Genomic DNA, 54136 nt, shown 5'->3' on the forward strand with positions numbered 1-54136 from the left:
CCATCATCGTCAACAAGCGCTCGATGGCCAGCGGCTATGCCGGTCTGGATAACGAACTGTTCTACCTGGACAAGACCATGATGGTGTTCGGCGACGCCAAGAAGGTCATCGAAGACATGGTCAAGGCTGTCGAGTAACCCTCTGCGGTACACAGAACGCCCCGACTCGTCGGGGCGTTTTTGTTTGCGCAAATCGTCGGACAAACCATTCTTTTGTTACCGATCCGGTAACGGTGTTTTGCTTGAAAGACCCGGAATAGACGCCTCGATTGCGACCTTGGTAGCGGGACAGAAGCCGGCGCAATTCACTAGACTGCACGTCCTGCTACCTGTTGCCCGAGATAACAATCCATGTACCGTGACCGTATTCGCCTGCCTTCGTTGTTGGACAAAGTGATGAGCGCTGCCGACGCTGCCGCTCTGATTGAGGACGGCATGACCGTCGGCATGAGTGGCTTTACTCGCGCTGGCGAAGCCAAGGCCGTCCCCCAGGCGCTGGCCGAGCGTGCCAAGGTCACGCCGCTGAAGATCAGCCTGATGACTGGCGCAAGCTTGGGCAACGACCTCGACAAGCAACTGACCGAAGCCGGCGTGCTGTCGCGACGCATGCCGTTTCAGGTCGACAGCACCCTGCGCAAGGCGATCAATGCCGGCGAGGTCATGTTCATCGACCAGCACTTGTCGGAAACTGTGGAGCAATTGCGCAACCAGCAATTGAAGCTGCCGGACATTGCCGTGATTGAAGCCGTAGCGATCACCGAGCAAGGGCATATCGTGCCAACCACCTCGGTCGGCAACTCGGCCAGCTTCGCGATTTTCGCCAAGCACGTGATCGTCGAGATCAACATGGCGCACAACCCGAACCTCGAAGGTCTGCACGACATCTATATCCCGACCTACCGTCCAACCCGCACGCCGATTCCACTGGTCAAGGTCGACGACCGCATTGGCAGCACCGCCATCCCGATTCCTGCGGAAAAGATCGTCGCCATCGTGGTCACCAACCAGGCTGACTCACCCTCCACTGTGCTGGCACCGGACGCCGAGACTCAGGCCATTGCCGACCACCTGATCGACTTCTTCAAACAGGAAGTGGCAGCCGGGCGCATGACCAACAAGCTCGGCCCGCTACAAGCCGGTATCGGCACCATCGCCAACTCGGTGATGTGTGGCCTGATCGACTCGCCGTTCGAAGACCTGACGATGTATTCCGAGGTGCTGCAGGACTCGACCTTCGACCTGATCGACGCTGGCAAGCTGAGTTTTGCCTCGGGCAGTTCGATCACCCTGTCGAGCCGGCGCAATGCCGACGTGTTCGGCAATCTGGAGCGCTACAAGGACAAACTGGTCCTGCGCCCGCAGGAGATCTCCAACCACCCTGAAGTCGTGCGCCGCCTCGGCATCATCGGCATCAACACCGCCCTGGAGTTCGACATCTATGGCAACGTCAACTCCACCCATGTCTGCGGTACACGGATGATGAACGGCATCGGTGGCTCGGGCGACTTCGCGCGCAACGCGCACCTGTCCGTGTTCGTGACCAAGTCGATCGCCAAGGGTGGTGCGATCTCCAGCGTGGTGCCGATGGTCAGCCACGTTGACCATACCGAACATGACGTCGACATCCTTGTGACCGAAGTCGGTCTGGCAGACCTGCGAGGCCTGGCACCGCGGGAGCGTGCCCGGATCATCATCGACAAGTGCGTGCACCCGGATTACCGCCAGGCGCTGAATGATTACTTCACCGCCGCGTGCGCCATCGGCGGGCACACCCCGCACATCCTGCGTGACGCCTTGAGCTGGCACATAAACCTGGAAGAAACCGGGCAAATGCTGAAGAAGTAATTGGTACAGATTGCAGCTGGCGCAAACACAGGTTCGTCAGCTTGCTCTCGCCTCTTCGTAATATTGAAAAAACTGTACTGCTGTACCGGTCATTTCCTAGGGAAAACTCCTACCCCATCGGGCAAAAACAGCAATTTCGCACCTTAATAGTGCGTACAGGTACAGTTGCCTCAATTTCGACCAGTACACCCCCTATAAACAGTTAACTGAGCCCTCACAATACAGATGAACTGTATCTACAGAGACTAGGCAAACGAGAGGATCATGGGCACCAGTTAAACCACTACCTAATCCCGCCATAAGCGGAAGGATGACCACCATGGAACGTACACTCAGTTCCGATCTGTTCTTTCAAGACACTGCTGCAAAAACCCAGGCCTCCCTGCCTCTGCGCGTTATCGCCAATCTGATGCTGTGGCAGCGCCGCATCACCAGCCGCCATCAACTGGCTCGCCTGGATTCGCGTCTGCTGGCTGACGCCGGGATTAGCGAAGCACAACGCTACGAAGAGCTGAGCAAGCCGTTCTGGCGCTAAGTTAGCGTCGCTGGCTCTGACCTGAAGGTCCACCGCCAGCAACCCGAATTGAAAAAACAAGACCCGTCGTGGGAAACCACGACGGGTTTTGTCGTTTTGGCCTGTCAAATCTGCTTTTACAGTAGGGAACCGTGAACACCAGTACAGTTTGAAAAAACAACTAACTGGATGAGTACAATATTGTCGCGGTGTGTCTGTAGCGGATATTCGGCCAGTGTCAGCATGGAGCTCTCCACTTATCAGGACAGGGACCTCACCATGAGTTCTTTACAGGATGTTTCCACCCCATCGGTTCAATCGAGACCTTGCTTGAGCTGGGCTAGACACCTGTTAACAGGTGTCTTCGCTAGTTTGGAAAGGGCGAGAACACGACGTTTACTGGCTCAACTCGATAATCGTCAGCTATCGGATCTCGGCATCAGCCACGCCGACCGCATCAATGAATTGGATAAACCGTTCTGGCGCTGACTTCCTGTTTGCATGACGGGCTGTTCGAACTGACACACTCAGGCCTAATATCAAACTAGAACGTGGCGAGCGCCAAGCGCCTGGCGTCTGACTTTGCAGACACTGCGCCATTTTTCAATTGGTTTACCCTAAGGAGTTACCCCATGTCCCGTCTTCGCCTGCTTAGCGCTGCGACCCTGTTTGCCGTGGCTGCCAGTGCCCAAGCCAGCAGCTTCATCGTGACCACTGACGCTGTCGTCAACGCGCTCAAAGCCACGTCCGATGCGACCTCCGACGTCATCTCGTCTTCGTTCAAGGATGACAAGATCGTCCTCGCGGCCCGTGACGACGCTGCCAGCTTCGTCGCCAGTGAAGGTTCCATCCGCGGCGTGAAACTGGAAAGCGCCATCGACCACATTCACCGCCAGGCGCCACAGCTGAACGCAACCGACGCCCAACTGGCGCAAGCGATCCTGACGATCTAAACGACTGCACAGACATGGGGCACGCCCGGCGCGCCCCAATGTTTCGGCGCTGGCTCTAGAACGGGCCTTGCGCTAGGCTTGAGACTCACATTCAACTGTCGAGCCTCATGCGTTTCCCTTCAGCTTTATTGATCGCTCCAGTCTTTCTTACCCTTGGCTGCTGCGGATCAGCCCACGCTTATGACGCCTTCAACCTGTCCACCCAAGGCATCGTCGCCAGCGGTTACGCCACAAGTTTGGTGACCAGCGCCCCCTTCGACCATAAACTGCTGCTCGCCGCCCAGGATGACGCTGCGGCATTCATTGCCAGTGACGGCCAACTGAGAGGCGCACGACTGGAGTCGGCCCTGCGGTATCTGCGCCGAACCCAGGCAAAACTTCATGCCAGCGACCTTGAACTGGCACAAGCAATTCTCGTCCAATAGTTATCCCTGTTTTTCTGGAGTCATTCCATGCGTAACCCGCTGATTGCTGCCACCTTAGGCCTGCTACTGTTGGCCGATGTGGCCCAGGCACATACTCTGGTTGCCACCAGTAATATTCTGATCCGTGCTACCCAGCGCACCCTCGATTTCACCTCTGACACCACAACGTCCATTCGCGATTCGAAAATCGTGCGCGAAGCCCAGGACGACGCCGCCAGTTTCGTTGCCAGCAATGGCGACATTCGTGGCGCTCACCTGGAATCCGCTTTCGACTTGCTGCGCACCCGCGTGCCGCAAGCGCGCGACGCCAGTGACCAGGACCTCGCCGAAGCCATCCTCGCACTGTGAAGCGTCCATGCGCCTGGCTGCTGGCTGGGGCCGTGTTGCTGCTCGGCAACACGGCCCACGCAGGCCTTCAGTTACAGCTCAAAACCGCAGGTTTGACACCCGCACAACAGCAAGCCAGCCAGGCGTTGCTCGATGAAGCCATGCAGGCGCTGCCGCCACGCTTTATCGAGCAACTCGATCGACGCATCGACGTTGGCTGGACCGATGACATGCCACGCAACGCCTACGGTCAGGCATCACTGGTGTCCGAGCTCGATCTGAACCGCAACCTGCTGGCCGGCCTCACCGATGGCAGTGCCGCGACCAGGAAAACCCATCGTCCCCATGGCACCGTGCGCCGGGAAATGCTGGCCACGGTTTTGCACGAGCTGACTCACATCTACGATCGCTCACGCCTGTGGCCGGATGCCGAACGCAAGCTGATTCAACGCTGCACCCAGCGCAACAACAGCTCAGGGCTGGTTGGCATTCCCGACCAATGCCGGGGCCAGTCGGATCGGCGTTTTACCCTCAGTGATGATCCACGCCTGCTCGACCTCGCCGGTTGGCAGCAATACGTAGGCCGTCGCGGTGAACGCGAACAGCACAACCGCCAGATTGCCCGCAGTCCGGATATCTACGAGACCAGCAGTCCAAAGGAATTCGTCGCGGTCAACATGGAGTATTTCCTCCTCGACCCGAGCTACGCCTGCCGCCGACCCGCACTGTACCGCTACTACAAGGAACATTTCGGTTGGGCGCCCGCCGCCAAAAACACCTGCAATAAAACCTTCGCGTTCCTCAATGCCGGCAACGACTTCGCCAAGACACCTTTGGGCCAGGTCGATCCGGAGCGGGTGTATGCCGTTGACTATCTGCTGGCCGAAGCTAACCAGAACCTGTTCAGCCGCTGGGGCCACAGCATGTTGCGCCTGGTGATCTGCGCCCCGGGCAGACCACGCGGACCGGATTGTCGACTGGACCTGGACCAGCATCTGGTGCTGTCGTACCGGGCCTTCGTCGGCGACGTACAGCTGTCGAGCTGGGATGGTCTGGTCGGTAAATACCCGTCGCGGCTGTTTATCCTGCCGCTGTCCCAGGTCATTGACGAATACACCAAGACCGAACTGCGCAGCCTGGCCTCCGTGCCCCTGAACCTGTCGCGCAGAGAGATTGAAGACGTGGTGGGACGTGCCGCCGAGATGCACTGGAGCTATGACGGCAACTACTTCTTCCTGTCGAACAACTGCGCAGTGGAAGAACTGAAATTGCTGCGCGGCGGAACCAACAACCCGCAGTTGGTTGGACTCGACAACATCATGCCCAACGGTTTGCTGGAAGTGCTCAAGGGCCGAGGACTGGCGGACACCAGTGTGCTGGACGACCCACGGGAAGCCCTGCGCCTGGGTTATCGTTTCGACTCCTTCCGCGATCGCTATCAAGCCATGTTCGAAGTCCTGAAAAAGCACTTGCCGATCAAACAGGAAACCGTCGAAGACTGGCTCGACTTGAAAGCCGCGCAGCGTCGGCAGTGGTTCGAGCAGGCTGATTTGCGCACCAGTGCGGCGTTGCTTCTACTGGAGCAAGCGAGTTTCCGTCGGCAGTTGCTGTTGGCCCAGGATGAAGTGAAACAGCGTTATCTGGGCGCCCGAGAACTGAAGAATGGCGGCATGGACAAGGCCAACGAGACGCTCAAGGACATTCTCGCCAACAGTGGCTTCCTCAGCCGACCGGCGGAGCTGCTGGGCACCAACGGTTATGGCTTGCCACAGTCGAGCGAGTGGGAGCACCTGGAATCGGAAAGCAGCCAGCGCCAGAAGCAGCTCCTGGCGCTGTCCGGGGACCTGGACAAGGAAGTGAGAGCGTTGCTTGAACCGGGCCGTGCCGCCGAAATGGCTGCCAATGAGGCCAACGTGAAACAGATTGGCGAGCACCTGCGCAAATTGCACAAGGCGTCAGGCGGGATAGAGTTGCCTTGATACCGCAACCTTATGGGAGCGAGCTTGCTCCCACAAGGTTTACAGCGTTTAGGAGCTTTACCTTCAGCTGACGCGGGCTTTACGCACGCCGTCCGCCAGTGCCGAGCACAGGCTCAGCACACCATCCACGGCTTGTTCCGGGGAGGTGGCATTGGCGATCTGGTCGATCAATGCCGAACCCACCACCACTCCATCAGCCAAGCGAGCGATGGACGCCGCCTGCTCTGGGGTACGGATACCGAAACCGATGCTGATCGGCAGGTCGGTATGGCGGCGCAGACGGGCGACCGCTTCCTCGACGTGTTCGAGCGTGGCGGCACCGGCACCCGTCACACCAGCCACAGAGACGTAGTAGACGAAGCCGGAGCTGCCGTTGAGAACGGTCGGCAGGCGCACATCGTCGGTGGTTGGCGTGGTCAGGCGGATAAAATCCAGGCCCGCGGCCTGCGCCGGGTCGCACAGCTCGCCGTTATGCTCCGGCGGCAGGTCGACCACGATCAGGCCGTCAACGCCGGCCTCTTTGGCTTCGGCGATGAAGCGCGGCACGCCGTACATGTGGATCGGGTTGAAGTACCCCATCAGCACCAGCGGCGTATCGTTGTTGTCCTGGCGGAACTCGCGAACCATTTGCAGGGTTTTCGCCAGATTCTGCTTGGCACCCAACGCACGGATGTTGGCGAGCTGGATGGCCGGGCCGTCAGCCATCGGGTCGGTGAAGGGCATGCCCAGTTCGATCACGTCGGCGCCAGCCGCCGGCAAGCCCTTGAGGATGGCCAAGGACGTGTCGTAACCCGGGTCGCCGGCGGTCACGAAGGTCACCAGGGCGGCGCGGTTCTGTTCCTTGAGTTCGGCAAAACGCGTTTGCAGGCGGCTCATCAGTGTTTCTCCTGCTTTGATTGTTCCATATGGTGCATCACGGTCTGCATGTCTTTGTCGCCACGGCCGGACAGGTTGACCACCATCAGGTGATCCTTTGGCAGGCTCGGTGCGCGCTTGAACACTTCAGCCAGGGCATGGGCGCTTTCCAGGGCAGGGATGATCCCTTCCAGACGGCAGCACTGGTGAAACGCGGCGAGGGCTTCGTCATCGGTCACCGAGGTGTACTGAACGCGCCCAATGTCGTGCAACCAGGCGTGTTCCGGGCCGATACCCGGGTAGTCCAGGCCAGCAGAGATCGAGTGGGCGTCGATGATCTGGCCATCGTCGTCCTGCAGCAGGAAGGTGCGGTTGCCGTGCAACACACCCGGTACGCCGCCGTTCAGGCTGGCCGCATGCTTGCCGGTCTCGATGCCGTAACCGGCAGCTTCAACGCCGATGATTTCCACGCTCTTGTCGTCGAGGAACGGGTGGAACAGGCCCATGGCGTTGGAACCACCGCCAATGCACGCCACCAGGCTATCTGGCAGACGGCCTTCCTGGGCTTGCAGTTGCTCACGGGTTTCCTTGCCGATCACGGCCTGGAAGTCGCGAACCATCGCCGGATAAGGGTGCGGACCGGCCACGGTGCCGATCAGGTAGAAGGTGCTGTCAACGTTGGTCACCCAGTCACGCAGGGCTTCGTTCATCGCATCCTTCAGCGTGCCGGTGCCGGCCACCACCGGGATCACCTCGGCACCCAGCAGCTTCATGCGAAACACGTTGGCCTGCTGACGTTCGATGTCAGTGGTGCCCATGTAGATCACGCAATCCAGACCGAAACGCGCGGCGACGGTGGCAGTGGCCACACCGTGCATGCCGGCGCCGGTCTCAGCGATGATGCGCTTCTTGCCCATGCGCCGCGCCAGCAGGATCTGGCCGATGCAGTTGTTGATCTTGTGCGCGCCGGTGTGGTTCAGCTCTTCGCGCTTGAGGTAGATCTTCGCGCCGCCACAGAACTCGGTCAGACGCTCGGCGAAGTACAGCGGGCTTGGACGTCCGACGTAGTCGCGCTGGAAGTAGGCCAGTTCCTCCTTGAATGCAGGATCTTCCTTGGCCAGCTCATATTCACGGGCCAGGTCGAGGATCAACGGCATCAGGGTTTCGGCAACGTAGCGACCGCCGAACGCGCCAAACAGGCCGTTGGCATCAGGGCCGTTGCGCAGATTAGTCTGGGTCATTTGGCGCTCCAGTTGAATGCGTGAAGTGATGCATAAAGAGATAGTGGGCTTCACTCTACCCCTGACGCCCCGGCCTGAAAACCGATAAGATCGCCACAACCTGTCAGGAAAACTCACAGATCCCATGAGCCATGACCTTCCTCCGCTGAACGCGCTTCGTGCCTTCGAAGCCACTGCCCGCTTGAACAGCGTCAGTCAGGCGGCCGAACAGTTGCACGTCACCCATGGGGCCGTCAGCCGGCAACTCAAGGTGCTTGAAGAACACCTCGGCGTAAGCCTGTTCATCAAGGACGGTCGCGGCCTGAAACTCACAGATGCCGGGTTACGCCTGCGCGACGCCAGCAGCGAAGCTTTCGAGCGCCTGCGCAGCGTTTGCGCCGAACTCACACAAAGCACAGCCGATGCGCCATTCGTGCTCGGTTGCTCGGGAAGCCTGCTGGCGCGCTGGTTTATCCCGCGACTGGGGAGACTCAATGCCGACCTGCCGGACTTGCGCCTGCACTTGTCGGCCGGAGAAGGCGATCTCGACCCGCGAAGGCCGGGGCTGGATGCCTTGCTGGTATTTGCCGAGCCCCCCTGGCCCGCGGACATGCAGGTTTTTGAGCTGGCCAGCGAACGCATCGGCCCGGTCATGAGCCCACGGTTCACCGGCTATGAACGGCTCAAGGACGCGCCGGACACTGTACTGCTGAGCGAGCCTTTGCTGCACACCACCTCACGCCCGCAAGCCTGGCCGAGCTGGGCGCAACCACGCGGACTCGACGCCAGGGCGCTGAAGTACAGTCAGGGATTTGAACATTTGTATTACTTGCTGGAAGCCGCCGTCGCGGGTCTGGGTGTGGCGATTGCCCCCGAACCCCTGGTGGCGGAGGACTTGAAGGCCGGTCGCCTGGTTGCACCATGGGGCTTCAGTGAAACCCCGGCACACCTGGCGTTGTGGCTCCCCAAGCGCGCCGCGGACGGGCGCGCCCGGCAACTGGCGCAGTGGCTCAAGAACGAACTGCGTCGAACGGATTAATCACGCTTGCACAACAGATAAGCGGCCAGCAGGCCTAATGCGCCCACGGCGACACCGGCTGTTGTCCAGGGGTGTTCCTGGGCGTAGTCCCGGGTGGCAATCCCGGTTTCGCGGGTTTTGACCTTGACCTCTTCATAGGCATCGGCCAGCAAATGGCGCGAGTGCTTCAAGGCATTCTCGGCGTTGCTTTTCAGGGTCTTGAGTGTTTTACGCGACTCGTCCGAGGCGTCGTCCTTCAAGCTTTCCAAAGACTTGAGCAGACTCTCGATCTCGGCTTCCATGCTTTGCAATGAGGCTTTGCGTAACGAGGTGTTGGCCATGGTGGCTCTCCTGCATTGGTGATGAGTGGCATGTGTTGATTGGGACTTCAGGGGTTCGAGAAAGTGCAGAAAACCTGAACTTCATCCACAGAGCGACCAACAGAAAAAATAGGAAAAATCACTGCTAGGCTGTAATTCACACGCCGAGGAGAACGCCATGTCTGACCATCACACCTACAAGAAAGTCGAGCTGGTTGGCTCGTCCACCAGCAGTATCGAAGATGCAATCAACAACGCTCTGACCGAAGCCAGCAAGAGCATCAAGTACATGGAATGGTTTGAAGTGACCGAGACCCGTGGGCACATCAGGGACGGTAAGGCTGCGCACTTTCAGGTGACCTTGAAAGTCGGGTTCCGGATTGCCAGCAGCTGACTTTGGGCTAGTCTTCTGAACTTGCACGCCAGCCGAATGCCATAGGGAATGGCAAAGCGCTCCATGAGCGCGTCCGGCTGACGGCTGGTTACCCCTATGATCCGACCAGGGAAAATGCAACCGATGAAGAAGTTTATGTTGGCAGTAGGTTTGTTGAGCCTTGCAGGGACCGCATTGGCGGTCGGCAAGCCATGCGACGAGCTGAAAGCCGAAATCGCAGCGAAACTTGATGCCAAGGGAGTTTCCGGATATTCGCTGGAGATTGTCGATAAAGGTGCCGCTGCCGGCGGGCAAGTAGTTGGCAAATGCGAAGCAGGCGCCAAAGTGATCGTCTATAAAAAATAGGCCGATTCCCGTCTCAATGAAAAAGCCGACGCCATGGCGCCGGCTTTTTTATGCCTGTCGTTTGAGTATCAGCCTCGCATGACCTGCGCCAGCAACTCGTAGGAATGCACGCGATCCGAATGTTCGTACAGGTCACTGGTGAAAATCAGCTCGTCAGCCTGGGTCTGTTCGATCAGGACCTCGAGTTTGGCGCGGATTTTCTGGGGGCTGCCGATCATGGCCAGGCCAAGGAAATCGTGCACGGCCTCTTTCTCATGGGGCAGCCACAGGCCGTCCATGGTCTTCACCGGTGGACGCTGTACCAGGCTTTGGCCACGCATCAGGGCGAGAATCCGCTGAAACACCGAAGTCGCCAGGTAATCGGCCTGCTCGTCGGTATCGGCTGCCACTAAAGGCACGCCGAGCATCACGTAGGGCTTGTCCAAAACGGCTGACGGCTTGAAGTGATTGCGGTAGACCCGAATCGCTTCATGCATGTAGCGCGGTGCGAAATGCGATGCGAAGGCGTAGGGCAAACCACGCTCACCGGCCAGTTGCGCACTGAACAGGCTCGAACCCAACAACCAGACTGGCACATTGGTCCCGGTGCCCGGCATGGCGATGATGCGCTGGTCCGGAGTACGCGGCCCGAGATAGCGCACCAGCTCCGCGACATCTTCCGGGAAATCGTCGGCACTGCCGGAGCGTTCACGACGCAGCGCACGTGCGGTCATCTGGTCGGAACCGGGCGCGCGCCCCAGGCCCAGGTCAATGCGGCCCGGATAAAGACTTTCCAGGGTGCCGAACTGCTCGGCAATCACCAACGGTGCGTGGTTGGGCAACATCACCCCACCCGAACCGACTCGAATGGTCGACGTGCCACCGGCCAGGTAACCGAGCAATACCGAAGTCGCGGAACTGGCGATGCCGTCCATATTGTGGTGCTCAGCCACCCAGAAACGGTTGTAACCGAATTTCTCGACGTGCTGCGCCAGATCCAGCGAATTGCGCAGCGACTGGGCCGCGCTGCCGTTCTCGCGCACCGGCACCAGATCGAGGGTCGAGAACTTGATATCGGACAGTCGTTTCATAAACCTGCTTCTCCAAATGAGGGTGCAGGTTTGTTCTTGCGAATGGAAACCTGCCGAATCCAAAAGCGTGTACATGCAATGTGGGCATATACCCGAGTTTCAATAGCCCGGTAAAAAATCCCGCGAAAAAAGCAGATTGATCGGACAGTTCTGCCCGGTGTCCAAGGTGCTGAATGCGAAGATCGGCCTGGAGGCAACATTGGTCGACCAGGTTTCTGTTGAGAACAAAAGATCGCTGCCTTGAGCAACATGCCGGGATCATTCGGCAAAAAGTGCTCAAGTCTGCGATCTTTTTTGCGTCGCGACAGATTTGCCCGCTAAAACTGTGGTCGAATAAACGACAGCAGCGAAAACCCACGACTGTGCGCGCTGCGTCAAAGGAGCTTCAACATGAAACGTTTTGCCCTGGCGGTTATCTGTTGCGCACTGACCACTTCGGCCCTCGCGGCACCTAAACCCTGCGAAGAACTCAAGGCCGAGATCGAAGCCAAGATCCAGGCCAGTGGCGTCACCGCCTACACGCTTGAAATCGTCACCAACGACGAGGTCCACGACCAGAACATGGTCGTTGGCTCGTGCGAAAACGGCACCAAGAAAATCATCTACCAGAAGAACGACCGCTGACACCTCACATCAAGCAGTAAGACTCCCGATCTTCTGCAACGATCTCCCGCTTGGCGTTGTATAGCCTGGCTTCAGGGGTGAAGGCAATCGAGCGGCCTTCAAGCACATAACGTTGGCCGGCTTCGAAATGATCGAAGTTGATGGTCAAGTAACATATACGTTCAGAAGGGCCGCCCATCATGTTCAAGCCCCCGCCGCCAGGTACTTCGAAGTCGAAGCGGACGATCAGTTCATGGCTGCCAGGCATAACCTCAAAAAAACGCCCGTCGGACAAGCGCTGTTTATCCAGACGCTCAGCCATCAGCAACTTATCGTTAGGGAAGGGCGTGGAAAATTCGACCCAGGCCATCTTTGGATTAGCCGTTGGCATCGGGCTCTGACAGCCAGCGACAATGCTGGCAGCCAGCAACAACATCAACCTGTACATGATGAATGTCCCAAGGGGTTATACATTCAGCATAACGCCGATCAGGTGTGTTGACAGCCCGCAGGCGTGCCTTGGCCAATCACTTTTCGCTGTTCATCGTAGAGTTTCGCCCAAGGCCGAAAACCGATGTTCCCCACCTTTAGCCGATAACGCTCGCCCGCGTTGAAGTCGTTGAATTTCACGTTCAACTGGCAATCGCGCCACAACGGTTCGGCATCAGGGCCGATGTTGGTGGGCTGGACCGAGAATTGGTAACGGACCGTCAGCTCATGGCTACCGGGCTGGACCTGGAAATAGCGTTTGTCGCCGGTGGCCTTGTCATCGACCTCCAGCGCCTGCAAAGTCGTATCTTCTTGCTTCGAGTCCAGGTCGATCCAGGCTTGCGCAGGATCAGGGCGGGGTAGTCCGAAAAAAGCACAGCCGGCCAGCATCAGCAGGCCTCCTGTCAGTATCAACATGCGCATAGCGGAACTCCAGTCAGGCGGGATAATCTTGCGCAAAGACTCTCCAAGGAAGAATTATTGTGTTCAGGCCGCTTCCTAGCCTTGGATTACTTGATCGCGTTTTTCGCGTTTTGTTTCCGGGTGTGATGTTTTTGTTGCTCAACGGTTGCGCCGGCGTCAGCTACTACAACCAACTGGCCAGCGGCCAACTGCAGTTGCTGCGGGCGAGGGAGCCTGTTTCCAGCGTGGTTGCCGACCCGGCGCGCGATCAAAAACTGCGTACCCACCTGGAGCAATCGCAAAAGGCCCGAACGTTCGCCAGCCAGCAATTGCACCTGCCGGATAACCAGAGCTACCGCTTGTACGCAGACATCGGGCGCCCCTTCGTCGTCTGGAATGTCTTCGCCACGCCGGAGTTTTCCCTCAAACCCGTAAACCACTGCTTCCCCATCGCCGGTTGCGTGGCTTATCGCGGTTACTACAGCCAGAGTGCAGCCCGCGGCGAAGCAGCTTTGCAACGCTTGCAGGGCATGGACGTGTCGATTGGCGGTGTCGAGGCCTATTCGACACTCGGCTGGTTCAACGATCCGATCATCAATTCGATGATGGGCTGGGGGGACGAGCGACTGGCCACGCTGATCTTTCACGAGCTGGCCCATCAACGCTTCTATGTGAAGGACGACACGGAGTTCAACGAATCCTTCGCCACCTTCGTCGAGCAGGAAGGTACTCGCCAATGGCGCGCCTACCGCCTCCTGCCACCGGATAACAATGCGCAGGCGCGTCAGCGCAACCAGTTCACTGCGTTGGTGCTCAGGACCCGCACCCGACTGGAAAAGCTCTACACCTTGCCGTTGCCAACCGGACAAATGCGCCAGCGCAAGGCTGCCGAGTTCGAGCGCTTGCGCAGCGAATACCGGCAGTTGCGTGACAGTCAGTGGGCCGCAGACAAACGCTACGACACCTGGATCTATGCCCCGATGAACAATGCCCGGCTATTGCCGTTTGGTTTATACGACCAATGGGTACCGGCATTTGCCGCGCTGTTCCATCAGGTGGATGACGATTGGCTCAGGTTTTATACCGCCGTGGAGAAGCTCGGCGCCTTGCCCGCGGGCGAACGCAAGGCGGCGCTGAAAGCATTGGCTGACAGGGCCGATCAACCAAAGAACCAATAGCAAACCCCGATTGCACCCAGCACCCCGGCCAGCTCCGCCAGCAACGCACAACCGACGGCATGGCGCGCGCGCTGGATGCCCACGGCGCCGAAGTACACCGCCAGGACATAGAACGTCGTCTCGGTACTGCCCTGGACCGTTGCCGCCACCAGCGCCGGAAAGCTGTCGACGCCCGAGGTCTTCATGGTTTCGATCAGCATCGCCCGGGCAGCACTACCGGAGAAGGGTTTGACCATCGCCGTCGGCAGCGCATCGACGAATCGCGTGTCCCAGCCAGCCCACGCGACCAGATGGCGAATCCCTTCCAGGCCGAAGTCCAGCGCACCGGAGGCTCGCAATACGCCCACCGCGCAGAGCATCGCCACCAGATAGGGCAGCAAGTTTTTGGCGACGTCGAACCCCTCTTTGGCACCCTCGATGAAGGCCTCGTAGACCTTCACCTTACGCAGCGCGCCGATCAGCAGAAACAGCATGATCAGGCCAAACAGCGTCAGGTTGCCGAGGATCGATGACAGACCGGCCAGCGCGGTCGCCGAAAGGGTCGCCAGTAACGCCATGAACCCACCAAGGGCGAGGGCACCGGGGATCATGTAAGCCAGCACCACGGGGTCCCAGATGCGCAGGCGCTGCATGAACGCCACCGACAGGAAGCCGACAATGGTCGAGCAACTGGTCGCCAACAGGATCGGCAGGAACACCAGCGTCGGGTCGGGCGCGCCTTGCTGGGCGCGATACATGAAGATGGTCACCGGCAGCAGGGTCAGCGAGGAGGCGTTGAGCACCAGGAACAGGATCTGTGCGTTGCTGGCGGCGGTAGCGCTGGGATTGAGTTCTTGCAGCGCTTTCATGGCCTTGAGACCGATCGGCGTGGCGGCGTTGTCCAGGCCCAGGCCGTTGGCAGCGAAGTTCAGGGTGATCAGGCCGATGGCCGGATGACCAGGCGGGACTTCCGGCATCAAGCGCAAAAACAGCGGACCCAGGGCCTTGGCCAACCATTCGACGATCCCGGCTTTCTCGGCAATGCGCAGAAAACCCAGCCAGAGGGTGAGGGTGCCAAACAGCAGCACCATGACTTCGACCGACAGCTTGGCCATGGAAAAAATGCTTTCCACCATTGCCGCGAAAATCCCGGCATTACCGCCGATCAGCCACTGCGCCAGCGCCGATACGGCTGCCACGATGAAGAAGCCAAGCCACAGGCCATTGAGCATCAGTCAAATCCCCCCAAAAGATCCGCGAATGATAGCGGGGTGGCCAGAAACGACAAACCCCGGATTTCTCCGGGGTTTGTTGGTACTGCTGGCACTGCTCACTGTAGGAGCGAGCCTGCTCGCGATGAGGGCGGTACATTCAACATCTCTGTTGTTTGATATTGCGCTACCGCGAGCAGGCTCACTCCTACAGGGGATTTGTATCAGTTGCGGGAAATTTCACCAGCCGGCAGTTTTTCCTTGCTGCGCCAGTGCGGCAGGGAGTTCCAGTAGCGCTGGCCCTTGGCGTCGTCGTACATCCCTTCCCAACGAGCGATAACCAGAACAGCCAGGGCGTTGCCGATCACGTTCAGTGCGGTACGGGCCATGTCCATGACGCGGTCGACACCGGCGATGAACGCCAGGCCTTCCAGAGGAATACCGACGCTGCCCAGGGTAGCCAGCAGTACCACGAAGGACACGCCCGGTACGCCGGCGATGCCTTTGGAGGTGACCATCAACGTCAGTACCAGCAACAGTTGCTGGCTGATCGACAGGTCGATGCCATACAGCTGGGCAATGAAGATCGCTGCAATGCTTTGGTACAGGGTCGAACCGTCAAGGTTGAACGAGTAACCGGTCGGCACCACGAAGCTGCAAATGGCTTTCGGCGCGCCGTAGGCTTCCATCTTCTCGATCACGCGCGGCAGCACGGTTTCGGAACTGGCGGTGGAGTAGGCCAGTACCAGCTCATCCTTGAAGATGCGCATCAGCTTGATCACCGAGAAGCCGAACAGGCGAGCGATCAGGCCCAGGACCACGAAAGCGAAGAAGGCGATGGCGACGTAAACCAGGATCACCAGTTTGGCCAGCGGTATCAGCGACGCGAAGCCGAAGTTGGCCACGGTTACCGCGATCAGTGCGAACACGCCGATCGGGGCGTAGTTCATGATCATGTGAGTGACCTTGAACATGCTTTCCGATACGCCCTGGAACATCTTCACCAGCGGCTCGCGCAGGTCCGCCTGCAGGCTCGACAAACCGAGACCGAACAATACAGAGAAGAAGATGATCGGCAGCATTTCGCCGCGAACCATGGCCGCGAAGATGTTCGACGGGATCAGGTTGAGGATGGTTTGGACGAACGCGTGTTCATGCTGAACCTCGGCCGCCGTGGCCTGGTACTTGGAAATGTCCACAGTACCCAGGGTGCTCATGTCGATGCCTGCACCCGGATGGAACAGGTTGGCCAGCAGCAGACCGACCACGATAGCGATGGTGGTGACGATCTCGAAGTAAATAATGGTCTTGAAGCCGATACGCCCCAGCTTCTTGGCATCACCGACGCCGGCAATGCCGACAATCAGGGAGGAGATGACGATCGGAATCACGATCATCTTGATCAGACGGATAAAGATATCGCCTGCCGGTTGCAGGACGTTGCTGATCCACCAGGCTTTTTCGGCACTGAAATGGTTGAGCAGCGCACCGATTGCAATCCCCAATACCAGACCGATGAGGATCTGCCAGGCGAGGCTAAGCTTTGCCTTCTTCATATCTTTACCCTTACTTTGTTGTTTGACTCAGGGAGATGCGCGAACTGGAACGCTTATGGCGAAAAAGTCTAGTGCATCTGCCCCCGTATAAGGTGCCCCGGAACGCGTGTTTACGGCTCTCTGGCAGGTGAAAAAAGGCGCAACTATTCCGATGCAAGGGAGCGCCGTCTAATGCTGTAAACGCCTACCCTATGCCGAATCGGCATGAGGTTTTTTAGGTGAAAGGTGCGTCCCAACCGGTTCGAATACGACATTTCGGCAGGCATAAGTGCCGTGAACCGGTCATTACAGGGCAGATCGAGTGTTTTTTGAGCAGTGGCCGTGGGTTGATTTTTCAGCAGAATCCCGCAGAACGAAGCGAAAAATCGCGGCCAAAAAAAGGTGATTTTTCTCGATATACGGTCGCCGGTGAAACACCGGGAAAAGTATTTTCCGACGTAACCAGGACAAGGACGCGATAACGGTGATGACACCGAGACGAACGCTCTATTTCAATGTGTTGCGTGATCAAGCCCTTCGCAAGCCCGTCGAGCCATGACGGGCCGGCGAACTTGCGCAGCAGCTTTTCCTGACCCGGCCCTTGCGCAGGCACTCCCTGTACCCGTAGGTCACTCCGCCCCTGAAACAGGCAGAACGTCCCGACCCCTTGGTCATGCGCCAGCCCTCATCAGGTGACGCAGGTGGAAAGAGGCGCTGTGGCCCCCCTCATGTGCGAACTCAGTACCCGTTCGGATCTTTCTTCAGTTGCTCCATCAACAGGGCGGCTGCCAGTTTCTTGAACAAACCGTTCATGTCAGCTTTGACCGCGACGGCCAAAGAAGAAGGAAACAACGAACATCACCAGGAACACGACAAACAGAATCTTGGCGATACCTGTGGCGGTGCCCGCGATACCGCCGAAACCCAGTACGGCAGCGACGATGGCGATAACCAGGAATGTGATTGCCCAACTCAACATGGTAATTCTCCTTACGTTTCTGTTTAGAGGTGCCGCGTTTCCCGGCGCATTGGGTGCGCGGAAGTTTTACCTAGAACACCCAATGCTCCTGATAACGTATCTCACCCACAGGCCCGACCTGGTCGACATCCATCATGCGCATCGGGGTGCTATCGGCCTGACCGCTGCTGACTGCGCTGAAATGGGTTTGGGTCGGGCGCTGAATCGACAGACGTGGCGCTTCAGGCTGCTGGCCCTGTTCCCAGCGTTGAAACTGCTGGCCGCCGATCAGGGTGATCAACAGCGCCAGTACAGCAAACAGTCCTTGCTGGATATGCACAGGCGAAAGGCGCCGGTGGGTGGCACGTTGAAGGTTCATCCTGGAGCTCCTGCCACTCGGGTCGGTATTCGATAGCGGGCGCTGGATTTTGAATGCCCTGGTCAACCAGACAATTGCAGCCCGCATGCCAGCTTTGACTCGATTTAATTTCCTTGAATTTCAATATCTTAAGACCATAAAAGAAATCACTTTGCACGCATCCTGCACGATGCCACTTGCGCGGTCGTGCGTATTGCACGATTCGTTTGAAGGAAGGCGTAAATTTTTTGAATTGAGAGGAGGGCGCGGATGTCAGAAATACACGCTGGTTTTTGTAGGAAACCGGGCATCCATTAAAGGACCGGCGAAATCAGGTGGCAAAGCGATACATGGGATGAAAGCTATCCTGCCATGACAGGAATGGCTCAGAATCAATCATGCAACTTGCCCGATTTCTCTGAGACTAAATAAAGATTATTCATTAAGGAGCGTAGGAAAATGGAATCAGCCACGGAGCATCAAGGCCGCATTCTGCTGGTGGATGATGAGTCCGCCATCCTGCGTACTTTCCGTTATTGCCTCGAAGACGAAGGCTACAGCGTGGCCACCGCTACCAGCGCCGCGCAGGCAGAAGCCCTGTTGCAGCGACAGGTCTTCGACCTGTGCTTCCTCGATTTGCGTCTGGGTGAAGACAACGGCCTCGATGTGCTGGCCCAGATGCGTATTCAGGCGCCCTGGATGCGGGTGGTGATCGTCACTGCGCACTCTGCCGTCGACACCGCAGTGGATGCGATTCAGGCCGGTGCCGCCGACTATCTGGTCAAACCGTGCAGCCCCGATCAATTGCGGCTGGCAACCGCCAAGCAACTGGAAGTGCGGCAACTGTCGGCGCGACTGGAAGCCCTGGAAGGTGAAGTACGCAAGCCCCAGGATGGTCTGGACTCCCACAGCCCGGCCATGAAAGTGGTACTCGAAACCGCCCGCCAGGTTGCCACGACCGATGCCAATATCCTGATTCTTGGTGAATCCGGTACCGGCAAGGGCGAACTGTCCCAAGCCATTCACGGCTGGAGCAAACGCGCGAAGAAATCCTGCGTCACGATCAACTGCCCGTCGCTGAACGCTGAACTCATGGAAAGCGAACTTTTCGGCCACAGCCGTGGCGCCTTCACCGGTGCCAGCGAAAGCACCTTGGGCCGAGTCAACCAGGCTGACGGCGGTACGCTGTTTCTCGACGAGATCGGCGACTTTCCCCTGACATTGCAGCCGAAGTTGCTGCGTTTCATTCAAGACAAGGAATATGAGCGCGTTGGTGATCCGGTGACCCGTCGCGCCGATGTGCGCATCCTTGCGGCCACCAACCTCAACCTTGAGGACATGGCCCGCGACGGTCGTTTCCGTGAAGACCTGCTCTACCGCCTGAATGTCATTACCTTGCACCTGCCACCGCTACGCGAACGCCGCGAAGATATTCTCAACCTCGCCGATCGCTTCCTCGCACGCTTCGTCAAGGAATACGCCCGTCCCGCGCGCGCCTTCAGCGACGAGGCCCGGGAAGCGCTGCTGGGCTATCGTTGGCCGGGCAACATCCGTGAGCTACGCAACGTGATCGAGCGGGCGAGCATCATCTGTCCGCAGGAGCGGGTCGAGATCAGTCATCTGGGCATGGCCGAAACCCCGGTCCACAACGCACCGCGTATCGGCGCGGCACTGAGCCTGGATGAGCTGGAGAAAGCTCACATCGGCGCGGTCCTCGCCACCGCCGACACCCTGGATCAAGCGGCGAAAACCCTGGGCATCGACGCCTCGACGCTGTACCGCAAACGCAAACAGTACAACTTGTGAGCAACAGCGGATGAAACTGGCGATGAAATTGCGGACCCGGCTATTCCTGAGCATCTCCGCACTGATGACCATCGCGTTGCTCGGGCTCTTGCTCGGGCTGGTCAGCGTGATGCAGATGGCCGGCAGCCAGGAAATGCCCACCCGCAACAACTTCGTCACTCTGGACCTGGGGCTCAAGCTGCGTCAGATCCTGGGTGATCAACTGATCATCATGCTCAGCGAAAAACCTGACTCCGCCGCTTTCGCCGCCTCGAAGCAGCATTACTTCGAACTGCTGGAGGAAGGCATCGCCCAGGAGCCAGAACAGTCCGCAGGCGAGTACGGCTTCAGAAAAGCCAAGGCCGACTACGAGCGCTTTATACAGGCTTATGAAACGTCCCCGGACCCGTCGAATGCGCTCGGCAGCCACGGCAACCTGACGGAAAAATTCAACGCGCTACGCAATGGCCTGATCGCCGAGCACAAGCGCGCACTGGATAACATCAACGATACCGAGCGTCAGGCCCGGGAGCAGGCGCAGCTGATTGCCGGGTTGCTTGGCCTGGTGGGGCTGGCGGTGCTGATCGTCGGCTTCGTGACCGCGCAGGCCATCGCCCGGCGCTTCGGGGAGCCGATCGAGGCTTTGGTCAAGGCGGCGGACAATATCGGCCAGGGCAATTACGATGTCACCCTGCCGATCTCTTCGGCGGTGGAGCTGAACCAGTTGACCCGGCGTTTCGGGATCATGGCCCAAGCGCTGCGTGAACATCAGGCCACTAACGTCGATGAACTGCTGGCCGGTCAGCAGCGTTTGCAGGCCGTGCTCGACAGCATCGACGACGGACTGCTGATGATCGACCGCCAAGGCAATCTGGAACACCTTAACCCTGTGGCCCAGCGCCAGTTGGGCTGGGAGTCCGATCGTCTGGGTCAGGGGTTGGGCACGGCGCTGGAGCGCCCCGAGCTCGATGAGCAGCTGCAACTGGTGCTGCGCGGCGGTACGCTGGAGCGGGCACCGGAAGACTTGAGTGTCGAAGTCGATGGCGAGTCGCGACTACTGACTTATAGCCTGACCCCGGTAAGCCATACCCAGGGACACATTCTCGGCGCCGTGATGGTGCTGCATGACGTCACGGAACAGCGTGCCTTCGAACGGGTACGCAGCGAATTTGTATTGCGCGCCTCCCATGAATTGCGCACACCGGTCACCGGCATGCACATGGCTTTCGGATTGTTCCGCGAGCGCGTTCACTTTGCCCCGGATTCCCGGGAAGCCGACCTGCTCGATACTGTGAATGAAGAGATGCAGCGGCTGATGCAGTTGATCAATGACCTGCTGAATTTCTCCCGTTACCAGAACGGGTTGCAGAAACTCACTCTGGCGCCGTGTTCCATCGAGGCATTGCTGGAACAGGCTCAATCGCGCTTTGCCACATCGGCCGAAGAGAAGGAAATCAGTCTGCTGGTGGAAGTGCAGGGGCCTTTGCCACGGTTACAGGCCGACCAGGCACAACTGGACCGGGTACTCGACAACTTGCTCGACAATGCCTTGCGTCACACCGGCTCCGGCGGGCGGATACGCCTGCAGGCCCGGCGCCACGGCGACCGGGTCATCATCAGTGTCGAGGACAACGGCGAAGGCATCGCCTACGGTCAACAGGGGCGGATCTTCGAGCCGTTCGTACAGGTCGGACGCAAGAAGGGCGGGGCCGGGCTCGGCCTGGCCTTGTGCAAGGAAATCGTGCAATTGCATGGCGGGCGCATGGGCGTCTACTCCCGGCCAGGGCAAGGTACTCAGTTCTACATGGCGCTGACCGTTTAGCTCACCTTCACGTCTCGTCATCCAGACGTCGGCCAGCGCCCGCCAGGCGTCGGCCCCGGGTTATCAATTCAATGAACTGCACGGCGCTCAGCGCACGGGCGAACAGCCACCCCTGGCCGAACTTCACGCCTTCACTGCTGAGGAATTCGACCTGGGCCTCATGTTCGATGCCTTCGGCAATCACCTTCAGGTGCAGCGACTGGGCCATGTGAATGATGTGCGGGGCCACACCACTGCTGGCGGCGTCATGGCCCAACGCATCGATGAACGCCTTGTCGATTTTCAGGCAATCCACCGGCAGGGTTTGCAAATAGGCGAGGCTGCAATAGCCGGTACCAAAGTCATCGATCAACACCTGGTGCCCGACATCCCGTAACGATTGCAGGTTTTCCCGGGCCACCACTACATCCACCAGCCCGCGCTCGGTGACCTCAAAGGCAATTTGCTGCGCAGCGACACGGTGCAGGGTCAGCAGCCGCGCCATCACCTGACCAATCCGCGGAACCATCACATCACACGCCGCGAGATTGACCGAGATGTACAGTTGCGGGTTGGCACGCAGCAACTGGCCGAGTTGCTCGAGCAGGCGTTGCAGGACGAAGTCTGTCATCTGGCGAATCTGCCCGGTGTTCTCCGCCATTGGGATGAACAGGTCGGGACTGGTCAGAGTACCGTCCGGCCTGCGCCAGCGTAGCAGCGCTTCAGCCCCGACACAGTTGCGGCTATCGAGGTCGAAGATCGGTTGATACAGCACCTGCAACTCGCCACGGCGAATCGCGCCGGTCAGTTCGGCGTCCAGCGACTGCCGCTGGCGCACCAGCAGAAACACCAGGAACCCAACGCATATGCCCAGTGTGAGGCTGGCCGGCAGCAGCCACCACCAGACCGCCGGGATATGCATGCCGCTGCGCGGGCTGATCAACACCAATTGATATTCCGGATTGTCAGTGGGCATGCGGTATATCAGGCGTGTCTGGGTTATCTGCAGCGCATCACGGTTTCTCGGTGGCCAGGTCTCGGCCGGCGGCCAGACCTGAGAAGCGCCCAGCACCGGAATCGCGCGCGCGCCATGGTCAAGGACCACCAGCAGACTGCTGCCCGGCGACAGGTCGACCATATCGGTCAAATGCCCGCGAGAGGTCGCGACCCGGAAATTCCCGCGCCCGAGCATCAGCGCGGCGCGGTTTTCGTCGGGTTCGGTGGTGGTGTTGAGCCAATAGCTGTAAGTCGGGCCTTTGATGTCTGGCGATCGACTCAGTGACAGCCCTTCCTGGCGAGGGCGATTGGAGCAGATTCGCGAGGAGTCCATATAGGCAGCTTCGTAGACGAAGCGATAATTGAACGTAACCTGTTGCAAGGTCGCGATCATTTCCGCATCGCAGCCACGCAACGGCTGCGCTTCAAGGTCATCAAGGCTTTCGCGTAGTTGCCCGAAGAGCTGTTCCAGGCGGGCGAGGAAGCGCTCACCCTGAGCATTCATTTCTTCGCTTTCGTTTTGCTCGACCTGGTGAATGGCGACGAACAGGCTGCCGGCCATCAGTAACGTTGCGCTCAAGACAGCAGATATCAGCCCCAGAAACCAGGGGCGATGGAACCAACTACGGAAGGTCTCTCGAGCAGCAGGCATTGTGTAATATCCGAAGGATTACCAATGAGTTATAGCTGCTGATTGGGAAAACGCCCGCACCGTCTGGCGGTGTCATTATTTTGACTGATTCAACACCAAAAGTAGCGCTGCAGTTTGCGCATCCGGAGTGCCGTCGAAGCGCGCCGGACGGAAATGCATCTGGAATGCCGCTATCACATGCCGTGTCGCGACATCGAGCTCGCCGGTTTGTGGCGAGGCATAACCCAAGCGGGTCAACTGCGCCTGAAACCAGCTGATGCTCGGCAACTGCTCGGCGAACAACATTTGCTGGCGCGCCACCGACTGTTCATTCGGCCAGAGGCCCAAACCTTCGGCGGCCAGACGCTTCCAGGGGAACAGCGGCCCCGGGTCCAGCTTGCGCAATGGTGCAATATCGCTATGGCCAATGATGTCGCGAGGCTTTATGCCGTGACGTTTGCTGATGTCCTTGAGCAACACGATCAACGACTGGACCTGATCTTCGGTATAGGGATACCACACGCGCCCGGTCGGCGTGTCCTCGAAGCCCGGGTTGACGATTTCGATACCGATGGAACTGGAGTTCAGCCAGGTACGGCCATTCCACTCGCTCTCCCCGGCGTGCCAGGCGCGCACATTTTCATCCATCAGCTTGTAGATGGTGGCGCCCTTGTCGTCGCCGATCAGGTAATGGCTGCTGACTTCACCGTGGGTAAGCAGTTGCAACGAACGCTCCAGCGAGGCGTTGGTGTAATGCACCACCACGAACTGCACACGGCTGTCGTAATTGGCTGAAGGATGGCTGGTGTCAATACGGGGACCGCTGGCGCAGCCGGCCAGCAGAATCAGTGACGCGATCAGAGCAAAATATTTCATGGCGAAGGCAGTACACACAAGACAATAATGCAACAGTGTAACGTAATGCCTGGCGGACGGACGGCAATCAAACAAAATGGAACAATTGACGATCAGCCTGGCTCCACGCGGTTGCGGCCGGCATTTTTTGCGCGATACAGCGCCTGATCGGCTCTTTTAAGCGCTTGATCGCCGTGCTCTCCCTGCCTGAACGCCGTCATTCCGATGGACACGGTGATGGTCACCGGCTCTCCCTTGAAGTGGAACGGACAGGCCTCAATCGAGGCACGCAAGCTTTCCAGCAACTTCAACCCCGCCGCCGGCACCGTGGATGGCATTAACAGAACAAACTCTTCGCCGCCAAACCGCGCAATGAAATCCGTCCCGCGCAAACGCTTGCACAACACGCTGGCGATGATTTTCAGCACTTTGTCACCGGCCAGGTGCCCGTAGTTATCATTGATACGCTTGAAATGATCGAGGTCCAGCATGGCCAGCAGCAGCGTGTTGCCATGTTGCTGCCATTGTGTGACTTCATGGTCCAGGCGCTCGCTCCAGGCCGCGCGGTTGGGCAGACCGGTCAACGGGTCGACCAATGCCTTCTGACGCTGCTCTTCAAGGTGCTCACGGTAACCCTGGGCCTCCTGCTCCATATGGGCAACCCGCTCGGCCAGGCTGTGCAAGCGCGCAGCAACCTCTTGCTCGCGCTCATCGCGCTGTTTCTGGTGCTGGTCCATGGTGCCCAGCAAGCCTTCGAGATGGTTTTCCAGGACGTGCTTGAGATCTTCCAGGTCCGCGGCTTCCTGCATGCTGCTTTGCAAGCCATCGACCTGTTCGCGGATCTGCGTGTCCATCTGCCGCGCAGCCGAACGGTTGTCGGCGTGCCCTGCGGTGGCGGCCTGCAAGTTGCTCTGGAACGATTCGAGGCGTTCGTTCAATCGTTGTAGATAGGCTTCGAACTCATGCTGGCCGCTGTCGGTAATGGCCAGCATCAACGTGGCGAAGTCGTCGAGGATCGGCAGCAACTCGTACCAGTTCAAACCGTTTTTCAGACGATCGCGCATGGATTCGGCTTGCGGACGATAACGTTCGGGCAATGTCAGGTCTTCGAGCAGCCCTAGCAGCGTGTCTTCGATGTGGCTGGCCACCGAACTGTAGGAGGGCTCGGGGGAGTCCGGGAGTGCGTAGAGAATGTCGTGCCCGGATGGCGCCTGATCGGTGGCGACCACGTCCTGCGTCGTAATCGGAGGTACGGGCACACTATCCGTCGATGCTTGCACGGTCAGCTCGTCGGGGTTTGGTACCGACTCAGGAGGCGTCGCGACGGTTTCCGGGGTCGGTTTCTCGGCCGATTCGACTTCTGCCGCGGCTGAGTTGGCTGGTCGAGGCTCCGCAGCCGGAGGTGCAAAAGCCACGGCTGGCTCAGTCGGCACGGAGTCGTCTTCAACTCGCTCGGCGACGGGAACCTCGCAGATTGCTGGCTCGATCACGAATGGGGCCGACTCGATAATCGCCACAGTGCTCTCGGTTACAGGGGCAGCCAAGGCAGGAGAAGTAGCCGTTGAGGCCAACGTCTCCTGCGCTTCACGCCCCCCGAACAACCGCTGCAGCAAGCCAGGTCGATCGGGTTCCGCCGGGGTTTCCAGCTGGCTCAGGGCCTTGCCTTGCAAACCACTCAGCTCGCTGAGCAACAAGGGTATCTCACGTGCCTGACTGACCCGCGCCTCCAGCTGCTTGGCGAAACTCTTGAGTGGCCGGCTCACATCCCGTGGCAGTGGCAATGTTTGCAGTTGAGTGACCAGCGCAGTCAGGGCGGCACTGGTCTGGTTGACCCGGGTTTCCCGACGCTGTTCAGAGTCGAGCACGGCTTTTTCCAAGCGCGGAATCAGCGCGGCCAGGCCGGCGTCCATGTCGTCGGTACGCACGACCTCACGCATTTCCTTCATGCATTGGTCAACGGCGCGGTCGGTACCTTCCGCCGCCAGGGTGCTGCGCACCAGCCCACGACGCAGCAAGTCGAGCCGCGCGTCCCAGCGACGTTCGAGCTTTTCCTGTTGTTCGATGCTTTTGAGGTATTTCTCTTTCCAGCGCTGTGCTTCGTCGCTCATTCATGGGATCCGCGAAGGGCAGGACTCAACGCGGGCAATGCATCGGCCGTGAGCGAACCCGGCAGACGAATCTCTACCGCGACCGGCAGGTGATCGGAAATGGGCTGTGCCAGCACCTCGACCTTTTCCAGGGTCAGGCTCGGGCTTAGCAGGATATGGTCCAGGCAGCGCTGCGGGCGCCAACTGGGAAACGTCGCTTCCAGTTGTGGCGCAAGCAGGCCGAGATCGCGCAACGCGGAGTTTTGCAGCAGGTCACTGGCATGGGTATTCATGTCGCCCATCAGTACCTGGTGTTTGTAATCGCCAATCAGATCGCGGATGTAGGCCAGTTGCAGGCTACGCGCCCGGGCGCCCAAGGCCAGGTGCATCATGACCACCACTAGCGCTTCAGGGCCTTCGCCGAACCGTACCAGAATGGCTCCGCGACCTTTTGGCCCCGGCAACGGATGATCTTCAATGGCCCAGGGGCGCAATCGACTGAGCACGCCATTGCTGTGCTGGGCCAGGCGACCAAGGTTGCGATTGAGTTGTTGATACCAGTAGGGGAAGGCGCCGAGCTGGGCCAGGTGTTCGACTTGATTGACGTAGCCTGACCGCAGGCTGCCGCCATCGGCTTCCTGCAAGGCGACCAGATCGAAATCGCCCAGCAGATTGCCGATTTTCTGCAGATTGTCTGCACGCCCGGTGTGCGGCAGCAGATGCTGCCAGCCCCGGGTCAGGTAATGCCGATAACGCTCGGTACTGATGCCGACCTGGATATTGAAGCTGAGCAAGCGCAGACGACTGTCTACGGGCAGGCCCGTGGACTCCAGATGATGCTCGTTGACCCGCGGATCATGCCGGCCAACGACGCGTTCAGTACCCCATCGGCGCATGGCAGTGACTGCCCTTAGTTGGCGGCAGCCTTGTTAGCCGCCCGCTCTTTGTCGATCAGTTTGTCGGCCAGTTGCAGGGCCTGTTCGGCACCGCCGGCAGAACCCACGTCAAACCGGTACTTGCCGTTGACGATCATGGTTGGAACGCCGGTGATTTCATACTTCTTGGCCAGTTCACGCGCCTTGACGATCTGACCTTTGATAGCGAAAGAGTCGAAGGTCGCGAGGAACTTGTCCTTGTCCACGCCTTGGGTAGCGAGGAAGTCGGCCATGTCATCCTTGTCGGTCAGTTTCTTGTGTTCTTTCTGAATCGCGTTGAACACCGCGGCGTGAACGTTGTGCTCGACACCCATGGCTTCAAGGGTCAGGAACATCTGACCGTGGGCGTCCCACGGGCCACCGAACATCGCAGGGATGCGGACGAAGTTCACATCCGAAGGCAGCTTCTCCGCCCACGGATTGATCACCGGCTCGAAGGCGTAGCAATGCGGGCAGCCGTACCAGAACAGCTCTACCACTTCGATCTTGCCAGGCACAGCGACCGGAACCGGATTGCTCAGTTCCACATATGGTGCGGCGGGGGCTTCAGCAGCCTGGGCGGTCATGCCGAACAGGCTGGCAGCGGCAAAAACGGCGCTGATGATCAGATTACGCATGCTTTACTCCTGGACAAATTTTATCGCCTCGCGCGACTTGTTTTCAGACAGATCCTGGCGGGCTTGAGTTCTGTAGTGTAACGGCAGCGGCCACAAAAAAGGGCGGCCAAGGCCACCCTTTTTATACTTGCTGTCACGGATTAATCGAGCGTTAACGTTGCAGGCGATAAGCACCCTGTTCAACACCCGATCCGCCGGCCTTAGTGCAGGCCTTGAATGTAGCTGGACACCGCAGCGATGTCTTCGTCGCTCAACTTCTTGGCAATGGTCTGCATGGTCTTGGCATCGCCGTCGTTGTTGCGGCCGCCTTCTTCCTTGCGGAAGTCGGTCAGTTGCTTGGCGATGTATTGAGCGTGCTGGCCGCCAAGGTGCGGGAAACCGGCAGCTGCGTTACCTGCGCCATTTGGCGAATGGCACCCGGTGCAAGCTGGCATCCCCTTGGCCAGGTCACCGCCACGGAACAGGGCTTCACCGCGAGCGACAACTTTCGGATCGGCGGCGCCGACACTGCCTTTCTGGCTGGCGAAGTAGGCGGCGATGTCCGCCAGGTCCTGATCGCTCAGGTTGGTCAGCAGACCGGTCATTTCCAGAACGGTGCGCTTGCCCGACTTGATGTCGTGCAATTGCTTGGTCAGGTAGCGTTCACCCTGACCTGCCAGTTTTGGAAAGTTTGGCGCCATGCTGTTGCCATCCGGGCCGTGGCAGGCGCCACAGACGGCAGCTTTGGCCTGGCCGGCTTTTGCATCACCCGGTTGTACTGCCTCACCTGCAGCATGGGCCATGCCGGAGATGCCCACGGTCAACAGCAGACTCACGATCAATTTCTTCATCAGCTAATCCAACTACGGCTAAGGGTTAAGAGTTATGGACCGGGCTTACTCGCTCATCCAAAGGATGATGGCTTGGTAATCCTCGGCACTGCAGTCCATGCACAAACCACGCGGCGGCATCGCCTTGAAACCCTGGGTCACGTGTTGCACCAGCGTCTCCATACCTTTCGCCAACCTCGGCGCCCAAGCTTCCTGATCGCCTTTTTTCGGCGCCATGGGGAGTTGGCCGGAATGACAGGCACCACAAACACGGTTGTACACAGCTTGCGGATCCTGTGTAGCCTGAGCGCTGTAAAGCGGCATCAAGACACCGGCAGCTAGCAGCCATTTCGTCATAAAACGACCTTTTCAGGGTTGAGAGCGTGCTGCGTTCTAGTGCGCAATCAAGGTCTGTCGCTCTCGTGAACTTCATCCTACGCTGGGACAAAGCGCACACAAAATCTGCGGCATTATATACTGGCGTCACTGAAACGGAAGCGACACTGCTTGCCGCCCCCATTCCTGGCGCCGCCCACATCGGAAATCCCATGCAACTCAAGAATCCCATCCTCGGTCTGTGCCAACAGTCCACCTTCATGCTCAGCGCCGCCAAAGTCGACCAATGTCCGGATGACGAGGGCTTCGAAGTCGCCTTCGCCGGGCGTTCCAACGCCGGCAAGTCGAGTGCCTTGAACACCCTGACCCACGCCAGCCTGGCGCGCACCTCGAAAACCCCGGGGCGCACGCAACTGTTGAACTTCTTCAAGCTAGACGATGAACGCCGTCTGGTCGACCTGCCGGGCTACGGTTATGCAAAAGTACCGATCCCGCTCAAGCAACACTGGCAGCGTCACCTGGAGGCATATCTGGGTGGTCGCGAGAGTTTGAAAGGTCTGATCCTGATGATGGACATCCGCCATCCGATGACCGATTTCGACCTGCTGATGCTCGACTGGGCCGTGGCTGCCGGTATGCCGATGCACATTCTGCTGACCAAAGCGGACAAGCTGACCTATGGCGCGGCCAAGAACACGCTGCTCAAGGTTCAGGCAGAAATCCGCAAGGGCTGGGGTGATCTCGTGACGATCCAGCTGTTCTCGGCCCCGAAACGCATGGGCCTGGAAGATGCCTACACCGTACTGGCTGGATGGATGGAGCTGGCGGACAAGGGTGCCGAAGTAGAGGCCCAGTAAGCAGCGAAAGCTGCCTGGGTCGCCCCAGGCAGCTTTTTTTGCAGGCAAAAAAAACCCCGGACTTCATATGGGGAGGGAGAAGTTCCGGGGTTCAAGCTCTAGACCGCTAGGGCGGGGTCCAGATATCTGCCAACACTTAACACAACATAGGAGCATCGAAGGGCTTCACCAGCCATTCAGTAACTCTGAGTGGTGGTTCACAAGATTAGTTCAGATTTTTTTCAAATGGCTTTGAAATAACTCTAAGCGCCTTCCGGACTAAGCGAGTTGCGCCCTTCTGCCGCGGCACTATGCCGCAGCAGAACACGACAATTTTCTGTAGGAGCGAGCTTGCTCCGGGCGGCGTTCCGACGATGGAATTACAGTCGAAATCGATGTGTCTGACACTCCATCGCGAGCAAGCTCGCTCCTACAAGAAGGCTCAGTGAGCCTCATCCCAGTTATTTCCGACACCCACTTCGACCAGCAACGGCACATCCAGTTTCGCGGCCTCGCTCATGTGTACGCGAATTTCATCGCGAACCTGGTCGACCAGGTCTTCACGCACCTCAAGCACCAGCTCATCGTGCACCTGCAAAATGACTTTGGCGTCGAGGCCAGACGCGGTCAGCCAGTTATCCACTGCAACCATGGCTTTCTTGATGATGTCCGCAGCGGTGCCTTGCATCGGTGCGTTGATCGCCGTGCGTTCCGCGGCGGCGCGCTCTTGCGGCTTGTTGGAGTTGATGTCCGGCAGGTACAGGCGACGTCCGAAGAGTGTCTCCACGTAACCTTGTTCCGCCGCCTGCGCACGGGTGCGCTCCATGTACTGGCGAACGCCGGGATAGCGGGTGAAGTAGGTATCGATGTAAGCCTTGGCGGTCTTGGTGTCGACGCCGATGTCCTTGCCGAGCTTCTGCGCCCCCATGCCATAGATCAGTCCGAAGTTGATCGCCTTGGCGCTGCGGCGCTGATCGGAGGTCACGTCCGCCAGTTCGACCTTGAACACTTCCGCGGCGGTCGCGGTGTGCACGTCCAGATTGTGGCGGAAGGCGTTCATCAGCCCTTCGTCCCGGGAAAGGTGCGCCATGATCCGCAGTTCGATCTGCGAATAGTCCGCCGCCAGCAGCTTGTAACCTGCCGGTGCCACGAAGGCCTGGCGAATGCGACGCCCTTCGGCGGTGCGCACTGGAATGTTCTGCAGGTTCGGATCGCTGGAGGACAGCCGCCCGGTAGACGCCACCGCCTGGTGGTACGAGGTATGGATCCGCCCGGTACGCGGGTTGATCTGCTCCGGCAGACGGTCTGTGTAAGTGCTTTTCAGCTTGCTCATGGAGCGGTATTCCATGAGCACTTTGGGCAATCGATAGTCGTCTTCGGCCAGTTTGGCCAACACTTCTTCGGCGGTGGATGGCTGGCCCTTGGCGGTTTTCTTCAATACCGGCAAGCCAAGCTTTTCGTAAAGGATCACGCCCAGTTGCTTGGGCGAACCAAGGTTGAACTCTTCGCCGGCAATCTCGAAGGCTTCACGCTCCAGCGCCACCATCTTGTCGCCCAGTTCGATGCTTTGCACACCCAGCAGGGCGGCGTCGACGAAAGCGCCCTGGCGCTCGATGCGTGCCAGCACCGGCACCAGCGGGATTTCGATGTCGGTCAGCACGCTGGCCAGACTTGGAATGGCCGACAGTTTTTCGAAGAGAGTCTGGTGCAGACGCAAGGTGATATCCGCATCTTCGGCGGCGTAAGGCCCGGCCTGCTCCAGGGCGATCTGATCGAACGTCAGCTGTTTCACGCCTTTGCCGGCGATGTCCTGGAAACTCACCGTGGTGTGGTCCAGGTACTTCTGCGCCAGGCTGTCCATGTCATGGCGCGTGGCCGTGGAGTTGAGCACGTAGGACTCAAGCATGGTGTCGAAGGCGATGCCACGCACGGTAATGCCGTTGTCCTGATCGCCGCCGATGGCGCAGTTGGCCAGGATGTTCATGTCGAACTTGGCGTGCTGGCCGACCTTGAGTTTGTTCGGGTCCTCCAGAATCGGCTTGAGCGCACGCAGAACAGTGTCGCGGTCCAGCTGTTGCGGCACGCCGATGTAGGAGTGGGTCAACGGGATGTACGCCGCTTCGTTGGCCTGAACCGCGAATGACAGGCCCACCAGTCGTGCCTGCTGCGCATCGATGCCGGTGGTTTCGGTGTCGAAGGCAAACAGTTTGGCGTTTTTCAGTTTTTCCAGCCAGGCATCGAACCGCGCCTGATCAAGGATGGTTTCATATTGGGCGTCAGCGGCCACGACCGGTGCCTCGGCCTCGACGGCGCTGAACAGATCAACGGCCGGCTCAGGCTCGGCAGCGCTGCTCAGTTCGCTACGCTTGGCGTCCCGTTGCAGATCGTTCAGCCAGCTCTTGAACTCCAGCAGGGTGTAGAGCTCGAAAAGCTTGTCCGGATCTTCCGCGCCCATTTGCAGGTCATCGAGACCGATGTCCAGTGGCACGTCGACCTTGATCGTAGCCAGTTGATAGGAGAGGAATGCCATCTCCTTGTGCTCTTCAAGTTTGGCCGGCAGGGTCTTGGCGCCACGAATCGGCAGGGTCGGCACGATGTCGAGTTGCGAATAGAGTTCGGTCAGGCCGCCGTTCACACCCACCAGCAGGCCGGACGCGGTCTTGGGACCGATACCCGGAACACCCGGAATGTTGTCGGACGAATCGCCCATGAGCGCCAGATAATCGATGATCTGTTCGGGAGCGACGCCGAATTTCTCCTTCACGCCCTCCACGTCCATGCTGCTACCGGTCATGGTGTTGACCAAGGTAATGTGACCGTCGACCAGTTGCGCCATGTCCTTGTCACCGGTGGAGATGATCACCGGACGATCCGCCGCCGCACTGCTGCGGGCCAGGGTGCCGATCACGTCATCGGCCTCGACGCCTTCGACGCACAGCAGCGGGAAGCCCAGGGCGATCACGCTCTGGTGCAGCGGCTCGATCTGCACGCGCATGTCGTCAGGCATGCTCGGACGGTTGGCCTTGTATTCGGCGTACATGTCATCGCGAAAAGTCCCACCCTTGGCGTCGAACACCACGGCGAACGGACTGTCCGGATACTGCTTGCGCAGGCTCTTGAGCATGTTCAACACGCCCTTGACCGCGCCGGTCGGCAGGCCTTTGGAGGTGGTCAGCGGCGGCAGCGCGTGAAAGGCGCGGTACAGGTAAGAAGAACCGTCCACCAGGACGAGGGGGGCTTGGCTCATGAGCAGGATCAACCTTTTCGGCGGGTCCGGCGCTAGAATAGCGGGACCGTTGACGACAAAGGGACAAGGTTATCATGCGCACACTAAATCGCCTGTTGCTGGCTGGATTGTTTGCAATCGCACCATTGGCCGTCATGGCGGCGGACGATGCGCCAACGCCGGAACCGGATGTCACCATTCGTACGGAAGGGGACAAGCTCATTCAGGAATATCGCCAAAACGGCTTCCTGTATGCGATCAAAGTCACGCCCAAAGGCGGCAAGCCGTATTTCCTGGTGCGCGCGGATGGCTCGGAGGGAAACTTCATCCGCTCCGACTACCCGGATATGCTTATTCCGGCGTGGGAAATTTTTAAGTGGTAAGTCGTCCCTAACTTTAATCGGCGCTGGCTCAACAGCGGCGCCCGTACTGGCAGCTTAAACATGTCTGTGTTCACCCCCCTGGCTCGGCCCGAGCTGGAAGCTTTTCTCGCCCCTTATGGCCTCGGCCGCCTGCTTGATTTCCAGGGGATTGCCGCCGGTAGCGAAAACACCAATTTCTTTATCAGCCTGGAGCAGGGCGAATTTGTCCTGACCCTGGTCGAACGCGGCCCGGTTCAGGAAATGCCGTTCTTCATCGAACTGCTCGACGTGCTGCACGGCGCCGACCTGCCGGTACCTTACGCCCTGCGTACCACAGACGGCGTGGCCTTGCGCGAACTGGCGGGCAAACCTGCGTTGCTGCAACCGCGCCTGGCCGGCAAGCACATCAAGCAAGCCAACGCGCAACATTGCGCACAGGTCGGTGAGTTGCTCGGCCATCTGCACCTGGCAACCCAGGCCAATATGATCAAGCGCAAAACCGATCGCGGCCTGGACTGGATGCTGGAAGAAGGCACGCAGTTTCTCTCGCACCTCAGTGCCGAGCAGAAAGACCTGCTGCAACGGGCGCTGGAAGAAATCACCCGACAGAAGGAAAAAATCCTGGCACTGCCGCGGGCGAACATCCACGCCGACCTGTTTCGCGACAACGCGATGTTCGAAGGCACGCACCTGACCGGGCTGATCGATTTCTACAACGCCTGCTCCGGGCCAATGCTCTACGACGTGGCGATTGCCTTGAACGACTGGTGCTCGGACGACGATGGCGTGATCGATGGACCGCGAGCGCGGGCCTTGCTGGGCGCTTACGCGGCCTTGCGACCGTTCACCGCTGCCGAAGCCGAGTTGTGGCCGACCATGCTGCGGGTGGCTTGCGTACGATTCTGGTTGTCACGCTTGATCGCCGCGGAGTCGTTCGCCGGGCAGGATGTGTTGATTCACGATCCGATGGAGTTCCAGTTACGCCTGGCGCAGCGGCAGACGGTCAATACGCCTCTGCCTTTCGCCCTTTAAAACAAAAGATCGCAGCCTTCGGCAGCTCCTACGGACCGAGGTAGGAGCTGCCGAAGGCTGCGATCTTTTTGTTTCAGCGGCTACAACGACTCCAGACACCCCGCCAGATCATTCCCCAACTTCTCCAGCACCTGCTCATAGCCCTGGGCAGTCGCCGGCGTGTACCCGCCCAGCGCATCCAGCTCAGCCAGTTTCACTGGCAAACCCGCCACCAAAGTTTCCGCCAGACGCGGGCGCAACGGCGGTTCGCTGAACACGCAGGTCTTGCCGACTTCCTGTAACCGCGCGCGCATCGCCGCGACATGCTGGGCACCGGGTTGCACTTCGGCCGCGACGCTGAACACACCCACGTGCTTGAGGCCGTAGGCGTCTTCGAAGTAGTCGAAAGCTTCGTGGAACACGAAGTAGGGTTTGCCCTGAACATCGGCCAGGCGCTTTTTCAGGCGCGCGTCCAACGCATCGAGGCGCTCGTCGAAGGCCTTCAGGTTGCTCTGATAGCGCGCGGCATTGTCAGGATCGGCGGCACTCAGGTCGGCCGCCATTTTCGTAGCGATGACTCGGGCGTTGACCGGCGACAGCCACAGGTGCGCATCCAGGCTGCCCGGGCGGTGATCGTGGTCGTGTTCGTCAGCTTCTTCGGCGTGGGAGTGGCTATCTTCGGCGAAGCGGCGCAGTTTCATGCCTGACAAATCCTGCACGGCGACGCTCGGCAGCGTACGACCCTTCAGCACGCGTGGCAGGAAACCTTCCATGTCCGGGCCGATCCAGTACAGCAGGTCCACCGATTGCACCTTGCGCACGTCGGAAGGGCGCAACGCATAGTTATGCGGCGATGCACCAGGTGGCAGCAAAACCTCGGGAATCGCCACACCGTCCTGTACCGCCGCGGCGATCAATTGCAGAGGCTTGATGCTGGTAAGGACCTTGACCTCGGCCTGTGCCGAACCGATCAGCAGAAAACTTGCGACAAATGCGACAAAGATAGAAAAAAGTCGGGACACGATGACCACTCGAAGAGGCGAGAACGGGTAACATAATAACGTCTCTCACTAAACTCGTCGTCGCTCATGCTAAAAACACCGATTGCCAGCCGCCCCCACGACCACTCACATTGCGTTCACAGCGCTTTGTCCGAGGCCGATGCCCTGTGCGCGCGTCAAGGCCTGCGCCTGACCGCATTGCGCCGGCGGGTGCTGGAACTGGTGTGGCAAAGCCACAAACCCCTGGGGGCTTACGACATTCTCGCGGTCCTCAGCGAGCAGGACGGTCGCCGCGCCGCGCCACCGACGGTGTACCGCGCGCTGGATTTCCTGCTGGAAAACGGCCTGGTCCATCGAATCTCCTCGCTCAACGCCTTCATCGGCTGCAATCACCCGGAACATGCTCACCAGGGTCAGTTCCTGATCTGCCGTGGGTGCCACGCCGCCATCGAGCTCGAACAAAAATCCATCAGCGACGCGATCATCGCCAGCGCCAGGGATGTCGGGTTTATCGTCGAAGGCCAGACCGTTGAAGTGATCGGTCTCTGCTCGGGTTGCCAGGGGGCTTGATGAGCAACGCGCTAATCCGTCTTGAGCAGGTTGCCGTCACGTTCGCCGGGCAACCGGTGCTGGACAACATCGAGCTGAGCGTCGAACCGGGACAGATCGTTACCCTGATCGGCCCCAACGGCGCCGGCAAGACCACACTCGTGCGTGCCGTGCTCGGCCTGTTGAAACCGGACAGCGGCAGCGTATGGCGCAAGCCGAAACTGCGGGTCGGTTACATGCCGCAAAAACTTCACGTCGATCCAACCCTCCCGCTATCGGTCCTGCGCTTCTTGCGCCTGGTGCCGGGCGTGGACCGTGCGATGGCCTTGGCGGCACTCAAGGAAGTCGGTGCCGAACAGGTGATCGACAGCCCGGTGCAAAGCGTTTCCGGTGGCGAAATGCAGCGCGTGTTGCTGGCCCGGGCCTTGTTGCGCGAGCCGGAACTGCTGGTGCTCGACGAACCGGTGCAGGGTGTCGATGTGGCCGGCCAGGCTGAGTTGTACAGCCTGATCACCCGCCTGCGCGACCGTCACGGTTGCGGCGTGCTGATGGTCTCCCACGATTTGCATCTGGTGATGAGCACCACGGACCAGGTGGTTTGCCTCAATCGTCACGTGTGCTGTTCCGGCCATCCCGAGCAGGTCAGCGGCGATCCGGCTTTCGTCGAGCTGTTCGGAAAAAACGCACAAAGCCTGGCGATTTATCACCACCATCACGACCACGCCCACGACTTGCATGGCTCGGTGGTCAAGGCGCCCGCGTCGGGCCAACCTCATGTTCACGGAGATAGCTGCAAGCATGGCTGATTTTCTGCTCTACGCCCTGCTTGCAGGCCTGGCCCTGGCCGTCGTTGCAGGCCCGCTGGGGTCTTTCGTGGTCTGGCGGCGCATGGCCTATTTTGGCGACACCCTGTCCCACGCGGCACTGCTCGGCGTGGCCCTGGGCTTCCTGCTGGATGTCAGCCCGACCGTAGCCGTCACCGTCGGCTGCTTGCTGTTGGCAGTGTTGCTGGTGACCTTGCAACAACGCCAGCCGCTGGCATCCGACACACTTTTGGGGATTCTCGCACCCAGCACGCTCTCGCTGGGCCTGGTGGTACTAAGCTTCATGCACGAAGTGCGGATCGACCTGATGGCCTATCTGTTCGGCGACCTGCTGGCGATCAGTCCAACCGATCTGGCCTGGATTCTTGGCGGTAGTGCTGCGGTACTGGTCTTGCTGGTTACGTTGTGGCGCCCATTGCTGGCGATCACGGTGCATGAAGAACTGGCCAGGGTCGAAGGCCTGCCGGTGGCGGGATTGCGCCTGGCGTTAATGCTGTTGATCGCCGTAGTGATTGCCGTGGCGATGAAAATCGTCGGAGTGTTGTTGATCACTTCGTTGCTGATCATCCCGGCGGCTGCGGCACAACGTCACGCCCGCTCGCCGGAGCAGATGGCACTGGGCGCGAGCCTGCTGGGCATACTCGCCGTGTGTGGCGGGCTGGCGCTGTCCTGGTTCAAGGACACCCCGGCCGGCCCGTCGATTGTGGTGACGGCCGCCATGCTGTTTCTGCTGAGTTTTGTTCTGCCCCGTCGAGGGGTGTAGACTTGCTCGTTTTTTGCGCAAATAGAGAGTCGCAGGAATGAAGTCGTTCGCCTCCCGTTATCTGCTCCTTGTCGCATTTTCTTTGCTGCTGGGCGCCTGCCAAAGCACGCCACCGGCGGCCACCGAGGCCGCCGATGCCCGGGCCACGGCCATCGTACAGCTGGAACAAAACATCGCCAGCGATGAACTGGCCACCGCCGAAGACCAATTGGCAGCCCTGCAGGCCGAAGCGCCCAACGATGCTTCCCTTGAGCAATACCAGCGGCAACTGGCCGAAGCCTATCTGCGCCGCAGTCAGATCGTGCTGCAAAAGGGTGATGTGGATGCTGCCGCGACCGCCTTGAGCCGTGCCCGCGCGTTGATGCCCAAGGCTCCGGCACTGACCGGTGGAGTCAACGGCTCGATTGCCCAGGCGCGCAAGGCCGAGCTGGAAAAAGCCGAAGCCGCCCTCAAGGCTGCCGAAGCCAAGCCAAAGGCCAAGGTCATCGATCTAACGGCTGAAAGCACCACGGTCGAGCTGAATATCAACGATATGGGCAAACTGCGTCGCCAACTGGATGCCATCGCTGCCGATGTAGTGAACTTTCAGTGCGACGTGAGCATTCAGGCACCGCGCACCAATGATTACCCTTGGCTGGCTAATTTGCTGACCAAACGGGTGAACAAGCTCGATCCTGAGTTTGATCTGAAGCTTGAACGGCAGATTTTGCGCAGTGTTCCGGCGCAGATGGTTCTTAGCCCTCGCAAACCCTGAAAAGCTTCGTCGGAACGCCGCCCGGAGCAAGCCCGCTCCTACAACGTTCCAGACAACGTAGGAGCGGGTTTGCCCGCGAAGGCGTCCTTTCTGGCAAAAAAATGCTCAGGCCGAAATCGCCTTGGCATTTGCCTTCCCCTCCCAATCCCGATACCGACCAATCGCTGGAGCGCGCCTCTTCAGCCGTTCCTTTTTTCTGACCTTTGATCGCGTTATTTCCAAATGACAGGACAAATGCGAAATAAATGCTAAGAACCTCTATACGGACAGGCTAAAATGCGCGCCCGGCTAACCGCTGATCCTTTTCTAACGCGCCCCACAAGGTTCGCTACGTGATCGAGTTTCAAAACGTCCATAAAACCTACCGCGTCGCCGGTAAGGAAATCCCCGCTCTGCATCCGACCAGTCTGACGATTGAGAACGGGCAGGTTTTCGGCTTGATCGGTCATTCCGGTGCAGGAAAAAGTACCCTGCTGCGTCTGATCAATCGCCTGGAAAACGCCAGTGGCGGCAAGATCACCGTCGACGGTGAAGAAGTCACTGCGCTCGACGCCAATGGCCTGCGCCGCTTCCGTCAGCAGGTCGGGATGATCTTCCAGCACTTCAACCTGCTGGCCTCCAAGACTGTCGCCGACAACGTCGCGCTGCCACTGACCCTGGCCGGCGAGCTGTCGCGCAGCGAGATCGACTCGCGCGTGGCCGAGTTGCTGGCGCGGGTCGGTTTGTCCGACCACGCGAAAAAGTACCCGGCGCAATTGTCCGGCGGACAAAAGCAGCGTGTCGGCATTGCCCGCGCCCTGGCGACCAAGCCAAAAATCCTGCTGTGCGATGAAGCCACCAGCGCCCTTGACCCGCAAACCACCGCATCGGTGTTGCAGTTGCTGGCCGAGATCAATCGCGAGCTGAAACTGACCATCGTGTTGATCACCCACGAGATGGACGTGATCCGCCGGGTCTGCGACCAGGTAGCCGTGATGGACGCTGGCGTGATCGTCGAGCAAGGCTCGGTGGCCGAGGTGTTCCTGCATCCGAAGCACCCGACCACCAAGCGTTTCGTGCAGGAAGACGAGCAGATCGACGAAAGCGAACAGCGTGATGACTTCGCTCACGTGCCGGGGCGCATCGTGCGTCTGACCTTCCAGGGCGAAGCGACCTACGCGCCATTGTTGGGCACCGTCGCCCGGGAAACCGGTGTGGACTACAGCATCCTGGCCGGTCGTATCGACCGCATCAAAGAAGTCCCATACGGGCAACTGACCCTGGCCGTGACCGGCGGTGACATGGAAGCGGCCTTCGCCTGCTTCACCGCGGCCGACGTTCACATGGAGGTTCTGCGCTAATGGAAGCCCTGACAAGTTTCTTTGCCAATATCGACTGGTTCGAAATCTGGCTGGCCACCTGCGACACCCTGCTGATGCTCGGCGGTTCGCTGTTGTTCACCGTCCTGCTCGGCTTGCCACTGGGGGTGCTGCTGTTCTTGTGCAGCCCGCGCCAGTTGCTGGAAGCCAAAGGCGTCTACGCGATGTTGTCGCTGGTGGTGAACGTTCTGCGTTCGCTGCCGTTCATCATCCTGTTGATCGTGATGATTCCGTTCACCGTGTTGATCACCGGCACGTCCCTCGGTGTCGCGGGTGCGATCCCGCCGCTGGTGGTGGGTGCCACGCCGTTCTTCGCCCGCCTGGTGGAAACCGCCCTGCGTGAAGTGGATCGCGGCATCATCGAGGCGACCCAGGCCATGGGCGCGACCACGCGGCAGATCATCACCAATGCGTTGTTGCCTGAGGCTCGTCCGGGCATCTTCGCGGCGATTACGGTGACGGCCATTACACTGGTGTCCTACACGGCGATGGCCGGTGTCGTGGGCGCCGGTGGTCTGGGTGACCTGGCGATCCGCTTCGGTTACCAGCGTTTCCAGACCGATGTGATGGTGGTGACGGTGGTGTTGCTGCTGATATTGGTCCAGGTACTGCAAACCGTTGGCGACAAACTGGTTGTGCATTTCTCCCGTAAATAAGACATGAGCCGGCCATTCGCTGGCAGGCGCCGGAAACCGGCGCCGCACAAGGAGTTAGCTGAATGAAAAAACTACTCGTGGCCTTCGCGGCCGTTGCCGCGTTCTCTGCCCATGCGCAAACCCTGACCGTCGCGGCCACCCCGGTACCACACGCCGAGATCCTCGAATTCGCGAAGCCGGCCCTGGCCAAAGAAGGCGTGGACCTGAAGGTCAAGGTATTCACCGACTACATCCAGCCGAACGTGCAAGTCGCGGAAAAGCGCCTGGACGCCAACTTCTTCCAGCACCAGCCGTACCTGGATGAGTTCAACAAGGCCAAGGGCACCCACCTGGTTTCCGTGGCCGGCGTGCATTTGGAGCCCCTGGGCGCTTACTCGAGCAAGTACAAGACCATTGCCGAACTGCCTGGCGGTGCCAATGTGGTGATCCCGAACGATGCGACCAACGGCGGCCGTGCGCTGTTGCTGATGGCCAAGGCCGGGCTGATCAAGTTGAAGGATTCGAACAACATCCTGTCGACCGTCAAGGACATCACCGAGAACACCAAGGACCTGAAAATCCGCGAACTGGAAGCCGCGACCATCCCGCGCGTGCTGACCCAGGTCGACCTGGCGCTGATCAACACCAACTACGCGCTGGAAGCCAAGCTCGATCCGTCCAAGGACGCGCTGTTCATCGAAGGCAGCGACTCGCCTTACGTGAACATCCTGGTGGCTCGCCCGGATGACAAGGACAGTGAAGCGATGAAGAAACTGGTGGCTGCCCTGCACAGCCCGGAAGTGAAGGCCTTCATTCTCGAGAAGTACAAAGGCGCGGTGGTGCCGGCGTTCTGATTGGCTGAAAGCAACAAAAAAGGGGCGCATCGAATGCGCCCCTTTTTTGTGCCCGAAACACGGCCCCTTGTAGGAGCGAGCTTGCTCGCGAAGGTGTGTCAGCCACTGTGATGTCGACTGACACTCCATCGCGAGCAAGCTCGCTCCTACAGAGGGATTGCGGTGCTTAATTGCGTTTGAGCATCACCGGCAATTGTGCCACCAGCTTCGCATTATTCAACGGCGCGCGGATGAAGCCGCGCTGGGTGCCGTCCGGCCCGATCACCGCGAGGTTGCCGCTGTGGTCGACGGTGTAGTTCGGCTTGCTGGTGTCCGCCGGAATGTATGGAATGCTCACCGCGTTGGCGATCTTTTGCAGCTCTTCGGTCGACGCCGGGGTTAGGCCGATGAACTGCGGGTCAAAGTAACCCAGGTACTGCTTGAGCTGCTTGGGCGTATCGCGATTGGGGTCGATGCTGACCAGCACGATTTGCAGTTTATCCACCGCTTCTGGCGGCAACTCGCTCTTGATCTGTCGCAGCTGGGCGAGGGTGGTCGGGCAGATGTCCGGGCAGAAGGTGTAGCCGAAGAACAGCAGGCTCCACTTGCCTTTCAATTCATTGATCGCGACCGGCTGGCCGTCCTGATTGGTCATCGTCACGTCCGGCAGATTACGGCTCTGCGGCAGCAAGATGATTCCGGCGTCGATCAGCGCTGTCGGATCGCCTTGATTCTTCCCGGATAGCACCTTGTTGACGGTCAGACCCAGGATCAGTGCGACCAGGGCAACGAGAATGAAGACGGTTTTCTGGGTTCGAGTCATAGGTTCAACAGTAAGTAGTGGTCTACGAGCAGGGCGATAAACAGCAGGAACAAGTAGTAAATAGAGTACTTGAACGTGTTGATCGCCGCGTGCGGCCGAGTGCCACGGTACAGCACCACGGCCCATTGCAGAAATCGCGCACCCAGCCCGAGCGCGCACACCAGGTACAGCATACCGCTCATGTGGATCACGTAAGGCATCAGGCTGACAGCGAGCAACGCGAAGGTATACAGCAGGATATGAATCTTGGTGTAGTGCACGCCATGGGTGACCGGCAGCATCGGGATGTCGGCCTTGGCGTATTCCTCCTTGCGATGGATCGCCAGTGCCCAGAAGTGCGGCGGGGTCCAGGCGAAGATGATCAGCACCAGCAGCAGCGGTTCGGCGCTGACGTGACCGGTGGCGGCGGTCCAGCCGAGCAACGGCGGCGCAGCACCGGCCAGACCACCGATGACAATGTTCTGCGGGGTCGCGCGCTTGAGAAATCCGGTGTAGATCACCGCGTAGCCGAGCAGCGAGGCGAGGGTCAGCCATGCGGTCAGCGGGTTGGTGAACGTCAGCAACATGGCTTGCCCGAGGGCCGCCAATACGAACGCGAACGTCAGCGCGGCGCTTGGTGACACCCGACCTTCGGCGATCGGCCGTTTGTGGGTGCGCGCCATGACTGCGTCGATGCGCCGGTCCACCACATGATTGACCGCCGCCGCGCCACCGGCACACAAAGCGATGCCCAGATTGCCGAAAATCAGCACCGTCCACGGCACACCGGCACGGGTCGCGAGGAACATCCCCACCAGCGAAGTGATGAGCATCAGCACCACGACTTTGGGTTTGGTCAGCTCCAGGTAGTCACGCCAGATCGCCTGACTGGGACGTTCGCCGATCAGAATCGCCATGGCATCTCTCCTTTTATTGTTATGGGCCCGGCTGAGTGTTTACGCGGGCTGAAGTGCCAGCGCGTTGGCTGCTTGACCCGGACCAGACTGGTTCGGGCGTGGTAATTGACCAGCACCATGGTCAGCAACAGCGCCGCACCGCCCGCGTTATGCGCGACGGCCACTGGCAGCGGCAGATGGAACAGCACGTTGCTGATGCCCAGTGTGATTTGTGCGCCAAGGGCGATCAGCACCAGGCCTGCCAGGCGCGTCATGCCGACAACTTTCAATTGCCAGGCCAGACCGAGCAACACCAGGGTGACCAGCAACGCACCGATGCGATGGGTCAGGTGAATGGCCGTACGGGCATCGCTGTCCAGTTGCCCGCCGAGATAGTTCGGACCGATGTGTTGGGTCAGGTGAAAGCCATTGGCGAAGTCGGCAGGCGGCAGCCATTGGCCGTGGCAAGTAGGAAAGTCGATACAGGCCACGGCGGCGTAATTGGAACTGACCCAGCCACCGAGGGCGATTTGCCCGATCACCAGCAGCAGTCCGGCCGTCGCCCAGTGCTGCAGGCGTCGCGGCACGGTCAGCGCCGGCAGTACGCCGGACAGGCGCAAGGTCAGCAGAAACAACAGGCTCAAGGTCGCGAAACCGCCAAGCAAATGCCCGGTAACCACCTGCGGCCAGAGCCTGAGCGTTACTGTCCACATGCCGAACGCGGCCTGGCCAAAAACCACCGCCAACAAAAACAACGGTAACTTCACCGGTTGTCCTGGATGACGGCGATGCAACCACGCGCGACCGGCCAACACCGTGATCAATATCCCCAACGTGCCGGCGGAGTAGCGGTGGATCATCTCGTTCCAGCCCTTGTGGGCCTCGACCGGAGCGTCCGGGAAATGCAATTCGGCATGGGCCAGCTGGGCTTCGCTTTTCGGCACGCTGATGAAGCCGTAGCAGCCGGGCCAGTCCGGGCAGCCGAGGCCGGCGTGGGTCAGGCGGGTGTAGGCGCCGAGTAACACCACAATCAGTGCCAGCAAGGTGGCAAACAACGCGAGGCGAAATCCAGGTTTGGCCATGACGATGCCCTTATCCGATATTCGACAGTTTCAGCAGGTGACGCAGGTCGTTGAGCAGGTCCTTACCCTTCACCGACGGGTCATAGCGCAGCACCAGGTTGCCGTGAGGGTCGATGATCCACAGGTGCGGCGCGTCATTGCTCTGAGCACCTTTGGTGTAGGTCGGCAAGTCCAGTGAATAGCGTTGCAACTGCGGGTACTCGCGTTGAAGTTTAGTCTCGTAATCGCTGTTCAGCGTCTGCGCGGCAGCCAGTGCATGGCTGGCGCGGGATGCATCGCGGCCGAGGCCGATCTGGATCTGCCGCGCCAGATACACCAGTTGCTGGCAGTCCACCGCACAAGCCTTGGGCGCCGTTACCAGTATCTGCCAGCGATCCTCCTGAGCCTGCACGCCGATGTCGGCACGGGTCTGGCCGTTACCGATCAGTTCGCCGTGATAGCTGCGGCCCTCGGGCACCCAGAAATTCAGCTTGTACATGCCGGTGGCGAGGATCATCGGACCGATTACCCCGAGCAGGATCAGCAGCAGTTGCATGCGGCCCTTGCGCCGGTTCACCGACAGTTTCGCCTCAGACATGCTGGGTGGATTCATGGCCGCTCCCATGGTGTTTCTCCTTTGCGTTGTGCCAGCCGAGATAGAGATAAAGGCCGAACAGGGCAATCGCCATGGCGAACCACTGCACGGCATAAGCAACGTGTTTTTCCGGCCCCATGGCCACCACCGGCCAGTCGGCCTGATAAGTGGCGGGGCCGGTTTCGGCGCGTAGCTCAAAGGCAAAGCCTTCGCGGTTCAGCGCAGTCCAGAGCCTGGTTGGCTCAACGGCCGTAATCAGCTTCGGCCATGTCAACGTTGTGGGATCTTCGTGCAATTGGAACGTCGCACCGGGGGAGACGTAGACCCACGCGTCGAGGCTGACCGCTTCGGTGGGTGTCTTGAATTGGGGGGGTGTGCGGCGCTCCGGCCACGGCAGCCAGCCGCGATTGACCAGCAGCCAAAGCCCGGAGGCCTGATCGTGAAACGGTTGCAACAGCTCGACACCAACCCTGCCGTTGCGTTGACTGTTGTCCAGCAGCAGGCTGTGTTCGGCATCGAACTGGCCATGCAGGCGAACCCGACGGAAGGCCGGGTCTGTCGTGTGTTGCAGTTCGGTGCTGGCCATCGGCTCGGCGACACGACGCTCGGCGTAGGCTTGCAGCAGCGCGCTTTTCTCCGCGCCCCGGCTCAATTGCCAGAACCCCAAAGACACCAGCAGCGGCAGCAACAACGCCACCACCAGCGTTGGCACGATACCTGGCCGAAAGCGCTTCATGGCGTCGCCAGAAAGTTGGTCATTGCGATAGCTATACTCAAATGCATCGCTTCTCCCCCCGGAGTCTCACCATGCTCAAAGCAGCCATCGTCCTGATGCTGATTGCCACGGTTGTCAGCCTGTTCAGCGGCCTGTTTTTTCTGGTCAAGGACGACAGCCGCTCAAACCGCCTCGTCATTGCCTTGAGTGTGCGAGTGACGCTGGCCGTCCTTACCCTCGGTCTGATCGCCTGGGGTTTTTTCAGCGGCCAGTTGGTCTCTCACGTGCCTTGGTAGCTTGCTCGCCAAGGCGTGTCAGTCACCCTGATTTCGACTGATAAACCTTCGCGAGCAAGCTCGCTCCTACAGCACATAGACGAAAACGAACAGCCCGATCCACACCACATCCACGAAGTGCCAATACCAGCTCGCCGCTTCAAAGCCGAACTGATGCTCGCTGTCGAAGTGCCCCCGCATGATCCGCATCAGCATCACGAACAGGATGATGGTGCCGATGGTCACATGGGCGCCGTGGAACCCGGTGAGCATGAAGAACGTCGCGCCGTAGATGCCCGAACCCAGGGTCAGACCCAGCTCGCGGTAGGCGTGCATGTACTCTTCGGCCTGGAAGGTGAGGAACCCGCAGCCCAGCAACACGGTGAGCGCCAACCATAGCTTCAGTGCGCCGCGATGGCCCTTTTTCAAGGAGTGGTGGGCGACGGTCACGGTTACGCTGGAGCTCACCAGTAACACGGTGTTGAGCAGCGGCAGACCCCAGGGGCTGATGACTTCCTTGGGCGGCGGAAACAATTTCGAGTCGGGGTTGTTCAGCAACGGCCAGACGAATTCGAAGTTCGGCCACAGCATGTGCGCGATGCCTTTGGCGCCTTCACCGCCGAGCGCCGGCCCGGAGATGTGACGCACATAAAACAGCGCGCCGAAAAAGGCGATGAAGAACATCACCTCCGAGAAAATGAACCAGCTCATGCCCCAGCGGAACGAGCGATCCATTTGCGCGCTGTACAAACCACCACGACTTTCCTTGATGACCGTACCGAACCAGCCGAACAGCATGTAGGCCAGCAGCAACCCGCCGACGAAAAAGATCAGTGGCCCGTGGGATTCCGGACGCGCTGCTTTCAGATCATTGAACCAGGTGGCCAGGCCAAACACCGTGACGAACATCCCGACCGTGGCGATGATCGGCCATTTGCTCTGGGCGGGAACGTAATAATGTTCATGAGTTGCCATTTATTGTTCTCCTTATCGGACACGCTCAGCCGCCAGTGTTTACAGCTACCGGTGGATGTCGGGCAGTGATATCGAACAGCGTGTAAGACAGCGTCAGGTGCTTCACATCCTTTGGCATGTCACGGTCAACGATGAAACGTACCGGCATCTCGATCCGTTGACCGGGCTGCAGCACTTGCTGGGTAAAGCAGAAACATTCGGTCTTGTGGAAGTACGCCGCCGCGGTGCTCGGCGCAATGCTCGGCACCGCTTGGGCACTCATCGGCTTATCGGTGGGGTTATGGGCGATGAAGATCATTTCGTTCACCGCCCCCGGATGGGCCACCAGTTCCTCGCCCTTGGGATAGAAGTCCCAGGGCATATCGGCGGTGTTGGTCGACAGAAACTGCACGCGCACCTGCCGCGAGGTGTCCACCGTTTGCTCGCCCTCGTACTGCCCGGCGGTCTTGCCGTTGATACCGAACGCCTTGCACATCACGTCGTAGATCGGCACCAGTGCAAACCCGAACACAAACATCGCCACCACCACGGTCAGCAGGCGCGTGACCAGTTTTTTCATCGAAACAGAGTCAGCCATGACTTTTTGCCTCCACCGGAGCCCCTGTAGGAGCGAGCCAGCTCGCGAAGAACCTGAGACCACCGCGGGGTGTCAGGCTTCCAGCGTGCTTTCTGACGACCATCGCGAGCAAGCTCGCTCCTACAAGGGTCACAGTGTTCATTTCACTTCCGGCGGCGTGGTGAAGGTGTGATACGGCGCCGGAGACGGGATGCTCCACTCCAGGCCTTCAGCCCCGTCCCACGGTTTGGCCGGTGCTGGGGGGCCGCCGCGAATGGTCTTGATCACGATGAACAGGAAGAAGATCTGCGTGGCGCCGAACATGAATGCACCGATCGACGACACCATGTTGAAGTCGGCGAATTGCAGGTTGTAGTCCGGAATCCGTCGCGGCATCCCCGCCAGCCCCACGAAGTGCATCGGAAAGAAGGCCATGTTCATGCCGATGAACGACAGCCAGAAATGCAGCTTGCCGAGGGTTTCGTCGTACATGTGGCCAGTCCATTTCGGTAGCCAGTAGTAGGCCGAGGCGAAGATCCCGAAGATCGCCCCCGGCACCAGTACGTAGTGGAAGTGCGCAACCACGAAGTAGGTGTCCTGGTACTGGAAGTCTGCCGGGGCGATGGCCAGCATCAACCCGGAGAACCCGCCGATGGAGAACAGGATCACGAACGCCACGGCGAACAGCATCGGCGTCTCGAACGTCAGCGAGCCTTGCCACATGGTGCTGGCCCAGTTGAACACCTTCACGCCCGTTGGCACTGCAATCAGCAGTGTGGCGTACATGAAGAACAGCTCGCCCACCAACGGAATGCCGACCACGAACATGTGGTGCGCCCAGACGATGAACGACAGGAACGCGATACTCGCCGTGGCGTAGACCATCGAGGTGTAGCCGAACAATGGCTTGCGCGAAAAAGCCGGAATGATCGAGCTGACGGCACCGAAGGCCGGCAGGATCATGATGTACACCTCGGGGTGACCGAAAAACCAGAACACATGCTGGAACAGTACCGGGTCACCGCCACCGGCGGCGCTGAAGAAGCTGGTGCCGAAATGGATGTCCATCAGCATCATGGTCACGCAGCCCGCCAGTACCGGCATCACCGCAATCAACAGGAACGCGGTGATCAGCCAGGTCCAGACGAACAGCGGCATTTTCATCAACGTCATGCCGGGGGCGCGCAGGTTGAGGATGGTCGCGATCACGTTGATCGCCCCCATGATCGAACTGATCCCCATCAAGTGAATGGCGAAGATGAAGAAGGTCACGCTTTCCGGCGCGTAGGTCGTCGACAGCGGTGCATAGAAGGTCCAGCCGAAGTTCGGCCCGCCGCCGGCGGTGAACAGGGTCGATACCAGCAGCAGGAACGCTGCCGGCAACAGCCAGAAGCTGAAGTTGTTCATCCGCGGCAGGGCCATGTCCGGCGCGCCGATCATCAGCGGGATCATCCAGTTGGCGAGCCCGACGAATGCCGGCATCACTGCACCGAAGACCATCACCAGACCGTGCATGGTGGTCATCTGGTTGAAGAACTCCGGCTGGACGATTTGCAGCCCCGGCTGGAACAGCTCGGCACGGATCACCATGGCGAACGAGCCGCCAAGCAGGAACATGGAGAATGCAAACCACAGGTACAGCGTGCCAATGTCCTTGTGGTTGGTGGTCAGCACCCAGCGCATCAAGCCTTTGGCGGGGCCGTGGGCGTGGTCAGTGGCGGTATGAACATGTTCATCGATTACAGCAGTCATGTCCTGTCTCCTGCAAACAGATGGGCTGGGCAGGCCGGGGTGCATAGCCCCGACCGGTTCCGTACGTGCGCAATAGACCGGGTCATTTGCTTTCCGCCTGTTTCAGCTCCAGTACTTCTTTAGGCGTGACCATGTCGCCTTTGTTGTTGCCCCAGGCATTACGTTCATAGGTCACGACCGCCGCGATATCGACTTCCGATAGTTGCTTGCCGAACGCCGCCATTGCGGTGCCGGGCTTGCCGTGGAAGACAATGCTCAGGTGAGCGTCTTTCGGTCCGGTGGCGATTTTCGAGCCCTTGAGCGCCGGGAACATCGGCGGCAGGCCCTGGCCTTCGGCCTGGTGACAGGCCACGCAGGTGGTGTGATAGACCTTGTCGCCGCGCTCCTTGAGCTCGTCGAGGGTCCATTCCTTGCTGGTCAGCTCTTTGAGCTGCGCGGCCTCGACCTTGCGATCGGCCAGCCATTTTTCGTAATCGGCCTTTTCCTTGACCTCGACCACCGTCGGCATGAAACCGTGATCCTTGCCGCACAACTCAGCGCACTGGCCACGGTAGATGCCGGGCTTGTCGATGCGGGTCCAGGCCTCATTGACGAACCCGGGAATCGCATCGCGCTTGACCGCGAAAGCCGGCACCCACCAGGAGTGGATCACGTCGGCGGAGGTCACCAGGAAGCGCACCTTGGTGCCGACCGGCAACACCAGTGGCTTGTCGACTTCGAGCAGGTAGTGCTCGCTCTTGGCTTCCTTGTTGTGGATTTGATCCTGGGGGGTGGTCAGGTTGCTGAAGAACTCGACGTCCTGGCCCAGGTATTTGTAATGCCACTTCCACTGGTAGCCGGTGATCTGTATATCGATCTCCGGCTCGCTGGCGTCGTACATCTTGATCAGGGTTGCGGTAGCGGGAACCGCCATGGCCACCAGGATCAGGAAGGGCACGATGGTCCAGAGGATTTCGACGGTGGTGCTTTCATGAAATTTGGCGGCCACCTGCCCGGTCGAGCGGCGGTGAAGAATCATCGACCAGAACATGGCACCAAAAACGATGATGCCGATCACCACACAGATCCAGAAAATGGTCATGTGCAGGTCGAATACTGCGTGACTGATTTCAGTCGCTCCAGGCGCCATATTCACAGTCCAGGCCGCTTGCGCCTGACTGAAAATCGACCACAACAGGAGGCCCATCCAGACATGTGGATGTCGCATCATTGCGGGTTCCCCTTATCGTTCTTTTTATCCCGCCGGCTTTCACCTGCGGCAAGGGAGCGGCTGCATCAGACTACGAACTTGAGCACCGGGCCTTGCTGCATATGCAGTCGGGCGTCATCAGCTAACTCCATTCAATGGCGAGTATAGACAGCGACTCCGACCACGCAACGCGATGACGTAAATGATCTGAAACAGCGGGGACTTGCGTTCAAGGGCACGATTGGAGAAGGATGCAGACGAGTGGTGGCAAATCGATATAACGCAGATGCATCAAGGATGAAATAATTATGACAAATGCGTCTTAGCATTTTTCGTAAGCCAGCTAAGTTATGTCTTCCCTATTTCATTGCCTTGTTTCCTGGAGTTTTCATGAACACCGCCGCATTGCGCGAGCAGATCCAAAAAGCCCAACAACATGAAGCCGAGACCGGCCTGCTGACGCGTCAGCTGGAAAGTAAACTGCCTCATCTACACCCGGCGATCCAATTGCCGGAGACCGATACCAACGGCGTACTGACGCGATTTGTCGCCGCCTACATCGAAGAAGTGCCCGATCTGCTGGATGCAGCCAATGAAGTCGCCAGGGAAGCGGGCATTGATTCACAGATCAAACCGGTGCTGGAAATCGCCGAGCAGTACTTCCTTCAGCCGCCAGCCATCATGGACGGCCACGTCGGGCTCGACAGCCTGCTGGATGAAGCCTACCTGGCGCACCGGTTTGTCGAAGAGGTCAACGACCTGTACATCAAGCATTTCGGCCAGCCTCTGATCCCCTTGGACATGACTGTCGCCAACCTGATTGCTCACCAATTGATCGGTGAGGAGTTTGCCAACCAACTGGACGAAGTCGTACATCACGCGTTCGATCAAATGTTGACCGAAGAGAGCTTTGCGCTAGAGTCGGTGGAAGCCTACCGCGACAAGCTCAGCAGCCCGGACACCGGTGCCGCGTGGAAGCGCTGGCCGTGCATGTCGCGCCGTTTGGGCGTGGGCCTGGAGCTGGATCAGCCGGCAGCTTGATCCATCGGTAAACACAATCCCCCTGTAGGAGCGAGCTTGCTCGCGATGAGGCCATGTCATTCAACACCAATGTTGATTGATACGCCGCCATCGCGAACAAGCTCGCTCCCACACAGGAATCTCAACCAGCCGCGCCTATGCCCGTATTGGTCCGCACCCGCCCCTCAAGCCTGCGCTTCAACCCCCGCGATTCAATCAACAGCTTCGAACCCTTGGCCGCATTCGCCCGACCCCATTCCTCCAGCAACTCCAGACACGAGTGATCGATGTAGCTCAGATTATTCAGCGGCACATGCACCGTCGCGCCTGGTGGAATACTACCCAGCACCTGGGTCAACGCCGGCACTTTGAGGAACGTCGCCGCGCCCACCAGGCGCAATTCCATTTGCCCTTCCTGAGGCAGGTCGATCAGGCTGATTTTCAAGCGCGAGGCTTTAAGCGCCAGCTTCACCAGCGTCAGACCGAAGCCAATCAACACGCCAGTCAGCAGGTCCGTGAAAACGATGGCGAGCGCGGTTGCCGCGTAAGTGAACATCGGCGCCCGACCATACCGGCCCAAACCACGAAAGACCTTGAGGTCCACCAGTTTGAAACCGGTGTACACCAGCACGCCCGCCAGGCTTGCCACCGGAATGCTTTGCAGGACACTGGACAGCAACAGCACGAACGCCAGCAGCCACAGGCCGTGGAAAATGGTCGAAAACCGTGTAGTTGCTCCGGCCTGAACATTCGCCGAACTGCGCACGATAACGCCCGTCATCGGCAACGCCCCAAGCAAGCCACACAGCATGTTACCAATACCTTGTGCCGACAGCTCCCGGTCGAAGTCCGAGCGCTGGCCACTGTGCATGCGATCAACCGCGGCGGCTGAGAGCAAGGTTTCGGCGCTGGCGATAAAGGCCACGGCAAACGCGGCGATCAGCAAGGCGGGATCAGCCAGGTTGAGCATGTCCACCGGCTTTAGCCAATCGATGGCCTCCGTCAGGTTGGCCGGTACCTCAACCCGTTTGACCTGCAACGCCAGCACCAGGCTGGCAAGCGTGGCCAAACCGACGCCAAGTAGCGCGCCAGGAACGAAGCGCAGGGATTGTGGACGGAGCTTTTCCCACAGCCACATGACGGCAATCGTCGACAAACCGAGCAAACCGGCTTGCCAGCCAAACGTGGGCAACGCCTGAGCCAGTGCCGCCGGGAAGGCTGCCAAGTTATCCAGGCCCGAGGGTTTGGGCACGGCATCCAGCATCACATGCACCTGAGACAGGATGATCAGCACGCCAATCCCGGCCAGCATGCCGTATACCACCGCAGGTGCCGTCACCCGAAACCAGCAGCCCAGCTTCAAACGGCCAGCCACCAGTTGCAGAAAACCTGCCAGCAACAGTATGGGCCCAAGCATGGCGATGCCGTGCTGGCGGACCAGTTCGAATACCAGAACGGCCAGGCCCGCCGCCGGGCCGCTGACTTGCAGTGGTGAACCGGCCAACCAGCCGACTACCAAGCCACCGATGATGCCAGTGATCAGCCCTTTCGCCGGCGGCAGTCCCGAGGCAATCGCGATGCCCATGCACAGAGGCAGGGCGACCAGAAACACAACCACCGAAGCCAGCAGCTCCCGTGGCAGAACAGCTTTGAGTCGAGCAGCACGCATGGTGAGTCTCCCGAAGTTTTCTTCAGCCATGGCAAAGCCAGGCTGCCTGAACGGCGGCCTCGGCTAAACCACACAACGATTTAGGAGGATTTAGAAGCGCGCTTTTGGCGTCGCCACAGGAATCGGCAGGCTGCCATTTAGCGGCAGGAAGCAGCCTTGATCGGCGTCGTACGCTTTGATTTCGCTGGTTTCGATGTTGTAGACCCAGCCGTGGATAAACAGCTGACCGTTGGCCATGCGTGAGGCCACCGACGGATGGGTGCGCAGATGCTGCAATTGGGCGATCACATTCTCTTCGGTGAGAATGTGCATGCTTTCGCTTTCGCTAGAGCAGTTGCAGTTCTCCTGCACCATGGTTTTGGCCACTTCGGCATGACGCAGCCAGGCTTTGACCGTGGGCATTTTTTCCAGACTGTCCGGGTTGAGCACCGCACGCATGGCGCCGCAGTCGGAATGCCCGCAAATGATGATGTGATGCACCCCCAGAGCCAGTACGGCGTACTCGATCGCCGTGGAAACACCGCCGTTCATTTGCCCGTAAGGCGGTACAACGTTGCCGACATTGCGGGTCACGAACAGGTCGCCGGGGGAGCTTTGGGTAATCAACTCGGGCACGATGCGCGAATCAGCGCAGGCAATGAACATCGCTCGTGGCCGCTGGGCCGTGGCGAGTTTCTTGAAGAGCTCTTCCTGCTGGGGAAAGACCTCATGATGAAAATGCAAAAAGCCGTCAACGATATGCTGCAACGCTGCATCGGCAGTTTCCGCCTCGGGTTCGGGCGAGGCCGACGCAGCCAACGGCTGTTTATCCTTGTCACTCATGATTCATCCTCATTGGCGGAGTCAGGGAGTCATCCCGCGTGGTCCGGTGTGAAGCCAGTGGCTGGTTAAAAAACATCCAGGCGAAACATCTCGACCCATCAGTCACTCGATGAACAAGGTAGCGATCGAAACTTAATTGAAACTGAATAAAACGCTCTAGGACGTGTCTTCCAGGTCACAAAAAACGTGACCAGCCTAATGCGTGAGCGCGCTCTCCAGTACTCAACCATAGGCCAATTGTCCTCAAATCAACGACATTTGGCGACCCGGCGGACAAAAGGCTTCGCAGTCCAGATTGAACCCCTCCCGGTGATTGAGTCCCAGCCGTTTGATCGCTTTGGCAAAGCGCTGCGCCAGCAGGTCCGCAAACGGGCCTTCACCGCGCATCCGCGCACCAAAGCGGCTGTCATAAAGCTCGCCGCCACGGCTCTGGCGAATCAGGCTCAGCACATGCGCCGCCCGTTGCGGATAGTGGGTGCCCAGCCATTCCTCGAACAGGGGCGCCACTTCAAGTGGCAAGCGCAGCATCATGTAAGCGGCGCTCTGTGCGCCGGCGCCGAGGGCCTCGGCGAGCAGACTTTCGAGTTCGCTGTCGTTGATCATCGGAATCATCGGTGAACACAGCACGCCTACCGGGATGCCTGCATCGCGCATGACCCGGATCGCCCGCAACCGGGCCTTGGGCGCTGCTGCGCGCGGTTCGAGGATGCGTTTGAGTTCGTCGTCCAGGGTGGTCAGGCTGATCATTACCGCCACCAGTCTTTGGCTGGCAAGCTCGGTCAGCAGATCCAGGTCGCGAAGAATCAACGAGCCCTTGGTGACGATGGT

General features: G+C 59.4%; 59 protein-coding genes (1 of these 59 cut by a window edge). 28 read left to right on the plus strand and 31 right to left on the minus strand.

From position 1 onward, the window contains the following. From KW849_RS23095 to KW849_RS23130, 8 genes are all read left to right on the plus strand, one after another. The coding region (locus KW849_RS23095; RefSeq protein ID WP_218429155.1) for an NAD(P)(+) transhydrogenase (Re/Si-specific) subunit beta at nt 1-137 on the plus strand (137 nt) is incomplete at its 5' end. A 213-nt stretch (nt 138-350) separates the two neighbouring features. Further along, a complete protein-coding gene (locus tag KW849_RS23100; RefSeq protein ID WP_108218708.1) occupies nt 351-1844 on the plus strand; it encodes an acetyl-CoA hydrolase/transferase family protein in 1494 nt (497 codons plus the stop codon). A gap of 319 nt (nt 1845-2163) precedes the next feature. Beyond that, nucleotides 2164-2379 carry a DUF1127 domain-containing protein gene (locus KW849_RS23105; protein ID WP_108218709.1) on the plus strand — a complete coding sequence of 72 codons (216 nt, stop codon included), beginning with the start codon at nt 2164-2166 and terminating at the stop codon, nt 2377-2379. Nucleotides 2380-2637: 258 nt separating this feature from the next. Further along, nucleotides 2638-2847: a DUF1127 domain-containing protein gene (locus KW849_RS23110; protein WP_218431414.1), complete on the plus strand. Its 210-nt coding sequence runs from the start codon at nt 2638-2640 to the stop codon at nt 2845-2847. Nucleotides 2848-2990: 143 nt separating this feature from the next. Beyond that, nucleotides 2991-3311, plus strand: a complete 321-nt coding sequence (locus KW849_RS23115) for a DUF2388 domain-containing protein (protein WP_218431415.1) — start codon at nt 2991-2993, stop codon at nt 3309-3311. A gap of 107 nt (nt 3312-3418) precedes the next feature. Beyond that, the gene (locus tag KW849_RS23120; RefSeq protein ID WP_218431416.1) at nt 3419-3736 is read left to right on the plus strand and encodes a DUF2388 domain-containing protein; all 318 of its coding nucleotides are present in this window, start codon (nt 3419-3421) and stop codon (nt 3734-3736) included. 27 nt (nt 3737-3763) lie between these two features. After that, nucleotides 3764-4084 (plus strand): DUF2388 domain-containing protein, encoded by a 321-nt coding sequence (locus KW849_RS23125; protein ID WP_218431417.1) that lies wholly within the window; start codon nt 3764-3766, stop codon nt 4082-4084. Continuing rightward, nucleotides 4081-6042: a DUF4105 domain-containing protein gene (locus KW849_RS23130; protein ID WP_218431418.1), complete on the plus strand. Its 1962-nt coding sequence runs from the start codon at nt 4081-4083 to the stop codon at nt 6040-6042. The genes KW849_RS23125 and KW849_RS23130 overlap by 4 nt, the downstream gene beginning before the upstream one ends. Before the next feature lie 63 nt (nt 6043-6105). Here the strand turns inward: KW849_RS23130 and trpA are convergent, their stop codons facing one another. Beyond that, on the minus strand, nt 6106-6918 hold the full coding sequence (trpA, locus tag KW849_RS23135; protein WP_218431419.1) for a tryptophan synthase subunit alpha: 813 nt from the start codon (nt 6916-6918) through the stop codon (nt 6106-6108). After that, on the minus strand, nt 6918-8138 hold the full coding sequence (trpB, locus tag KW849_RS23140; RefSeq protein ID WP_218431420.1) for a tryptophan synthase subunit beta: 1221 nt from the start codon (nt 8136-8138) through the stop codon (nt 6918-6920). Before trpB ends, trpA begins: the two co-directional genes overlap by 1 nt. A 124-nt stretch (nt 8139-8262) precedes the next feature. On the opposite strand from trpB, the gene KW849_RS23145 reads away from it, so the two are divergent. Continuing rightward, on the plus strand, nt 8263-9156 hold the full coding sequence (locus tag KW849_RS23145) for a LysR family transcriptional regulator (RefSeq protein WP_218431421.1): 894 nt from the start codon (nt 8263-8265) through the stop codon (nt 9154-9156). Here KW849_RS23145 and KW849_RS23150 read toward each other — a convergent pair. Continuing rightward, nucleotides 9153-9476 carry a YqjD family protein gene (locus KW849_RS23150; RefSeq protein WP_007969764.1) on the minus strand — a complete coding sequence of 108 codons (324 nt, stop codon included), beginning with the start codon at nt 9474-9476 and terminating at the stop codon, nt 9153-9155. The two genes, KW849_RS23145 and KW849_RS23150, sit on opposite strands and share 4 nt — an antisense overlap. 157 nt (nt 9477-9633) lie before the next feature. On the opposite strand from KW849_RS23150, the gene KW849_RS23155 reads away from it, so the two are divergent. Together KW849_RS23155 and KW849_RS23160 are read left to right on the plus strand one after the other, a co-directional pair. Continuing rightward, nucleotides 9634-9849, plus strand: coding sequence for a dodecin (locus KW849_RS23155; protein WP_015092929.1), 216 nt, complete (start codon nt 9634-9636; stop codon nt 9847-9849). 123 nt (nt 9850-9972) lie between these two features. Next, nucleotides 9973-10194: a DUF1161 domain-containing protein gene (locus tag KW849_RS23160; RefSeq protein ID WP_218431422.1), complete on the plus strand. Its 222-nt coding sequence runs from the start codon at nt 9973-9975 to the stop codon at nt 10192-10194. 68 nt (nt 10195-10262) lie between these two features. Here KW849_RS23160 and KW849_RS23165 read toward each other — a convergent pair whose 3' ends face one another. Further along, nucleotides 10263-11264: an LLM class flavin-dependent oxidoreductase gene (locus KW849_RS23165; RefSeq protein WP_108218718.1), complete on the minus strand. Its 1002-nt coding sequence runs from the start codon at nt 11262-11264 to the stop codon at nt 10263-10265. A gap of 390 nt (nt 11265-11654) precedes the next feature. On the opposite strand from KW849_RS23165, the gene KW849_RS23170 reads away from it, so the two are divergent. After that, the gene (locus KW849_RS23170; RefSeq protein WP_218431423.1) at nt 11655-11888 is read left to right on the plus strand and encodes a DUF1161 domain-containing protein; all 234 of its coding nucleotides are present in this window, start codon (nt 11655-11657) and stop codon (nt 11886-11888) included. Between the two features lie 4 nt (nt 11889-11892). Here the strand turns inward: KW849_RS23170 and KW849_RS23175 are convergent, their stop codons facing one another. Both KW849_RS23175 and KW849_RS23180 read right to left on the minus strand, forming a co-directional pair. Continuing rightward, nucleotides 11893-12315 (minus strand): hypothetical protein, encoded by a 423-nt coding sequence (locus KW849_RS23175; RefSeq protein ID WP_218431424.1) that lies wholly within the window; start codon nt 12313-12315, stop codon nt 11893-11895. A 41-nt stretch (nt 12316-12356) separates the two neighbouring features. Further along, a complete protein-coding gene (locus tag KW849_RS23180) occupies nt 12357-12779 on the minus strand; it encodes a hypothetical protein (protein WP_218431425.1) in 423 nt (140 codons plus the stop codon). 59 nt (nt 12780-12838) lie between these two features. Between KW849_RS23180 and KW849_RS23185 the strand changes: the two genes are divergently transcribed. Next, nucleotides 12839-13936, plus strand: coding sequence for an aminopeptidase (locus KW849_RS23185; RefSeq protein WP_218431426.1), 1098 nt, complete (start codon nt 12839-12841; stop codon nt 13934-13936). Here the strand turns inward: KW849_RS23185 and KW849_RS23190 are convergent. The 4 genes from KW849_RS23190 to KW849_RS23205 all read right to left on the minus strand — a co-directional run bounded on the left by KW849_RS23190 (nt 13918) and on the right by KW849_RS23205 (nt 17998). Beyond that, a complete protein-coding gene (locus tag KW849_RS23190; RefSeq protein WP_218431427.1) occupies nt 13918-15147 on the minus strand; it encodes a nucleoside recognition domain-containing protein in 1230 nt (409 codons plus the stop codon). The genes KW849_RS23185 and KW849_RS23190 overlap by 19 nt on opposite strands. Nucleotides 15148-15350: 203 nt before the next feature. Further along, a complete protein-coding gene (gene gltP / locus KW849_RS23195) occupies nt 15351-16682 on the minus strand; it encodes a glutamate/aspartate:proton symporter GltP (protein WP_218431428.1) in 1332 nt (443 codons plus the stop codon). Between the two features lie 793 nt (nt 16683-17475). Beyond that, nucleotides 17476-17640, minus strand: a complete 165-nt coding sequence (locus tag KW849_RS23200; protein ID WP_218431429.1) for a DUF1328 domain-containing protein — start codon at nt 17638-17640, stop codon at nt 17476-17478. 70 nt (nt 17641-17710) lie between these two features. Continuing rightward, nucleotides 17711-17998 carry a hypothetical protein gene (locus KW849_RS23205; protein ID WP_218431430.1) on the minus strand — a complete coding sequence of 96 codons (288 nt, stop codon included), beginning with the start codon at nt 17996-17998 and terminating at the stop codon, nt 17711-17713. A 49-nt stretch (nt 17999-18047) separates the two neighbouring features. Between KW849_RS23205 and KW849_RS23210 the strand changes: the two genes are divergently transcribed. The 3 genes from KW849_RS23210 to KW849_RS23220 all read left to right on the plus strand — a co-directional run bounded on the left by KW849_RS23210 (nt 18048) and on the right by KW849_RS23220 (nt 21584). Then, nucleotides 18048-18353, plus strand: coding sequence for a hypothetical protein (locus KW849_RS23210; protein WP_218431431.1), 306 nt, complete (start codon nt 18048-18050; stop codon nt 18351-18353). An 83-nt stretch (nt 18354-18436) separates the two neighbouring features. Beyond that, on the plus strand, nt 18437-19783 hold the full coding sequence (gene algB, locus KW849_RS23215; protein WP_218431432.1) for a sigma-54-dependent response regulator transcription factor AlgB: 1347 nt from the start codon (nt 18437-18439) through the stop codon (nt 19781-19783). 10 nt (nt 19784-19793) lie between these two features. Next, nucleotides 19794-21584 carry an ATP-binding protein gene (locus KW849_RS23220; protein ID WP_218431433.1) on the plus strand — a complete coding sequence of 597 codons (1791 nt, stop codon included), beginning with the start codon at nt 19794-19796 and terminating at the stop codon, nt 21582-21584. 7 nt (nt 21585-21591) lie between these two features. Here KW849_RS23220 and KW849_RS23225 read toward each other — a convergent pair whose 3' ends face one another. The 7 genes from KW849_RS23225 to KW849_RS23255 all read right to left on the minus strand — a co-directional run bounded on the left by KW849_RS23225 (nt 21592) and on the right by KW849_RS23255 (nt 28850). Next, a complete protein-coding gene (locus KW849_RS23225; RefSeq protein ID WP_218431434.1) occupies nt 21592-23211 on the minus strand; it encodes an EAL domain-containing protein in 1620 nt (539 codons plus the stop codon). A gap of 75 nt (nt 23212-23286) precedes the next feature. Further along, a complete protein-coding gene (locus KW849_RS23230; protein ID WP_108218731.1) occupies nt 23287-24066 on the minus strand; it encodes an N-acetylmuramoyl-L-alanine amidase in 780 nt (259 codons plus the stop codon). Between the two features lie 92 nt (nt 24067-24158). Further along, nucleotides 24159-26153 carry a GGDEF domain-containing protein gene (locus tag KW849_RS23235; protein ID WP_218431435.1) on the minus strand — a complete coding sequence of 665 codons (1995 nt, stop codon included), beginning with the start codon at nt 26151-26153 and terminating at the stop codon, nt 24159-24161. After that, nucleotides 26150-27028, minus strand: a complete 879-nt coding sequence (locus tag KW849_RS23240) for an endonuclease/exonuclease/phosphatase family protein (RefSeq protein WP_218431436.1) — start codon at nt 27026-27028, stop codon at nt 26150-26152. Before KW849_RS23240 ends, KW849_RS23235 begins: the two co-directional genes overlap by 4 nt. A gap of 14 nt (nt 27029-27042) precedes the next feature. Next, on the minus strand, nt 27043-27684 hold the full coding sequence (locus KW849_RS23245; protein ID WP_218431437.1) for a thiol:disulfide interchange protein DsbA/DsbL: 642 nt from the start codon (nt 27682-27684) through the stop codon (nt 27043-27045). A 200-nt stretch (nt 27685-27884) separates the two neighbouring features. Continuing rightward, nucleotides 27885-28514 (minus strand): cytochrome c, encoded by a 630-nt coding sequence (locus KW849_RS23250; RefSeq protein WP_218431438.1) that lies wholly within the window; start codon nt 28512-28514, stop codon nt 27885-27887. Between the two features lie 45 nt (nt 28515-28559). Then, nucleotides 28560-28850 carry a cytochrome c5 family protein gene (locus KW849_RS23255; RefSeq protein ID WP_218431439.1) on the minus strand — a complete coding sequence of 97 codons (291 nt, stop codon included), beginning with the start codon at nt 28848-28850 and terminating at the stop codon, nt 28560-28562. Between the two features lie 191 nt (nt 28851-29041). On the opposite strand from KW849_RS23255, the gene yihA reads away from it, so the two are divergent. Beyond that, on the plus strand, nt 29042-29686 hold the full coding sequence (gene yihA, locus KW849_RS23260) for a ribosome biogenesis GTP-binding protein YihA/YsxC (protein ID WP_008002192.1): 645 nt from the start codon (nt 29042-29044) through the stop codon (nt 29684-29686). Between the two features lie 421 nt (nt 29687-30107). On the opposite strand, the gene polA is transcribed toward yihA, so the two are convergent. Beyond that, nucleotides 30108-32912 carry a DNA polymerase I gene (polA, locus tag KW849_RS23265; protein WP_218431440.1) on the minus strand — a complete coding sequence of 935 codons (2805 nt, stop codon included), beginning with the start codon at nt 32910-32912 and terminating at the stop codon, nt 30108-30110. 74 nt (nt 32913-32986) lie between these two features. Here polA and KW849_RS23270 point away from each other — a divergent pair, with 74 nt between their 5' ends. Together KW849_RS23270 and KW849_RS23275 are read left to right on the plus strand one after the other, a co-directional pair. Continuing rightward, the gene (locus KW849_RS23270) at nt 32987-33274 is read left to right on the plus strand and encodes a DUF2782 domain-containing protein (RefSeq protein WP_104450417.1); all 288 of its coding nucleotides are present in this window, start codon (nt 32987-32989) and stop codon (nt 33272-33274) included. A gap of 60 nt (nt 33275-33334) precedes the next feature. After that, entirely contained in the window at nt 33335-34285 is a 951-nt protein-coding gene (locus tag KW849_RS23275) for a homoserine kinase (RefSeq protein ID WP_218431441.1), read from the plus strand. Nucleotides 34286-34365: 80 nt separating this feature from the next. Here KW849_RS23275 and znuA read toward each other — a convergent pair whose 3' ends face one another. Beyond that, the gene (gene znuA / locus KW849_RS23280) at nt 34366-35295 is read right to left on the minus strand and encodes a zinc ABC transporter substrate-binding protein ZnuA (protein WP_218431442.1); all 930 of its coding nucleotides are present in this window, start codon (nt 35293-35295) and stop codon (nt 34366-34368) included. A gap of 57 nt (nt 35296-35352) precedes the next feature. Between znuA and zur the strand changes: the two genes are divergently transcribed. From zur to KW849_RS23315, 7 genes are all read left to right on the plus strand, one after another. Next, nucleotides 35353-35835, plus strand: a complete 483-nt coding sequence (gene zur / locus KW849_RS23285) for a zinc uptake transcriptional repressor Zur (RefSeq protein ID WP_108218739.1) — start codon at nt 35353-35355, stop codon at nt 35833-35835. Beyond that, nucleotides 35835-36620 carry a zinc ABC transporter ATP-binding protein ZnuC gene (znuC, locus tag KW849_RS23290; RefSeq protein ID WP_007989407.1) on the plus strand — a complete coding sequence of 262 codons (786 nt, stop codon included), beginning with the start codon at nt 35835-35837 and terminating at the stop codon, nt 36618-36620. Before zur ends, znuC begins: the two co-directional genes overlap by 1 nt. Continuing rightward, complete coding sequence (gene znuB / locus KW849_RS23295; RefSeq protein WP_108218740.1) at nt 36613-37401, plus strand: zinc ABC transporter permease subunit ZnuB; 789 nt, start codon at nt 36613-36615, stop codon at nt 37399-37401. The genes znuC and znuB overlap by 8 nt, the downstream gene beginning before the upstream one ends. 37 nt (nt 37402-37438) lie before the next feature. Then, nucleotides 37439-38155, plus strand: a complete 717-nt coding sequence (locus tag KW849_RS23300) for a PA5502 family lipoprotein (RefSeq protein ID WP_218431443.1) — start codon at nt 37439-37441, stop codon at nt 38153-38155. A 332-nt stretch (nt 38156-38487) separates the two neighbouring features. After that, complete coding sequence (locus KW849_RS23305) at nt 38488-39495, plus strand: methionine ABC transporter ATP-binding protein (RefSeq protein ID WP_218431444.1); 1008 nt, start codon at nt 38488-38490, stop codon at nt 39493-39495. Beyond that, entirely contained in the window at nt 39495-40169 is a 675-nt protein-coding gene (locus KW849_RS23310) for a methionine ABC transporter permease (protein WP_218431445.1), read from the plus strand. Before KW849_RS23305 ends, KW849_RS23310 begins: the two co-directional genes overlap by 1 nt. Before the next feature lie 62 nt (nt 40170-40231). Continuing rightward, nucleotides 40232-41002 (plus strand): MetQ/NlpA family ABC transporter substrate-binding protein, encoded by a 771-nt coding sequence (locus KW849_RS23315; protein WP_218431446.1) that lies wholly within the window; start codon nt 40232-40234, stop codon nt 41000-41002. 166 nt (nt 41003-41168) lie between these two features. Here KW849_RS23315 and KW849_RS23320 read toward each other — a convergent pair whose 3' ends face one another. From KW849_RS23320 to KW849_RS23340, 5 genes are read right to left on the minus strand one after another with little or no spacing between them, the layout of a single operon-like run. Further along, nucleotides 41169-41804 (minus strand): SCO family protein, encoded by a 636-nt coding sequence (locus KW849_RS23320; RefSeq protein ID WP_108218744.1) that lies wholly within the window; start codon nt 41802-41804, stop codon nt 41169-41171. Further along, nucleotides 41801-42700 carry a heme o synthase gene (cyoE, locus tag KW849_RS23325; protein WP_108218745.1) on the minus strand — a complete coding sequence of 300 codons (900 nt, stop codon included), beginning with the start codon at nt 42698-42700 and terminating at the stop codon, nt 41801-41803. The genes KW849_RS23320 and cyoE overlap by 4 nt, the downstream gene beginning before the upstream one ends. Then, on the minus strand, nt 42688-43761 hold the full coding sequence (locus tag KW849_RS23330) for a heme A synthase (protein ID WP_108218746.1): 1074 nt from the start codon (nt 43759-43761) through the stop codon (nt 42688-42690). Before KW849_RS23330 ends, cyoE begins: the two co-directional genes overlap by 13 nt. A gap of 10 nt (nt 43762-43771) precedes the next feature. Continuing rightward, nucleotides 43772-44365, minus strand: a complete 594-nt coding sequence (locus tag KW849_RS23335; protein WP_218431447.1) for a hypothetical protein — start codon at nt 44363-44365, stop codon at nt 43772-43774. Beyond that, nucleotides 44331-45071, minus strand: coding sequence for an SURF1 family protein (locus tag KW849_RS23340; protein WP_218431448.1), 741 nt, complete (start codon nt 45069-45071; stop codon nt 44331-44333). Before KW849_RS23340 ends, KW849_RS23335 begins: the two co-directional genes overlap by 35 nt. 71 nt (nt 45072-45142) lie before the next feature. Here KW849_RS23340 and KW849_RS23345 point away from each other — a divergent pair, with 71 nt between their 5' ends. Further along, nucleotides 45143-45346, plus strand: a complete 204-nt coding sequence (locus KW849_RS23345) for a twin transmembrane helix small protein (protein WP_218431449.1) — start codon at nt 45143-45145, stop codon at nt 45344-45346. A gap of 66 nt (nt 45347-45412) precedes the next feature. Here KW849_RS23345 and KW849_RS23350 read toward each other — a convergent pair whose 3' ends face one another. From KW849_RS23350 to coxB, 4 genes are all read right to left on the minus strand, one after another. After that, nucleotides 45413-46300 carry a cytochrome c oxidase subunit 3 gene (locus KW849_RS23350; RefSeq protein ID WP_218431450.1) on the minus strand — a complete coding sequence of 296 codons (888 nt, stop codon included), beginning with the start codon at nt 46298-46300 and terminating at the stop codon, nt 45413-45415. 25 nt (nt 46301-46325) lie between these two features. After that, entirely contained in the window at nt 46326-46877 is a 552-nt protein-coding gene (locus tag KW849_RS23355) for a cytochrome c oxidase assembly protein (protein WP_218431451.1), read from the minus strand. A gap of 138 nt (nt 46878-47015) precedes the next feature. Continuing rightward, the gene (gene ctaD, locus KW849_RS23360; RefSeq protein ID WP_103397925.1) at nt 47016-48608 is read right to left on the minus strand and encodes a cytochrome c oxidase subunit I; all 1593 of its coding nucleotides are present in this window, start codon (nt 48606-48608) and stop codon (nt 47016-47018) included. 82 nt (nt 48609-48690) lie between these two features. Further along, the gene (coxB, locus tag KW849_RS23365; protein WP_218431452.1) at nt 48691-49818 is read right to left on the minus strand and encodes a cytochrome c oxidase subunit II; all 1128 of its coding nucleotides are present in this window, start codon (nt 49816-49818) and stop codon (nt 48691-48693) included. Nucleotides 49819-50187: 369 nt separating this feature from the next. Here coxB and KW849_RS23370 point away from each other — a divergent pair, with 369 nt between their 5' ends. Continuing rightward, on the plus strand, nt 50188-50838 hold the full coding sequence (locus KW849_RS23370; protein WP_218431453.1) for a hypothetical protein: 651 nt from the start codon (nt 50188-50190) through the stop codon (nt 50836-50838). 121 nt (nt 50839-50959) lie between these two features. On the opposite strand, the gene KW849_RS23375 is transcribed toward KW849_RS23370, so the two are convergent. The 3 genes from KW849_RS23375 to KW849_RS23385 form a co-directional block, all read right to left on the minus strand. Next, entirely contained in the window at nt 50960-52486 is a 1527-nt protein-coding gene (locus KW849_RS23375; RefSeq protein WP_218431454.1) for a SulP family inorganic anion transporter, read from the minus strand. Between the two features lie 90 nt (nt 52487-52576). Next, nucleotides 52577-53308: a carbonic anhydrase gene (locus KW849_RS23380; protein ID WP_108218755.1), complete on the minus strand. Its 732-nt coding sequence runs from the start codon at nt 53306-53308 to the stop codon at nt 52577-52579. 243 nt (nt 53309-53551) lie between these two features. Next, nucleotides 53552-54136, minus strand: partial view of a PA0069 family radical SAM protein gene (locus tag KW849_RS23385; protein ID WP_218431455.1) — the 3' portion only. The gene runs 474 nt beyond the window's last position; only the last 585 of its 1059 coding nucleotides appear in the window; its start codon lies off the right edge, out of view; the stop codon is at nt 53552-53554.

The organism is Pseudomonas sp. PDM26, assembly GCF_019219185.1.
In the GTDB taxonomy this organism is placed as follows: Bacteria; Pseudomonadota; Gammaproteobacteria; order Pseudomonadales; family Pseudomonadaceae; genus Aquipseudomonas.

What these genes read in the sequence shown, in the direction of transcription:
- KW849_RS23190 (WP_218431427.1), bottom strand. Translation starts at nt 15,147, where the DNA reads ATGCTCAATGGCCTGTGGCTTGGCTTCTTCATCGTGGCAGCCGTATCG.
- KW849_RS23180 (WP_218431425.1), bottom strand. Translation starts at nt 12,779, where the DNA reads ATGCGCATGTTGATACTGACAGGAGGCCTGCTGATGCTGGCCGGCTGT.
- KW849_RS23310 (WP_218431445.1), top strand. Translation starts at nt 39,495, where the DNA reads ATGGAAGCCCTGACAAGTTTCTTTGCCAATATCGACTGGTTCGAAATC.
- KW849_RS23355 (WP_218431451.1), bottom strand. Translation starts at nt 46,877, where the DNA reads ATGGCTGACTCTGTTTCGATGAAAAAACTGGTCACGCGCCTGCTGACC.
- cyoE (WP_108218745.1), bottom strand. Translation starts at nt 42,700, where the DNA reads ATGGCGATTCTGATCGGCGAACGTCCCAGTCAGGCGATCTGGCGTGAC.
- KW849_RS23225 (WP_218431434.1), bottom strand. Translation starts at nt 23,211, where the DNA reads ATGCCTGCTGCTCGAGAGACCTTCCGTAGTTGGTTCCATCGCCCCTGG.
- KW849_RS23300 (WP_218431443.1), top strand. Translation starts at nt 37,439, where the DNA reads ATGAAGTCGTTCGCCTCCCGTTATCTGCTCCTTGTCGCATTTTCTTTG.
- KW849_RS23345 (WP_218431449.1), top strand. Translation starts at nt 45,143, where the DNA reads ATGCTCAAAGCAGCCATCGTCCTGATGCTGATTGCCACGGTTGTCAGC.
- KW849_RS23320 (WP_108218744.1), bottom strand. Translation starts at nt 41,804, where the DNA reads ATGACTCGAACCCAGAAAACCGTCTTCATTCTCGTTGCCCTGGTCGCA.
- yihA (WP_008002192.1), top strand. Translation starts at nt 29,042, where the DNA reads ATGCAACTCAAGAATCCCATCCTCGGTCTGTGCCAACAGTCCACCTTC.
- KW849_RS23100 (WP_108218708.1), top strand. Translation starts at nt 351, where the DNA reads ATGTACCGTGACCGTATTCGCCTGCCTTCGTTGTTGGACAAAGTGATG.
- KW849_RS23380 (WP_108218755.1), bottom strand. Translation starts at nt 53,308, where the DNA reads ATGAGTGACAAGGATAAACAGCCGTTGGCTGCGTCGGCCTCGCCCGAA.
- KW849_RS23350 (WP_218431450.1), bottom strand. Translation starts at nt 46,300, where the DNA reads ATGGCAACTCATGAACATTATTACGTTCCCGCCCAGAGCAAATGGCCG.
- trpB (WP_218431420.1), bottom strand. Translation starts at nt 8,138, where the DNA reads ATGACCCAGACTAATCTGCGCAACGGCCCTGATGCCAACGGCCTGTTT.
- KW849_RS23120 (WP_218431416.1), top strand. Translation starts at nt 3,419, where the DNA reads ATGCGTTTCCCTTCAGCTTTATTGATCGCTCCAGTCTTTCTTACCCTT.
- KW849_RS23330 (WP_108218746.1), bottom strand. Translation starts at nt 43,761, where the DNA reads ATGGCCAAACCTGGATTTCGCCTCGCGTTGTTTGCCACCTTGCTGGCA.
- KW849_RS23105 (WP_108218709.1), top strand. Translation starts at nt 2,164, where the DNA reads ATGGAACGTACACTCAGTTCCGATCTGTTCTTTCAAGACACTGCTGCA.
- KW849_RS23245 (WP_218431437.1), bottom strand. Translation starts at nt 27,684, where the DNA reads ATGCGTAATCTGATCATCAGCGCCGTTTTTGCCGCTGCCAGCCTGTTC.
- KW849_RS23155 (WP_015092929.1), top strand. Translation starts at nt 9,634, where the DNA reads ATGTCTGACCATCACACCTACAAGAAAGTCGAGCTGGTTGGCTCGTCC.
- KW849_RS23110 (WP_218431414.1), top strand. Translation starts at nt 2,638, where the DNA reads ATGAGTTCTTTACAGGATGTTTCCACCCCATCGGTTCAATCGAGACCT.
- KW849_RS23160 (WP_218431422.1), top strand. Translation starts at nt 9,973, where the DNA reads ATGAAGAAGTTTATGTTGGCAGTAGGTTTGTTGAGCCTTGCAGGGACC.
- KW849_RS23170 (WP_218431423.1), top strand. Translation starts at nt 11,655, where the DNA reads ATGAAACGTTTTGCCCTGGCGGTTATCTGTTGCGCACTGACCACTTCG.
- KW849_RS23230 (WP_108218731.1), bottom strand. Translation starts at nt 24,066, where the DNA reads ATGAAATATTTTGCTCTGATCGCGTCACTGATTCTGCTGGCCGGCTGC.
- KW849_RS23240 (WP_218431436.1), bottom strand. Translation starts at nt 27,028, where the DNA reads ATGCGCCGATGGGGTACTGAACGCGTCGTTGGCCGGCATGATCCGCGG.
- KW849_RS23235 (WP_218431435.1), bottom strand. Translation starts at nt 26,153, where the DNA reads ATGAGCGACGAAGCACAGCGCTGGAAAGAGAAATACCTCAAAAGCATC.
- KW849_RS23125 (WP_218431417.1), top strand. Translation starts at nt 3,764, where the DNA reads ATGCGTAACCCGCTGATTGCTGCCACCTTAGGCCTGCTACTGTTGGCC.
- KW849_RS23200 (WP_218431429.1), bottom strand. Translation starts at nt 17,640, where the DNA reads ATGTTGAGTTGGGCAATCACATTCCTGGTTATCGCCATCGTCGCTGCC.
- ctaD (WP_103397925.1), bottom strand. Translation starts at nt 48,608, where the DNA reads ATGACTGCTGTAATCGATGAACATGTTCATACCGCCACTGACCACGCC.
- znuB (WP_108218740.1), top strand. Translation starts at nt 36,613, where the DNA reads ATGGCTGATTTTCTGCTCTACGCCCTGCTTGCAGGCCTGGCCCTGGCC.
- KW849_RS23315 (WP_218431446.1), top strand. Translation starts at nt 40,232, where the DNA reads ATGAAAAAACTACTCGTGGCCTTCGCGGCCGTTGCCGCGTTCTCTGCC.
- KW849_RS23205 (WP_218431430.1), bottom strand. Translation starts at nt 17,998, where the DNA reads ATGAACCTTCAACGTGCCACCCACCGGCGCCTTTCGCCTGTGCATATC.
- KW849_RS23165 (WP_108218718.1), bottom strand. Translation starts at nt 11,264, where the DNA reads ATGAAACGACTGTCCGATATCAAGTTCTCGACCCTCGATCTGGTGCCG.
- KW849_RS23340 (WP_218431448.1), bottom strand. Translation starts at nt 45,071, where the DNA reads ATGAAGCGCTTTCGGCCAGGTATCGTGCCAACGCTGGTGGTGGCGTTG.
- KW849_RS23270 (WP_104450417.1), top strand. Translation starts at nt 32,987, where the DNA reads ATGCGCACACTAAATCGCCTGTTGCTGGCTGGATTGTTTGCAATCGCA.
- KW849_RS23255 (WP_218431439.1), bottom strand. Translation starts at nt 28,850, where the DNA reads ATGACGAAATGGCTGCTAGCTGCCGGTGTCTTGATGCCGCTTTACAGC.
- KW849_RS23175 (WP_218431424.1), bottom strand. Translation starts at nt 12,315, where the DNA reads ATGTACAGGTTGATGTTGTTGCTGGCTGCCAGCATTGTCGCTGGCTGT.
- KW849_RS23275 (WP_218431441.1), top strand. Translation starts at nt 33,335, where the DNA reads ATGTCTGTGTTCACCCCCCTGGCTCGGCCCGAGCTGGAAGCTTTTCTC.
- KW849_RS23335 (WP_218431447.1), bottom strand. Translation starts at nt 44,365, where the DNA reads ATGGGAGCGGCCATGAATCCACCCAGCATGTCTGAGGCGAAACTGTCG.
- KW849_RS23115 (WP_218431415.1), top strand. Translation starts at nt 2,991, where the DNA reads ATGTCCCGTCTTCGCCTGCTTAGCGCTGCGACCCTGTTTGCCGTGGCT.
- algB (WP_218431432.1), top strand. Translation starts at nt 18,437, where the DNA reads ATGGAATCAGCCACGGAGCATCAAGGCCGCATTCTGCTGGTGGATGAT.
- KW849_RS23150 (WP_007969764.1), bottom strand. Translation starts at nt 9,476, where the DNA reads ATGGCCAACACCTCGTTACGCAAAGCCTCATTGCAAAGCATGGAAGCC.
- trpA (WP_218431419.1), bottom strand. Translation starts at nt 6,918, where the DNA reads ATGAGCCGCCTGCAAACGCGTTTTGCCGAACTCAAGGAACAGAACCGC.
- polA (WP_218431440.1), bottom strand. Translation starts at nt 32,912, where the DNA reads ATGAGCCAAGCCCCCCTCGTCCTGGTGGACGGTTCTTCTTACCTGTAC.
- gltP (WP_218431428.1), bottom strand. Translation starts at nt 16,682, where the DNA reads ATGAAGAAGGCAAAGCTTAGCCTCGCCTGGCAGATCCTCATCGGTCTG.
- zur (WP_108218739.1), top strand. Translation starts at nt 35,353, where the DNA reads ATGCTAAAAACACCGATTGCCAGCCGCCCCCACGACCACTCACATTGC.
- KW849_RS23145 (WP_218431421.1), top strand. Translation starts at nt 8,263, where the DNA reads ATGAGCCATGACCTTCCTCCGCTGAACGCGCTTCGTGCCTTCGAAGCC.
- coxB (WP_218431452.1), bottom strand. Translation starts at nt 49,818, where the DNA reads ATGATGCGACATCCACATGTCTGGATGGGCCTCCTGTTGTGGTCGATT.
- KW849_RS23220 (WP_218431433.1), top strand. Translation starts at nt 19,794, where the DNA reads ATGAAACTGGCGATGAAATTGCGGACCCGGCTATTCCTGAGCATCTCC.
- KW849_RS23250 (WP_218431438.1), bottom strand. Translation starts at nt 28,514, where the DNA reads ATGAAGAAATTGATCGTGAGTCTGCTGTTGACCGTGGGCATCTCCGGC.
- KW849_RS23370 (WP_218431453.1), top strand. Translation starts at nt 50,188, where the DNA reads ATGAACACCGCCGCATTGCGCGAGCAGATCCAAAAAGCCCAACAACAT.
- KW849_RS23375 (WP_218431454.1), bottom strand. Translation starts at nt 52,486, where the DNA reads ATGCGTGCTGCTCGACTCAAAGCTGTTCTGCCACGGGAGCTGCTGGCT.
- znuC (WP_007989407.1), top strand. Translation starts at nt 35,835, where the DNA reads ATGAGCAACGCGCTAATCCGTCTTGAGCAGGTTGCCGTCACGTTCGCC.